The sequence below is a fragment of the Marinomonas gallaica genome, assembly GCF_001639745.1.
In the GTDB taxonomy this organism is placed as follows: Bacteria; Pseudomonadota; Gammaproteobacteria; order Pseudomonadales; family Marinomonadaceae; genus Marinomonas; species Marinomonas gallaica.
The window spans coordinates 1-57671 of sequence record NZ_LTAX01000015.1 but is presented as its reverse complement, the minus strand read 5'-3'; the positions used below and the strand labels follow the sequence as shown (position 1 = coordinate 57671).

The 57671-nt window shown below is 45.9% G+C and carries 51 protein-coding genes and 2 pseudogenes (1 of these 53 running past the window's edge); 16 read left to right on the top strand and 37 right to left on the bottom strand.

Annotated features, from left to right (window positions below; all coding sequences use genetic code 11):
* Positions 1-86, top strand: the end of a protein-coding gene (phoU, locus tag AYW76_RS13655) for a phosphate signaling complex protein PhoU (RefSeq protein WP_067034150.1). The gene continues 637 nt to the left of window position 1, outside the view; only the last 86 of its 723 coding nucleotides appear in the window; the start codon falls outside the window, past its left edge; its stop codon occupies positions 84-86.
* Positions 87-151: 65 nt separating this feature from the next.
* On the opposite strand, the gene AYW76_RS13650 is transcribed toward phoU, so the two are convergent.
* From AYW76_RS13650 to AYW76_RS13640, 3 genes are read right to left on the bottom strand one after another with little or no spacing between them, the layout of a single operon-like run.
* The gene (locus AYW76_RS13650; RefSeq protein ID WP_067221234.1) at positions 152-484 is read right to left on the bottom strand and encodes an Hpt domain-containing protein; all 333 of its coding nucleotides are present in this window, start codon (positions 482-484) and stop codon (positions 152-154) included.
* Between the two features lie 18 nt (positions 485-502).
* Entirely contained in the window at positions 503-2299 is a 1797-nt protein-coding gene (locus AYW76_RS13645; protein WP_067221231.1) for a sensor histidine kinase, read from the bottom strand.
* 2 nt (positions 2300-2301) lie between these two features.
* A complete protein-coding gene (locus tag AYW76_RS13640) occupies positions 2302-2811 on the bottom strand; it encodes a molybdopterin-dependent oxidoreductase (protein ID WP_082866231.1) in 510 nt (169 codons plus the stop codon).
* Positions 2812-3030: 219 nt separating this feature from the next.
* Between AYW76_RS13640 and cysZ the strand changes: the two genes are divergently transcribed.
* Both cysZ and AYW76_RS13630 read left to right on the top strand, forming a co-directional pair.
* Positions 3031-3801: a sulfate transporter CysZ gene (gene cysZ / locus AYW76_RS13635; RefSeq protein ID WP_067221228.1), complete on the top strand. Its 771-nt coding sequence runs from the start codon at positions 3031-3033 to the stop codon at positions 3799-3801.
* A 9-nt stretch (positions 3802-3810) separates the two neighbouring features.
* Entirely contained in the window at positions 3811-4638 is an 828-nt protein-coding gene (locus AYW76_RS13630; protein WP_231872615.1) for a response regulator, read from the top strand.
* Positions 4639-4713: 75 nt separating this feature from the next.
* On the opposite strand, the gene phoR is transcribed toward AYW76_RS13630, so the two are convergent.
* The 9 genes from phoR to AYW76_RS13585 form a co-directional block, all read right to left on the bottom strand.
* Positions 4714-6072, bottom strand: coding sequence for a phosphate regulon sensor histidine kinase PhoR (gene phoR / locus AYW76_RS13625; protein ID WP_231872614.1), 1359 nt, complete (start codon positions 6070-6072; stop codon positions 4714-4716).
* Between the two features lie 53 nt (positions 6073-6125).
* A complete protein-coding gene (phoB, locus tag AYW76_RS13620) occupies positions 6126-6821 on the bottom strand; it encodes a phosphate regulon transcriptional regulator PhoB (protein WP_067101380.1) in 696 nt (231 codons plus the stop codon).
* Between the two features lie 84 nt (positions 6822-6905).
* Positions 6906-7760 carry a 4-hydroxybenzoate octaprenyltransferase gene (gene ubiA / locus AYW76_RS13615; RefSeq protein WP_067221222.1) on the bottom strand — a complete coding sequence of 285 codons (855 nt, stop codon included), beginning with the start codon at positions 7758-7760 and terminating at the stop codon, positions 6906-6908.
* 18 nt (positions 7761-7778) lie between these two features.
* Entirely contained in the window at positions 7779-8339 is a 561-nt protein-coding gene (locus AYW76_RS13610) for a chorismate--pyruvate lyase family protein (RefSeq protein ID WP_067221218.1), read from the bottom strand.
* Positions 8336-9604 (bottom strand): HDOD domain-containing protein, encoded by a 1269-nt coding sequence (locus tag AYW76_RS13605; protein ID WP_067221215.1) that lies wholly within the window; start codon positions 9602-9604, stop codon positions 8336-8338. Before AYW76_RS13605 ends, AYW76_RS13610 begins: the two co-directional genes overlap by 4 nt.
* 105 nt (positions 9605-9709) lie before the next feature.
* Entirely contained in the window at positions 9710-10489 is a 780-nt protein-coding gene (locus tag AYW76_RS13600; protein ID WP_067221211.1) for an amino acid ABC transporter ATP-binding protein, read from the bottom strand.
* 24 nt (positions 10490-10513) lie between these two features.
* Positions 10514-11614, bottom strand: a complete 1101-nt coding sequence (locus AYW76_RS13595; RefSeq protein ID WP_067221209.1) for an amino acid ABC transporter permease — start codon at positions 11612-11614, stop codon at positions 10514-10516.
* A 9-nt stretch (positions 11615-11623) separates the two neighbouring features.
* Positions 11624-12796: an amino acid ABC transporter permease gene (locus AYW76_RS13590; RefSeq protein ID WP_067221206.1), complete on the bottom strand. Its 1173-nt coding sequence runs from the start codon at positions 12794-12796 to the stop codon at positions 11624-11626.
* A gap of 110 nt (positions 12797-12906) precedes the next feature.
* On the bottom strand, positions 12907-13929 hold the full coding sequence (locus tag AYW76_RS13585; RefSeq protein WP_067221203.1) for an amino acid ABC transporter substrate-binding protein: 1023 nt from the start codon (positions 13927-13929) through the stop codon (positions 12907-12909).
* A 571-nt stretch (positions 13930-14500) separates the two neighbouring features.
* Between AYW76_RS13585 and lrp the strand changes: the two genes are divergently transcribed.
* Positions 14501-14977 carry a leucine-responsive transcriptional regulator Lrp gene (gene lrp / locus AYW76_RS13580; protein ID WP_067034108.1) on the top strand — a complete coding sequence of 159 codons (477 nt, stop codon included), beginning with the start codon at positions 14501-14503 and terminating at the stop codon, positions 14975-14977.
* A gap of 68 nt (positions 14978-15045) precedes the next feature.
* Here the strand turns inward: lrp and AYW76_RS13575 are convergent, their stop codons facing one another.
* From AYW76_RS13575 to AYW76_RS13565, 3 genes are all read right to left on the bottom strand, one after another.
* Positions 15046-15762, bottom strand: coding sequence for a ComEA family DNA-binding protein (locus AYW76_RS13575; protein ID WP_067221200.1), 717 nt, complete (start codon positions 15760-15762; stop codon positions 15046-15048).
* A gap of 101 nt (positions 15763-15863) precedes the next feature.
* The gene (gene recG, locus AYW76_RS13570; RefSeq protein WP_082866229.1) at positions 15864-17945 is read right to left on the bottom strand and encodes an ATP-dependent DNA helicase RecG; all 2082 of its coding nucleotides are present in this window, start codon (positions 17943-17945) and stop codon (positions 15864-15866) included.
* A gap of 2 nt (positions 17946-17947) precedes the next feature.
* Positions 17948-18856 (bottom strand): hydrogen peroxide-inducible genes activator, encoded by a 909-nt coding sequence (locus AYW76_RS13565; protein WP_067221198.1) that lies wholly within the window; start codon positions 18854-18856, stop codon positions 17948-17950.
* A gap of 102 nt (positions 18857-18958) precedes the next feature.
* On the opposite strand from AYW76_RS13565, the gene AYW76_RS13560 reads away from it, so the two are divergent.
* The gene (locus tag AYW76_RS13560) at positions 18959-19831 is read left to right on the top strand and encodes an NAD-dependent epimerase/dehydratase family protein (protein ID WP_067221195.1); all 873 of its coding nucleotides are present in this window, start codon (positions 18959-18961) and stop codon (positions 19829-19831) included.
* A 52-nt stretch (positions 19832-19883) separates the two neighbouring features.
* Here the strand turns inward: AYW76_RS13560 and AYW76_RS13555 are convergent, their stop codons facing one another.
* From AYW76_RS13555 to gmk, 4 genes are all read right to left on the bottom strand, one after another.
* Positions 19884-20270 (bottom strand): RidA family protein, encoded by a 387-nt coding sequence (locus tag AYW76_RS13555; RefSeq protein ID WP_067221192.1) that lies wholly within the window; start codon positions 20268-20270, stop codon positions 19884-19886.
* A gap of 42 nt (positions 20271-20312) precedes the next feature.
* A complete protein-coding gene (locus AYW76_RS13550; protein WP_067221188.1) occupies positions 20313-22430 on the bottom strand; it encodes a RelA/SpoT family protein in 2118 nt (705 codons plus the stop codon).
* A gap of 67 nt (positions 22431-22497) precedes the next feature.
* The gene (gene rpoZ, locus AYW76_RS13545) at positions 22498-22722 is read right to left on the bottom strand and encodes a DNA-directed RNA polymerase subunit omega (protein WP_067034090.1); all 225 of its coding nucleotides are present in this window, start codon (positions 22720-22722) and stop codon (positions 22498-22500) included.
* A 69-nt stretch (positions 22723-22791) separates the two neighbouring features.
* Positions 22792-23412: a guanylate kinase gene (gmk, locus tag AYW76_RS13540; RefSeq protein ID WP_067221185.1), complete on the bottom strand. Its 621-nt coding sequence runs from the start codon at positions 23410-23412 to the stop codon at positions 22792-22794.
* Positions 23413-23642: 230 nt separating this feature from the next.
* On the opposite strand from gmk, the gene AYW76_RS13535 reads away from it, so the two are divergent.
* Entirely contained in the window at positions 23643-25853 is a 2211-nt protein-coding gene (locus AYW76_RS13535; RefSeq protein WP_067221183.1) for a GGDEF/EAL domain-containing response regulator, read from the top strand.
* Positions 25850-27682, top strand: a complete 1833-nt coding sequence (locus AYW76_RS13530) for a sensor histidine kinase (protein WP_067221178.1) — start codon at positions 25850-25852, stop codon at positions 27680-27682. The genes AYW76_RS13535 and AYW76_RS13530 overlap by 4 nt, the downstream gene beginning before the upstream one ends.
* A gap of 17 nt (positions 27683-27699) precedes the next feature.
* Here AYW76_RS13530 and AYW76_RS13525 read toward each other — a convergent pair whose 3' ends face one another.
* From AYW76_RS13525 to AYW76_RS13505, 5 genes are all read right to left on the bottom strand, one after another.
* Positions 27700-28878, bottom strand: a complete 1179-nt coding sequence (locus AYW76_RS13525) for an MFS transporter (RefSeq protein ID WP_067221176.1) — start codon at positions 28876-28878, stop codon at positions 27700-27702.
* 30 nt (positions 28879-28908) lie between these two features.
* Positions 28909-29997 (bottom strand): 23S rRNA pseudouridine(2604) synthase RluF, encoded by a 1089-nt coding sequence (gene rluF / locus AYW76_RS13520; RefSeq protein ID WP_067221172.1) that lies wholly within the window; start codon positions 29995-29997, stop codon positions 28909-28911.
* A 4-nt stretch (positions 29998-30001) separates the two neighbouring features.
* Complete coding sequence (rlmE, locus tag AYW76_RS13515; protein WP_067034073.1) at positions 30002-30622, bottom strand: 23S rRNA (uridine(2552)-2'-O)-methyltransferase RlmE; 621 nt, start codon at positions 30620-30622, stop codon at positions 30002-30004.
* Positions 30623-30695: 73 nt separating this feature from the next.
* Positions 30696-31325 carry a LysE family translocator gene (locus AYW76_RS13510; RefSeq protein ID WP_067034070.1) on the bottom strand — a complete coding sequence of 210 codons (630 nt, stop codon included), beginning with the start codon at positions 31323-31325 and terminating at the stop codon, positions 30696-30698.
* A 74-nt stretch (positions 31326-31399) separates the two neighbouring features.
* Positions 31400-32329, bottom strand: coding sequence for a LysR family transcriptional regulator (locus AYW76_RS13505; RefSeq protein ID WP_067221169.1), 930 nt, complete (start codon positions 32327-32329; stop codon positions 31400-31402).
* A gap of 223 nt (positions 32330-32552) precedes the next feature.
* Between AYW76_RS13505 and AYW76_RS13500 the strand changes: the two genes are divergently transcribed.
* From AYW76_RS13500 to AYW76_RS13490, 3 genes are all read left to right on the top strand, one after another.
* Positions 32553-34172 (top strand): NAD(P)/FAD-dependent oxidoreductase, encoded by a 1620-nt coding sequence (locus AYW76_RS13500; protein ID WP_067221166.1) that lies wholly within the window; start codon positions 32553-32555, stop codon positions 34170-34172.
* Positions 34173-34175: 3 nt separating this feature from the next.
* Entirely contained in the window at positions 34176-34898 is a 723-nt protein-coding gene (locus AYW76_RS13495) for a TrmH family RNA methyltransferase (protein ID WP_067221162.1), read from the top strand.
* Positions 34899-35114: 216 nt separating this feature from the next.
* Positions 35115-36887 (top strand): sensor domain-containing diguanylate cyclase, encoded by a 1773-nt coding sequence (locus AYW76_RS13490; protein WP_067221159.1) that lies wholly within the window; start codon positions 35115-35117, stop codon positions 36885-36887.
* Between the two features lie 19 nt (positions 36888-36906).
* Here the strand turns inward: AYW76_RS13490 and AYW76_RS13485 are convergent, their stop codons facing one another.
* From AYW76_RS13485 to AYW76_RS13465, 5 genes are all read right to left on the bottom strand, one after another.
* Positions 36907-38553 (bottom strand): 2OG-Fe(II) oxygenase, encoded by a 1647-nt coding sequence (locus AYW76_RS13485; RefSeq protein ID WP_067221156.1) that lies wholly within the window; start codon positions 38551-38553, stop codon positions 36907-36909.
* Positions 38554-38799: 246 nt separating this feature from the next.
* Positions 38800-39477: a type 1 glutamine amidotransferase domain-containing protein gene (locus tag AYW76_RS13480; protein WP_067221153.1), complete on the bottom strand. Its 678-nt coding sequence runs from the start codon at positions 39475-39477 to the stop codon at positions 38800-38802.
* A gap of 211 nt (positions 39478-39688) precedes the next feature.
* A complete protein-coding gene (locus tag AYW76_RS19540; RefSeq protein WP_067034048.1) occupies positions 39689-39823 on the bottom strand; it encodes an entericidin EcnAB in 135 nt (44 codons plus the stop codon).
* 187 nt (positions 39824-40010) lie between these two features.
* Complete coding sequence (locus AYW76_RS13470) at positions 40011-40775, bottom strand: 2OG-Fe(II) oxygenase (RefSeq protein WP_067221151.1); 765 nt, start codon at positions 40773-40775, stop codon at positions 40011-40013.
* Positions 40776-40971: 196 nt separating this feature from the next.
* Positions 40972-41889 carry a LysR family transcriptional regulator gene (locus AYW76_RS13465; protein ID WP_067221148.1) on the bottom strand — a complete coding sequence of 306 codons (918 nt, stop codon included), beginning with the start codon at positions 41887-41889 and terminating at the stop codon, positions 40972-40974.
* 199 nt (positions 41890-42088) lie between these two features.
* Here AYW76_RS13465 and AYW76_RS13460 point away from each other — a divergent pair, with 199 nt between their 5' ends.
* From AYW76_RS13460 to AYW76_RS13450, 3 genes are all read left to right on the top strand, one after another.
* Complete coding sequence (locus AYW76_RS13460) at positions 42089-45229, top strand: DUF3427 domain-containing protein (protein WP_067221144.1); 3141 nt, start codon at positions 42089-42091, stop codon at positions 45227-45229.
* A 357-nt stretch (positions 45230-45586) separates the two neighbouring features.
* Positions 45587-45811, top strand: a complete 225-nt coding sequence (locus tag AYW76_RS13455) for a type II toxin-antitoxin system Phd/YefM family antitoxin (protein ID WP_067221141.1) — start codon at positions 45587-45589, stop codon at positions 45809-45811.
* Positions 45804-46145 (top strand): type II toxin-antitoxin system RelE/ParE family toxin, encoded by a 342-nt coding sequence (locus AYW76_RS13450; RefSeq protein WP_067221137.1) that lies wholly within the window; start codon positions 45804-45806, stop codon positions 46143-46145. Before AYW76_RS13455 ends, AYW76_RS13450 begins: the two co-directional genes overlap by 8 nt.
* A 182-nt stretch (positions 46146-46327) precedes the next feature.
* Here the strand turns inward: AYW76_RS13450 and AYW76_RS18985 are convergent.
* A pseudogene (locus tag AYW76_RS18985) lies at positions 46328-46546 on the bottom strand (AAA family ATPase); the annotation flags it as partial.
* A gap of 191 nt (positions 46547-46737) precedes the next feature.
* On the opposite strand from AYW76_RS18985, the gene AYW76_RS13445 reads away from it, so the two are divergent.
* Complete coding sequence (locus AYW76_RS13445; protein WP_456264816.1) at positions 46738-47061, top strand: helix-turn-helix domain-containing protein; 324 nt, start codon at positions 46738-46740, stop codon at positions 47059-47061.
* A complete protein-coding gene (locus AYW76_RS13440) occupies positions 47051-48403 on the top strand; it encodes a type II toxin-antitoxin system HipA family toxin (protein ID WP_067221130.1) in 1353 nt (450 codons plus the stop codon). Before AYW76_RS13445 ends, AYW76_RS13440 begins: the two co-directional genes overlap by 11 nt.
* 59 nt (positions 48404-48462) lie before the next feature.
* On the opposite strand, the gene AYW76_RS13435 is transcribed toward AYW76_RS13440, so the two are convergent.
* Positions 48463-49635: a MerR family transcriptional regulator gene (locus AYW76_RS13435; RefSeq protein ID WP_067221127.1), complete on the bottom strand. Its 1173-nt coding sequence runs from the start codon at positions 49633-49635 to the stop codon at positions 48463-48465.
* Positions 49636-50079: 444 nt separating this feature from the next.
* Positions 50080-51798: a hypothetical protein gene (locus tag AYW76_RS13430; protein WP_067221123.1), complete on the bottom strand. Its 1719-nt coding sequence runs from the start codon at positions 51796-51798 to the stop codon at positions 50080-50082.
* A 187-nt stretch (positions 51799-51985) separates the two neighbouring features.
* Between AYW76_RS13430 and AYW76_RS13425 the strand changes: the two genes are divergently transcribed.
* Complete coding sequence (locus AYW76_RS13425) at positions 51986-52246, top strand: hypothetical protein (protein WP_067221120.1); 261 nt, start codon at positions 51986-51988, stop codon at positions 52244-52246.
* Between the two features lie 193 nt (positions 52247-52439).
* Here AYW76_RS13425 and AYW76_RS13420 read toward each other — a convergent pair whose 3' ends face one another.
* From AYW76_RS13420 to AYW76_RS13395, 5 genes and pseudogenes are all read right to left on the bottom strand, one after another.
* The gene (locus AYW76_RS13420; protein WP_067221117.1) at positions 52440-53126 is read right to left on the bottom strand and encodes a hypothetical protein; all 687 of its coding nucleotides are present in this window, start codon (positions 53124-53126) and stop codon (positions 52440-52442) included.
* A gap of 3 nt (positions 53127-53129) precedes the next feature.
* Entirely contained in the window at positions 53130-54233 is a 1104-nt protein-coding gene (locus AYW76_RS13415; RefSeq protein WP_067221115.1) for a hypothetical protein, read from the bottom strand.
* Positions 54226-55206, bottom strand: coding sequence for a hypothetical protein (locus tag AYW76_RS13410; RefSeq protein ID WP_067221112.1), 981 nt, complete (start codon positions 55204-55206; stop codon positions 54226-54228). The genes AYW76_RS13415 and AYW76_RS13410 overlap by 8 nt, the downstream gene beginning before the upstream one ends.
* Before the next feature lie 442 nt (positions 55207-55648).
* Positions 55649-56805 (bottom strand): annotated as a pseudogene (locus AYW76_RS13405) (IS3 family transposase).
* A 174-nt stretch (positions 56806-56979) separates the two neighbouring features.
* On the bottom strand, positions 56980-57582 hold the full coding sequence (locus AYW76_RS13395) for a hypothetical protein (RefSeq protein ID WP_156489079.1): 603 nt from the start codon (positions 57580-57582) through the stop codon (positions 56980-56982).
* Positions 57583-57671 lie beyond the last annotated feature (89 nt).

Below are 57671 nucleotides of genomic sequence, written 5' to 3'. Positions count from 1 at the left end.
TAGTGTACCTAATCAATGGTGTGAACGTACGTCACGTACCGACTGAAGAGTTGGAAGCACTGGCAACGGAAGATAAAAAAGCGTAATACCGTATGACATGTAAAAAGGGGCTAAGTTAATGACTTCGCCCCTTTTTTGTGTCTGTATTGGCTCAAATAAGTGTATCGAGCTCTGCAATAGCTTGCCCATACTCATCTACTGCGCTTTGGTATAGGTTGCTCAAGTTTTCTGCTTGACCTTGAGAGGCATCCGATTCCATGTGTGCAAACACACCAGCTAAAGTGGACAGAGCTAGGTTAGAGCTGGAAGACTTTAAGGAATGACTGAGCTGTTCTACCTGGTGTATATCCTGTGTTTCAATAGCCGTTTTTAGGCTGACGAGCTTGGCCTGGCTGTCATTGAAATAGCTTTGCTTCACGCGACTCAGAGTATCGCGACCAATAATATCCATTAATGATTTTAGCTGTGCATGGTCTACCGACATAGTAAGGAACTCCTCATCCTAAGAAAGTAACAGGGCCTCAAGTTGGGCCGCAGTAACAGGGTAATGATAGGTTTTATCCGCCTTAATGCGAGGCAAATCCTCTATAACGGATGCTGCTACAATGATTTGGCTGCCGAATGCTTGCAATCGCTCAATGAGCTCTACTTGTTCCTCATCAAGAGCACTTTTATCGGTGATCACAATGCACTCAAAGGGTAATGTCTGGAGATTTTTCTGCTGCAGCAGGCGCGTAAGGTCTCCTTCAGTGAACAGGTCGACCTGATGATTAAGTTGTTGCAGTAACGATAGAAACGCTTGATCTAGCAAGCTGTCCGACTGCCAAATAGCCACTTTAGCACGCTTACTAGCGCTTTTGTCTGCTGCCTGAGTCTTGGCGTCGTCTAATCCCATGGGCAGGTCGATCCAGATTTCAGTACCGGCTCCTTGAGAACTGGAAAAATGTAACTCTCCACCTAATGCGCCAATCAAATAATGACAGAAGGTAAAGCCCATACCCATTTGATGAATTTGCCCAATGATCGTATTGGCTGGATTATAGGGGTTTTTACGTAAACCAACCTGAACCTTGTTAGGTAAGCCTTCACCGGAATCGCGCAAGCTGATTTGAACCATCTTGGTGGCTTTATTGCCGTGTTTTTCAGGTAAATTAAAGATGGGGAGTGTTGATGGACGGACTTGAATTAGCAGCTCTGAATGATGGCAATAGGGCGCTAAGTGAGAAATTAAAGTGATTAAAATTTCATGTAAACGTCTAAAGTCAGTCTCGACAAGCTCGGGCAGTCGCGGATCAACGTGTGCAATGGCTCGTACTTGATGGGTTAAAAAGACGCGTTCTAATGCACTGACAGCATAATTGATGTGCGCTCTTAGGTTCCCCTCATTAGTTACTGAAGACATGCGATTGGCCTCGATTAATGTGAGGTCATAATAGCAGTCTAGCTGAGTGAGTAACTGGTTACTTTGAGTGCTGAGGTGCTCTAAGTGTTCTTGAACTTTAGCATCCGATGCTGTGCTTTTTAATGTGTTTGAGTGACTTATTAGATTGGTAAAGATGGGCTTTATATCGTTCACAATACGGCTAATAATGTCGACTTTACCGGCCTGCACAGCATCAATTCGTTCTTCTAGCCGAGTATTGCGTCTCAGCGTTTGACGCAGCTCTTTTGAGACTTTGTAGGTAACGTATAACAGAGTCGAAGAGATAACGAATAGTACCAATGAAACCATCTGAATATACGCCAGCTGAACGTCTAAATCGTGACGCTTTTCAGTGATAAAGTCGTTTGCGCCTTGATTTACGATGACCACAAAATCAGTGATTTGCGAATCCAGAGAGCGTAACCGATCCACAATGATCTCTGTTTGATCCAATTGGCCTTGTTCAAGACGCTGAATATTAAGACTGATGAGTTCCAGTTCACCCGCAATAATATTCAGCAGTCGTACTGCTCGACCATTGGCAAAGTTGCGAATATTACTGCCTAAATCACCTTTACGTAAGAGATCGACTCGACTGAGCACTAAGTCGTATTGAAAGTAAGCATTACCATTGACGGGGAGGTCGGCTTCAGAGAGATCTGATAAATAGTCCATCAGACGGTAGGTTTGCAATTGCAGTTGCAGCGAATGCCAGCGCGAGCTTTCAAACACTTGTTGTGAGTTGAGCGTTGAACTGCTATCGGAGAGAGGTATCAGAGTAAAGGTCAGTAACGATGTGATCATCATAAACACAATCAGCAGATTCGCTAACCAACGTTTAAACCGAGGTTTTTTGCACTCTGCATCTACGTCCATAATCAGTAGTCCGCTCGCATCACTTTAAGTTTATATAATTGCCAAATAGAGCGACCATAGAAGGCTTCGTTTTTTAAGTCTGGGTTGTCATCAAAGTTATAAATAACCATTAATGGGCCTTTACTACGCACAGCAATGGGTTGCCCATCCATTTCATAGGCAATGATGGCGCCTAATTGAGTAAAGTCTTCCAGTGGTATTTCAGTGATGTACTGATTAAAGGCGGTTAGACGAAGGACGCTTCCTTTAATGCCTTGCTGCTCAAGTAGGTCTCTCGGGTTAAAACCTTTGTAGTGATGCACACCTTCTTCCCAAGGGTTATGGGTAGAGATGTCGTAAGAGGGGAGCTGTTTGAGTGCGGCTAAATCGAATGTTAAAGAGGTTTCTGTATCACTGTGGTGATTCGTGACGGTGAGAATCGTATTGCCTTGCATCGCTTCATTGGCAGCAAGCGCCATTGTTGTCATCAAAGCGACGTATAATGAGAAAGACCACATGAAAAGACGTTTCATATTCGTACCTTGTCTTGAGCTTAGTGAACGCATGAGTAAACCACGAGTGTAGCAAATTTGCTTACAGGGAATAGGGGCAATAGCGAACAATAGTTACATATCTCAAGCAATTCGAGGCTTCTCTGGCGCAGGCAAGACACTTTTTTGCTGAAAAATATGCTTAAATAGACACCAATTATTAGTGCTACAAGTGTTGATTTTTAAACAGGGGTTTAGTTCGTGATCACTCATCCATTTGCCGCCGTAGGCGCTTACATACAAGCATTCCCGCTTCTTTTATCAAGCCGATTACGTTTGTTTTTATTGGCACCAATTGTGGCCAATATTGCGTTAATGGTACTGCTTTACACCGTGGCACTGAGCTATATGTCTGTTGCGGTAGATGAAATGATGGGCTACATACCTGATTGGATGTCGTTCTTAAACTGGTTGTTTTATTTGCTGCTGAACATTGCCATCGGTTTGATGATGTTTTACAGCTTCTCTGTGGGGGTTAATATCCTTGCTGCCCCCTTTATGGCATTTTTAGCGGAAAAAGTAGAAGAACAGCAAACGGGCAAAGAGTTCGATGAAGACATGAGTTTTACTGGGCTTATGGTGATTACTGGGCGCAGCTTAAAGCGTGAAATGCAGAAACTGGGGTATTTTTTACCGCGCTTTATTGCATTGCTGTTGCTGTCGTTTATTCCAGTGGTGAATATTGTCACGTCGGTGTTGATTGTGTTGTTCTCCGCTTGGATGCTGTCCTTGCAATACATGGATTATGCGTTTGATAACAATAAAGTCAGCTTCCCTGAAATGCGAGCCTCTCTGCGAGAAAAGCCGCTGCTATGTTGGACGTTTGGCTTTATCGTGATGTTTGGTGTCACCATTCCTTTCTTAAACCTGTTTGTTATGCCGATTGCGGTAGTGGCAGCCACACTCTTGTGGATCAAGGTATTTAGTGAGCGCTTTGTGAATTACGCCGATCTTTTGTCACAGACTCGATAGGATTACATTTTGAAAATACTGGTTGTTGATGATGCGTCGTTTACGCGAGATTTGATTAAACGTACGTTGCGTAAAAGTTTTCCTGCTGTGACGGTCGAGGAAGCGGTAAATGGTCGCAAAGCACAGCAAATGCTACAGAAATCTACGTTTGATATGGTGCTATGCGACTGGGAAATGCCTGAAATGACAGGTGTGGAACTACTGCAATGGTGCCGAGAGCAACCGCAATACAAGAAAGAAACACTGCCTTTTGTCATGATTACCAGTCGTGGTGATAAGTCTCATGTGGTTGAAGCGGTGCAGTCAGGTGTGACCGATTATTTAGGTAAACCCTTTTCAGCGGAACAGTTAGTACAGAAAGTAGTGACGGCTGCCAAACGTAATGGCATCGAGAAGAAGTTGGGTGATGCACCTAAAAAACCAACCGCTTCAAGCGGCGGCATTGCTTCGGGTTCGCTGGATGTGTTGATGGCGACGACGGTTGCGCCGAAAGCGGCTTCGCCTAAAATCACGAACCCAACAGTGTCGGTCAAAGACGTCAAGATACCAACCAAAGTTCGTTTTGCGGGCAAAGAATTTCGTTGCATGGTGGTGCATTTCGCTAAAGACGAAGCCACGATGTTGATAAAAAGTGACGATGTGATTCCGACGGTGCTTGATCAAGCGGTGTTAGATTTGACGTTTGAGCAGAAGGTGAACCGTTTAAATTACTACGTGCAATCTGTCGCGACGACCGAGAAGAAACCGGACTCTGCTTTTTTAACAGTGACTCTGCTATTGATTGACCAAGATGCTGAAAAAGAAGCGTTTATAAAAGCGTTGTTTGATTCATTGTAACGTGACGACACGATTATAAGAATGCCCGCATACAATCGTATAGCGGGCATTTTTTTGGTAACGAAACGAGGTTCTCTAGGAGGTCGAAGAGGTTTCCGTTGTCGCATCTTCTTCTTGTACCTGCGAATGTGCCTGCGGCTGAACGGGTGCATCAATACCGTCGGCTTCTGTCGCCACCGTTGCAAGGAGCGCCTCCTGACGAACACGGTCGGTTGGGAAGTGACACGAGAACGTACTACCAAAGCCTGGTTGGCTTCGAATTTGTAGCTTCGCATTATGGTGAATCAGTACGTGCTTAACGATGGCTAGACCTAGGCCGGTTCCGCCAGTGTTTGAACCTCGTCCTTTATCGACGCGGAAGAAACGTTCGGTCAATCGCGGAATATGGCGGGGATCGATACCTAAACCTTGATCTTCAACTGAGAATACGCCACTGAACTCATTCTGAACCCATTTAACGCGAATAACGCCGCCTTCAGGTGAGTACTTGATGGCGTTTACTACTAGGTTTGAGAACGCGCTGTAGAGCTCGCTGCTGGCGCCATAAATATAGCTGTCTTCGGGCAGATCAAAGCTAATCTCATGCTCATCAGACATCATCGGTAAGGCGGTCTTTTTGACCGTTTCACAAATGTCATCAATTTTAAGCCACTGATGCGCTTCACGCTTATCATTGGTCTCTAAACGTGATAGTAGCAGCAGATCTTCAATCAAATGCTCCATACGCAATGACTGATCCGACATGTTCACAATGCCTCGTTGCATCGATGGCGGAAGGTTATCTTTAAACATAGACAGTGTTTCGAGATAGCCTTTAATCACCGTAAGCGGCGTTTTTAGCTCGTGTGAGGCATTGGCAACGAAGTCTTTACGCATTTGCTCTAGTAGATGTAAACGGGTGACATCACGAACAAAAATCAGGTGATCATTTTGATCGTACAAAGTAGTTTGTACTTCTAGATAGATACCGTCTTTTGACGGAGATTTGATGACTAAAGGCTCACCAAAGCGCTTTTGAGAGAAATAACGAAAGAATTCTGGGTTTCGTAAAATGTTGGTGATTGGCTGACCGCGGTCCGTAGGGCGCTGTAAACCAAGCAACAAGCCCGCCGAATTGTTCCACCATTCCAAATTGCCGTTACTGTCCGCCATGATGACGCCTTCTTTAAGGGCGGCGGTAGAGTTTTCAATCCGGTTAAGTGCCTGACGCATTCGGCGTTTAGATTTGCGTTGTTTCTTTTGTAGACGATACACCGCATCAAAGATTTCACCCCAAATACCAGAGGCTTCTGGGGGGGCCGCTTTACCTGAGCGACGTAACCAACAGTGAAATTGGTACAGTTGGTACAGTTGCCAGTAGAGAGTGCCCAGTACATAAAGTAAGGCGAGTGCGAGAATATGGCCCAATACGAAACCTATGGCGATTACCGCCATGAGTCCACTCATCCATGTAAGGAAAGCCCGTTGCCAAGTTCGCTTCATATATATTAAGCCGTTCGTTTCGCAGAGAAACGGTATCCCGTACCGCGAACCGTTTGAATTAAAAAGTCATGTGACTCGCCGATCGCTTTGCGCAAGCGGCGGATATGTACGTCTACGGTACGCTCTTCAACATAGACATTACCACCCCAAACTTGATCCAATAGCTGAGCACGAGAGTAAGCTCGTTCTTGGTGAGTCATTAAAAACTTCAACAAACGATACTCCGTTGGCCCCATTTCGATCGGCGAAGTGCCAATTGAAACACGTTGGCTAATCGGGTCAAGCAGCAAACCTTCTACTTCGATTGGATCATCAACACCTTGTGGTGTCGCACGGCGAAGCACCGCTTTCAGGCGAGCCACCAATTCACGCGGCGAAAATGGTTTGGTGATGTAATCGTCCGCCCCTACTTCTAACCCTTGGATTTTATTGTCTTCTTCGCTTTTCGCCGTCAACATAATCACAGGGATTTCGGCGGTCGTTGGGTCTTTCTTTAGACGGCGAGTCAACTCGACGCCACTACCACCAGGCATCATCCAATCCACAAGTACCAAGTCAGGTCGATGATCGACGATCATCTCATGAGCCTGTTGGCTATTTTCAGCTTCCATGTATTCATAGCCAGCCATTTCCAGCGCGACAGCGATCATCTCGCGGATTGGGGCTTCATCATCAATAATTAAAACTTTTTTACCGGTCACAGGATTTATCCTCATCTCAGGAACGGTAGATATTAAAGCCTCTAAATGTGACAACTGTGTTAAATTGTCACATCAGTGCCACATTCAAATGTAATACCCGAGTAAGATTCCTGCAAAGATACAGTAACCGACGCGGTTATTATCTAGGAAAGAGCGAAAACACGCTTGCCGATCTCGATCTTTCGCTTGTAGGTATTGCTGGTAAAACAGATACACAGCACCGAGTAAGCTGACAAAGTACAACAGGCCTAATTGAGCAATCACACCGATCCACATCATCAAGGATAGGGTTAATCCCTGTAAAATCAAAATCACCAGTAAGTCGTAGCGACCAAACAAAATCGCCGTCGACTTAATACCCACTTTAATGTCATCTGGGCGGTCTGTCATAGCGTAGTAAGTATCGTAAGCAATGGTCCAGAAGCAGTTTGCCACAAACAACATCCACAGCTGTGGGTCTAATAAGCTACCGCCTTGGGCGCTGTAAGCCATCGGGATGGCCCAGGAGAAGGCTAAGCCCAAAAATAGCTGTGGCAAATGCGTGTAGCGTTTCATAAACGGATACAAAGCGGCTAAGAACAAACCGACAAAAGACAACAAAATGGTCTGCCAATCGGTAAATAGCACTAAAATAAAGCTTAAAATCGATAAACCAGCAAACAGCGCTAAGGCTTCTACTTCCGATACCCGACCCGATGGCAATGGACGATTCTTGGTGCGTTCGACAAAGCCGTCCACTTTACGGTCGGCAAAGTCGTTAATCACACAGCCGGCAGAGCGCATACTGAACACGCCCAACACAAAAATAAATATTAGATGCCATTCTGGCCAGCCGTCAGCGGCTAACCATAGCGCCCATAATGTCGGCCACATCAACAATAGGGAGCCAATGGGGCGGTTAAAACGGGTTAGATCGGCGTAATCTTTCAGTTTACTCATTTTTTGTAATCGCTTTGTTTAAAGTTGACCTGCCGCTTGAGTAAAACGGGCAATAGCAGGGTAGAACGCTTCGTTGACTAATATTCCTGGACCATATTCCATAAAGACTGAACGGCGTGCCCACAAGGGCTCTGCGCAGTTTTGAATCAGCCCTGCGGGCAATTTAACCACTTCAGTTTGACTGCGGCGCAAAGCTTTAGATTTATACACGTATCCACCTAACGGACGGTTGTCTAAATACGGCAAATATCGCCAAGCACCTTTCAAAGAGCGTGCCGGAATAATAGAGCGAGCATAGACCACAGGTTCGTTATCGACAAATAAAATGACACTGCGAACTCTCGCCATTTCACGCGACTTCAGTCCTAAACGTAAGCGCTCGCGTGGAGAAGGTGACTGCCATGTATCTTCTAGCACCTCCACCCTTAGATGACCTGCTTGACGTAATTTAGCCGTGATCGAAAAGCGCGTCGTTAGCCAGGGCTGAATACCTTTTGGGATACTGCTGCGGCGCACTTGAGCAATGGAATGCCAACGATAATCAAATTGCTTAGTAAGTTTGTGATTTAACAGTGTCATTTATTACCGCTTATTAACCCAACCATCTTTGTTAACTCACTAGAGGAACTCATAACTTTTTTATGACAGAGTTTCGCCTCATCGAGGGTTAAATTAAGCACGTTTAGTATGCCTGGATCGAGCTTATCATCATTAAACAGTTGATGGCACAGGTACAATAAATGGGCTAATTTATTGTGCTGGCCCTCATAGCTGATCGTTTTGCTATACCGTACAGCCGTATAAATACTCTCTGGTAAGCCCCAGTGTTTTAGCAGCCAAGCGCCTAGCTGTTCTTTGGTAAAGTGGAGGGTCTGCATTTCGATAATTTCGGATGGTAAATGCGCATTTGCCTCAATGTAGCGCGATAAAATACCGAAGTGCGGTGGCAGTACCACAGCAATCGCTAGGTAGCCAAAATTATGCAGTAAACCTGCTAAGTAGGCATGGCCGAGTCGAGGGCGGTCGCCGGAGGGCATTTTACGAACCAACTCTTCCATCAAAACCGCGTGTGACACGGCGCTAAACCAGAAGTCGTTATAATGGCGAGGGCCATTTTTCGGTAGTTGGAAGGCATTCCCCATGGACAAACCAAGCGCTAAGTTCATTACCATATCAAAGCCTAGCACACGAATGATGGCATCTTCGACGGAGTCAATTTCACCTTGCACGCCATAGTAAGGCGAGGATGCCCAACTGATGACTTGAGCGGACAACGACGGATCGAGGCTGATCACATCACACAAGTCATCCGTGCCAGCATTCTCATCGGAACACAGTTGGATAATACGGTGTGATGAGGCAGGCAGTGGCGGAACTTCAAGGGTTTCTTCTAAGCGCTGCTGTAGACGCATGGATTGAAATTTACCCAGTGCTGCTTGCATTTGAGCCGCATCCTGATTGAGATCATCCACCGGGCATTCGATCTTACTGACTGGAATCGCTATGCGTTCATAGCGTGTCAGCGGCCCTTTGAAGCGAGATGTGAACTCTTCTTGGGTATAGCTTTTATAACTTTGGGTTGCACTGGAGCGTAGCTCGATGGCGTCACTGTTGAGCAAGGATGAGTCAATAATGGTCGAGCAGGTATTTGGTTTGACTAGGGGATCACCTTCAATATTGTAATTGGCGACAGGGTCAAAACGACGCTTGGTTAGACGTGACAAGGCCGCCATATCCAGCATACTGTCATACGCAAAGATGACCTGTAGTTTACCGCTATTATCGGCTAGATGAATGATACGTACACGAGTGCTTGTGTTGGCTTCTACTGATTGTTCAGACACTCTACACCCCCAAATTAAACAATAGTCTGTATTAGGACATTATTATACAAACTAAAAAAGCCCCAGTAGGGGCTTTTTTAGAGATGATTTATTCAAACAGTCAGATCAGTGGTTCAAAATCTGACTCAAGAACAATTGTGTGCGGTCATGTTGCGGATTGTCGAAGAATTCGTGCGGCGTATTGGCTTCTACAATTTCCCCCGCATCCATGAACACCACGCGATCGGCGACCGTTTTAGCAAACCCCATTTCGTGCGTAACACACACCATGGTCATGCCTTCGTCAGCAAGCTGAATCATGACATCGAGTACTTCTTTGATCATTTCCGGGTCGAGTGCCGAAGTGGGTTCATCAAATAGCATGATACGCGGTTTCATACATAAACCACGAGCGATGGCGACACGTTGCTGCTGACCTCCAGAAAGCTGACCTGGATATTTCAGTGCTTGGTTGGCGATTTTTACGCGTTCCAAGTAGTGCATTGCCATTTCTTCCGCTTCTTTCTTAGGCGTTTTACGTACCCAGATTGGCGCTAGCGTTAAGTTCTCTAGAATGGTCAGGTGTGGAAACAAGTTAAAGTGCTGAAACACCATGCCTACATCTTTGCGGATCGCTTCGATGTTTTTCAGGTTGTCGTTCATTTCAATACCGTCCACCAAAATTTGACCTTTCTGGTGCTCTTCAAGACGGTTGATACAACGGGTCATGGTGGATTTACCTGAACCTGAGGGTCCACAGACCACGATCCGTTCGCCTTTTTTGATACTGAAATCGATGTTTTTCAGAACGTGGAATTCACCGTACCACTTGTTTACGTCTTTGAACTCAATGATTGCGTCTTCGCCCGGCTCAAGTTGGGCGAGTGCCATATTTCTATCAGTCATATTGTAAGGCCTCAAATTCTCTTATTAATTCCGCTTGTGTCCGGTATCTAACTTACGCTCAACCGCCATCGAGTAGCGGGACATACCGAAGCAGATAGCCCAATAAATAAAGCCAGCGAAGGCATAGCCTTCTGTGGTGGTACCTAGCCAATCACCATCGTGAGTGGCGGATTGAATACGACCCAGTAGATCAAACATACCCACGATGTAGACCAGTGTGGTGTCTTTAAACAAACCAATGAACGTGTTTACGATTCCCGGAATCACCAGCTTCAGTGCTTGCGGTAGGATCACGAGCAGCATGGATTGCCAATAGGTTAACCCCATCGCGTCAGCTGCTTCGTATTGACCTTTTGGAATAGCCTGCAGGCCACCACGGATAACCTCGGCCATATAAGCTGCTGAGAATAGGGTGATACCAATCAACACGCGCAATAGCTTATTGAAGTTCAAGCCATCCGGTAGAAACAGCGGAATCATCACTGATGCCATGAACAAAATCGTGATCAGTGGTACCGCACGAACGGTTTCAATGAATACCACACAAACGGATTTAACGATGGGCATGTTGGAACGACGCCCTAAGGCGAGCACAACACCTAAAGGCAAAGAGGCCACAATTCCGACAACCCCTAACAGAGTCGTTAGAAATAAACCGCCCCAAAGAGACGTTTCAACGACTTCTAAGCCTAAAATACCGCCGGCGAATAGGAAGTAGGCCACAACTGGGTAGACGACCAAGACTGCAATCGACAAGATCAGTTTATTGATGGCCTTGATGGCATACATGCCAATTAACAAGGCGAGTAGAATAGCCGCTAGGTTAATGCGCCAGTACTCTGTTTGTGGATATAGCCCGTACATAAACTGATCGAAATAGGCGACGATAAACGCCCAACATGCACCACCTGCGGTACAAGCATCTTTGTTTTCGCCACTCCATGTCGCATCTAAAAATGCCCATTCAATGGTAGGAGGAACCAACAGATACAGGATGTAAAAGCTAAATACGGTAAGAAAAATATTCAGCGGAGAAGAGAAAAAGTTTTTGCGTACCCAAGCAACCGCACCGACCGCATTACTCGGTGGTGGCAGGCTTGGGGAGGGTTTAAATTCAATTGCCATATGTTTCTCCTAGCGCTCTACCAAAGACATTTTCTTGTTGTACCAATTCATAAAGAATGAAATGGACAAACTTAGAGAGCCGTAAACCAACATACACAATCCAATGGTCTCGATTGCTTGGCCAGTTTGGTTAAGCGTCGTTCCCATTACCACGGCGACTAGCTCTGGGTAAGCGATTGCGGCCCCCAGGGATGAGTTTTTTGCTAAGTTTAGATATTGGCTAGTTAAAGGCGGAATGATAACGCGCAACGCTTGTGGTAAGACGATGAGGCGTTGAGTGATACTGTCTCGCATTCCTAATGAACGCGCTGCCTCGGTTTGTCCCCAGCTGACAGACAGAATACCAGCACGAACGATCTCGGCGATAAACGCACCTGTATAGGTCGATAAAGCGACTAATACCGCAACGAATTCTGGTACCAATACCATACCGCCCTTTACGTTAAAGCGACTTGCTTCGGGCAAATCAAAGGTAACCGGTGCGCCTGCTAAGAAGTAACAGGCGATCGTACCGAATACAATAATGCCGCAGGACGTCCAATAAGCAGGAAACCATAACCCAGTACGTGTTTGACGCTTTTTCGCCCAAATTATTAAGGCGATCGACGCGACGACACAGGCTAAGAAGCCAAAAATAACGACGCCGAAGCCATCTTGAAAAATAGGATTAGGCGAGTAAATCCCTCGCTTGTTAAGGAAAAAATCGCCGAAAATAATGCTGTCACGTGGGTGGGGTAATGCCGCTAATACGGCAAAATACCAAAAGAACATTTGCAACAGTAATGGGATGTTTCGCAGCGTTTCGATGTAAACCGTGGCCAGTCGTGCGACGAGCCAGTTTTGCGACAATCGCGCTAAGCCCATGATCACACCGATAATGGTGGCTAATACAATCCCGATGAAAGAGATCAGCATCGTATTAATGAGGGCAACTAAGAATGCACGTCCGTAGGTGCCTGCTTCTGTATATTCAATTAGGTGAATTAGGATCGGAAAGCCCGCAGGTTCATTTAAGAACGCGAAGCCTGTCGATATGCCTTGGTTTTGTAAGTTTGCTTGTAGGTTATGAAAAAGATAATAACCAATAGCGACCACGGCAGTAAGAAGAACCACTTGAAACAACAGGGCGCGATTACCCGCATCGTTAAAAAAGCTCGTGTTCGTTGTAGTTTTTTCGCTCATCTTGGTTCAGGCAATCAATGCTCGTCAGATAGATGTTCAGATGGGAGGTTCCCAGCGGCGTGTTGCCGCTGGGATTTGTCCCTAGGGTAGGTCAGGGAAGAATGTACGTATTAACGTACTGGTGGCGCGTATAGTACACCGCCTTCAGTCCATAGATTGTTAACACCACGTGGTAGACCAACGCGAGTGTCAGGACCAACATTACGTTCAAAGACTTCGCCGTAGTTACCCACTTCAGCGATGATGTTGTAAGCCCAGTCAGAACTTAGGCCAAGTGCTTCGCCCATTTTACCTTCGGCACCGACTAGACGGCGAATGCCCGGATCAGTAGATTCTGCTTTGATTTTGGCAACGTTTTTAGAGCTAATGCCCATCTCTTCAGCGTTGATTTGTACGAACAGTGTCCAAGTGACGATGTCTTTCCATTGGTTATCACCGTGACGAACAACAGGGCCAAGTGGCTCTTTGGAAATAGTCTCAGGAAGGATCATATGCGCGCTTGGATCCGATAGTTTCGAGCGATGCGCGGCAAGACCAGATTTGTCGGTTGTGTATACGTCACAACGACCAGAGGCGTAAGCAGATAATGCTTCATCCGCTTTCTGTACAACAACTGGCACATAATCCATGTTGTGTTTACGGAAGAAATCTGCCATGTTTAGCTCGGTTGTTGTACCTTGCTCAGTACAAACCGTTGCACCGTCAAGCTCCATTGCCTTCTCTACACCCAAGTCTTTACGTACCATGAAACCTTGGCCGTCATAAAAGTTTGTCGTTGTGAAGTCTAAACCAAGAGACGCATCACGGGTGTAAGTCCATGTTGTGTTACGCGACAAGATATCGATTTCGCCAGATTGAAGCGCAGTAAAACGTTCTTTGGCTGAAAGAGGTGTGTATTTTACTTTGTCTGCATCACCAAAAATTGCGGCGGAAACGGCGCGACAAGCATCAACGTCAATACCCGACCATTTGCCGGTACTGTCTGCATTTGAAAACCCAGGTACACCTGTACTTACCCCACATTGGATAAAACCTTTTGCTTTCACATCGTCCAATGTTGCTGCCGCGGCACCAGTGCTGATTGTCGCAGCAATCGCAGCGGTAGATAGAATTTTCCCAACGTTCGATTTCATGATTTTGCCTCCAGGCATTACTAGTTGTTATGTGTGCAAAAATGGATTCATCTTTGAATATTCTTTCACTAAAGCTTCAAAGCAAATTTCTTGCCAACATTATTAATTGTTTTTGTTGTTTCTCTAGTCTAGTGCAATCTTCTGAAATAGCACGGAACTACCTTATAGAATTACTGTTGACCCCCTCTCGTCAAGGCTAAATCACTAGGTTCATGCTACTTTTTTCCTTTTTTTGATGTCTGTGATTAATATAGGAGAATTAGTTATTTTCTATTAATAGTTTTTGGCTATAATGAGAAGGTTTTGTGCATAATAAATAATATTTGCACATTATTGATGCAGAAAACGCTTAGTTTCTGTTGGATAAATGCACAAAATGACGCTTTCTGTACTGGGGTGGTGCTACTTGATTCTTTTGGTTTTCATTTGGTGCGGTGTTAGAGTGTGATGATGTAAGGAATGTTGGTTAGTTTTTGAAGGGAGTTAATGGGTTAATTTTTCCTAAGCTATTTGCCCCGTGGTAGAATCGCGCTAAATTAAATGACAGTTACCTTCGGAGAGACTCATATTGATGGAAACGTCTGCAAAGCCTTTGGACAGGTTGGATAAGAAGATCCTGCGCGAGCTGCAAATTAATGGACGCTTATCGAATGTTGAGCTTGCTAGTCGTGTTGGTTTGAGTGCGACACCTTGCTTAGAACGAGTACGTCGGCTGGAACGTAATGGCTACATTACTGGTTATTGCGCGCTAGTGGATCCGCGTAAAGTGGACGCTGGCTTGCTAGTGTTTGTGGAGATTCGTTTGAAAACAACGTCTCCCGAAGGCTTCAATGAATTTAAGGAGGCGGTGTCTGAGATTCCAGAAGTTCTGGAGTGCCACTTGATCGCCGGTGACTTTGAGTATCTATTGAAGGCGCGAGTATCGAATATGGATTCGTATCGCCACTTACTAGGTGAGACCTTGCTGACATTACCGCATGTAAGGGAGTCGCGCACTTACGTGGCCATGGAAGAGGTTAAAAACACAACCGTGGTGCAAATTTCCTAGCATCCAAACTGCGTTGCTTCGTATTCAAAACCACGCTTTAGCGTGGTTTTTTGTTTATGGCTATCCGCTTAGTTTAGCTTTAAACCATCGCGTAGCTTTTTTAGTAGTTTTGGCCCCATGCCTTTGATTAGTAGCACGGCTTCCCATGATGAGAAAGGGCGTTGTTCAATCATCTCGTTCACTACCTTTTTCGGAATCCCTTTAACGCGCAGTAGTTCTTCTTGAGAGCTTTTATTTATGCTGGCTTTGGCTTTTTTCTCAGTGGACGTTTTTGGTTTTTTCGACGCTTTGGGGATAGCTGGTTTGCTTTCGCCCTTGGTGTTTATCTGATCAACGGGTGCGTCAGTTAACGGAATTTCTTCTTTTAGCGCAGCGGTGGCGGCTGAGGGGCCTTCCTCAGCAGAGCAAGGTACTGCATCGGGGATGTAATAAGGCTGTTCGAAGAACTGCTGGTCCATTAAAACGTACTGCTCACCCTCCCATTCATGGACTTCTAGAGCGAGTTGCCATGACCCTGCTGGTGGCATTTGGAAGACTAGGTCATAGTGACAATCGGCTAGCAAATGCTGGCCTGTCAGCTGCCCTATCGTAGTACTGGCCAGCACCAGATAGTGGCCGTCCTGATGATAACCTTTAAGCTCAATCGCTAGCGTACCGCTAATGTTGTCAAGCGGACGATGGTTGGTAATCTGTGAGATGCAAAGGATGACGCGGTCGTCTTGGATCTTGTAACTGTAGTGGCCAGAGAAGGCGATGTCTCTGGATAATTCATTGTTAGTCGTCACAGGCGATTCCTCTTATGTCCTTATGATAGCGCAGTTGAGTATCTTTCAGTCATCATGTGACAACTAGGTTAAAAAACCAACACTAACTTTACGAATTATGATCAGACGTTGAGATATTGCTGGTGCTGCGGCAACCATCGAGACAGTAAAGGTGAGACATGCTCCGGATAATGGTGATAAAGAATCGCAGCGGCTTTCTGAACATCGTCTAGCAAAGACTTATCGCGTTGCAGGTCGGCCACTTTGAACTCTAGTAACCCTGTTTGACGTGAGCCAAGCAACTCACCCGGTCCGCGTAACTCTAAGTCTTTCTCAGCAATTTTAAAGCCATCGGTGGTTTCACGCATGGTTGAGAGGCGCGCTTTGCCCTGCTGACCTAAAGGAGCGTGATACAAGAGCACACAATGGCTCGCGGTTTGCCCTCGACCCACGCGCCCGCGCAATTGGTGTAGCTGAGCTAACCCCAAGCGTTCAGGGTTTTCGATGACCATCAAGCTTGCATTGGGTACGTCGACACCGACTTCGATCACGGTCGTCGCGACTAAAAGCTGAATCTTACCAGCTTTAAAGCGCGCCATGATGTCGGCTTTTTCTTGTGCTTTGAGTCGGCCATGAACCAACCCGATGGTTAACCCCGATAAATGCTCTTGCAATAAAATAGCGGCGTCTTCTGCGGCTTGGCATTGTAACGCTTCAGATTCTTCAATCAGCGTACACACCCAGTAGGCTTGTTTCCCTTCGGCACAGGCATGTTGCACACGCTGAATGACTTCATCCCGGCGTTGATCGGAGACCACGATGGTATTTACGGGTGTGCGTCCAGGTGGCAACTCGTCAATCACCGAGCAGTCTAAGTCAGCGTACGCAGACATGGCTAACGTACGAGGAATCGGTGTGGCGGTCATGATCATCTGATGGGGCTGGAAGCCTGCTTGTAGGCCTTTCTCACGTAGGGCCATGCGCTGATGTACACCAAAACGGTGTTGTTCATCGATGATGGCCAGAGCCAGACCTTTGAACACGACGGTTTCTTGGAATAGGGCATGTGTGCCCACGACAACCCCTGCGCTGCCAGAGGCAATCCGCTCCAACTCGGCTTCGCGCTGTTTGCCTTTAAGTTTGCCGATCATCCAAGCGACCTCGATGCCAAGCGGCTCAAACCATTGCTTGAAGTTAATATAGTGTTGCTCGGCCAGAATTTCGGTCGGTGCCATGACGGCCACTTGATAGCCTTGTTGGACTACGGCAGCGGCGGCAAGCGCAGCGACCAGTGTTTTTCCTGAGCCCACATCCCCTTGCACTAAACGCAGCATGGGATGGCCCGTACCGAGGTCCTGTAAGATTTCTTGGGTCACTCGTTGTTGCGCGCCAGTCGGCGAAAACGGCAAAGCTTCAATCAGTTGCTGCCCCAGCGCGCCCATATCCGGTACTTTGACTGCGACATCGTGTTTGGCCAATTGGCGTTTGCCGATTAAAGACAGTTGGTGTGCCATCAGCTCTTCGAATGACAAACGATACTGCGCTGGGTGAGCGCCACGCTTAAGCTGTTCTAAATCAGTACCCTTGGTAGGATGGTGCAAAAAATGTATCGCGTCCGACAGGGGCGGCAGACTAAATTGCTGACGCATGGTATCCGGTAACCATTCGCGCAGATTGTGTGGTGTTAGACGTTCTAACGCTTGCTCACAAATTTGGCGTATCTTGGTTTGAGTAACCCCTTCCGTTAATGGGTAGATTGGGGTCAGTTGGTCGGTGCCTTCGTGTGGCTCATCGTCGTTTAGAATGCTGTATTCTGGATGGTAGATCTCAAACCCAGTACTGCCACGCCGGATTTCGCCAAAGCAACGTACACGCCCCGATTGTTCCAACTGTTTTTTTTGTGCCGCAGAAAAATGGAAAAAACGCAGACATAGGGAACCTGAGTGATCGCGCAATCGGCAGATTAAACTGCGCCGTTTACCCATCTTTATTTCACAGCCACTGACTTCGCCTTCAATCACGGCTTCATCACCAAACCTTAGCTGCCCAATAGGCACCACACTGGTTCGATCTTGATAGCGAATGGGCAAATGAAACAGTGCATCTTGGACGGTGTGGATGTTTAGCTTGGCGAGTTTGTCTGCCATCGCTTGTCCGACACCTTTGATCTCCTTGATGTCTTGCATTTCCAATGTGTCGACCATGGTTATCCCAGATCCAATTTCTGACAGGCCTCTTTAATGGACTGACTGAGGGATTCGATCGCCTTAGGGCGAGGAAAGCTGGCACGCCATGCCAGAGCAACGGTACGTTTTGGCGCAGGGCTTTTAAAGGGACGCACGGCCAACATATTTTCATCCAGATGTCTGACCGCCGACTTAGGCAGCACGGTGACCCCCAAACCAGAAGACACCATATAACGAATGGTTTCCAGTGAGCTGCCATTCACAATGGTATGTCCATCGTTTAATTCATCTTCGCCCACCAAGGGACAGGCTTCCATCACTTGATCGCTGAAGCAGTGACCTTTACCGAGCAGTAACAGATTGTCCGTCGTCAACTGATCGGTGCTGATATGGTCTAGAGAAGTCCATGGATGATCTTTTGGCATGAGCACCACAAACTCTTCTTCGTAGATGGGACGAGTGACGACGTCGGGCTCACGAAAAGGGAGAGCGACAATGATCGCATCCAGCGCACCGTTACGCAGTTTGGGACGCAAGTTCTCGGTAAGGTCTTCCTCGATCGACAATGGCATGCCTTCGGCAATGCGTTTTAGTTCAGGAATCATGGAAGGAAAGAGGTAGGGGGCGATCGTATAAATCGCACCGACTTTAAGAGGCCCGTTGAGCTGGTTTTTGCCAGATGACGCCAGTTCTTTAATCATGCTAGCCTGCTCAAGTACGCGTTTGGCTTGGCCGATGATTTGTTCGCCCAGCGGGGTAATGTACACGGAGCTTTTACTGCGCTCAAAAATGGCCGCACCGAGTTCGTCTTCCAGCTTTTTAACCGCTACACTGAGCGTTGGCTGAGACACATGACAGCGCTCTGCAGCTCGGCCAAAGTGTTTCTCTTCTGCTAGCATAACGATGTATTTGAGTTCTGTTAGCGTCATAGTCATTACCCTTATAATTGGTATTAACTATGATAATACATAATTTGATAAAGTGTACTGCTTCTGAGTATATACGCTTTTATTGCAATGATTGAGGGTGTTATGGCAAAGGTTTTGATAGCAGGATGCGGTGACCTAGGACAAGGGGTGGCACGTCATTTCGTCGCGAAGGGGGCAGAGGTAACCGGCATTCGCCGTTCTGGAACTGCATTTCCGGAAGGAGTCAAAGGCATCACCCAAGACATTACGACACTGTCGGCAAAGGACTGGCCGGAGGCGGACTTGGTGTATTTAATTATGACACCTTCAGGACGCACAGCAGAGGCTTATCAAGCTGCTTATGTCGACACAGCTCAGGCCGTTGTTGACGGGTTTAAAGGCCGAACGACACCGCCCAAAGTGATTTTTGTCTCCAGCACCAGTGTCTATGGCGAAAGTCGAGGTGAATGGATTGATGACACCAGCCCTGCCGTCGCGGCATCACCAACGGCTGAGAAAATCCTACAAGCCGAAGCCATACTGGTAGAGAACTTCTCGGCCACAGCCGTGCGTTGCTCCGGTATTTATGGCCCTGGCCGCTATCGCCTAATCGAAGGTGTGCATCGTGGTGAGGCTTGGTCGCTGAACCAGTGGACCAATCGTATTCATCGGGACGATGTGGTGAGCGCCTTGTGCATCACAGGTGAGCACATGCTAGCAGATCAAACATTACCTGCTCATATCATTGCCAGTGACGGGCATCCCGCGTCAATGTGGGAAGTGAAGCTTTGGTTATCGGCACGTCTGCAGGTACCACCACCGTTACCAGATACGGTTAGCATTACCGATTATTTACCCAGCCGCGGTAAGCGTATCGTCGGGCAGACACTGAAAACGCTCGGATGGCGCCCAGACTATCCCTCTTATATTTCGGGTTATGAAAGTATGTTGCCGGACTATCAAGCCTGGTTGGCACAAAGAAACACCCAGTTATAAACCCAAAAAAGGCGCTTAGATCACTCTAAGCGCCTTTTTTAAGGTTTTGGAATTAGTCTTCTAGAACCAATACACCTTCGATTTCAACGGCAACGCCTTTTGGCAATGCGCGAACACCTAACGCTGCACGCGCAGGGTAAGGTTCGACAAAGAACTTAGTCATGACTTCGTTTACTAGAGCGAAGTTGCCTAGGTCAGTCATGTAGATGTTTAGCTTAACGATGTCTTTTAGAGAACCACCCGCTGCTTCACATACGGCTTGTAGGTTTTTGAACACCTGAGTCGTTTGATCAGCGACATCGTCGCTGATCACTTCCATTGTTTCTGGAACCAATGGGATCTGACCAGAAAGGTAAACAGTATTGCCAGCACGAACTGCTTGAGAGTATGGACCGATCGCTGCTGGAGCGTTTTCAGAGAAAATTACTTGTTTAGCCATGATTTAAAGTCCTTAAAGAATGATTCAATGAACGCTGTCTGATTAGCGTCCCACGAGCGTTTCGCGGGTCACTTTTTCAACACAGCGTATCGCTTTAATACGACGCATGACATCGGCCAAGCCTACGCGGCTTGAAATAGCGATGTTCAAACGTAATCGAGAAATCTTACCGCGCTCAATGATGTCTAAGTTTGATACTTGGAAATCGGTGTCAGTAATGGCGCTGGCGATTTGCGCGACTGCACCACGCTCATTTACATAGGTAATGATGAGACTGACATTGAGCTCTTCTTCGATCTCCTTGCCCCAACTCATGCGGATATAACGCTCTGGGTTGGCAAGGTGGTCTTGGATGTTCGGGCAGCTTTGATGATGAATGATAATGCCTTTGTCGACTTGCACGTAGCCGACAATGGGGTCACCTGGAATCGGCGAGCAACACTTCGCGAAGGACATTAGCATGCCTTCGGAGCCATTCACTTTGAAAGATTTAGGCGTGACCAGTTCTTCTTCTTTAAAGTCAGGGAATAATTGTCGTGCCACCACGTAACCGACATGGCGACCTTTACCGATGGACTCTAGCAAGTCGTCTAAGATTTCAAATTGGTAATGATCCAGCACCTGCTGAACTTGCTCTTGGGACAGTTCTTCGATCGTTGTACTAAACGCATTCAAAGATCGGGTCAGCAAGCGGTAACCAAAGGAAATCGCATTTTCACGCTGCTTCGTTTTCAAATAATGACGAATGTTGGTGCGCGCTTTACCGGTGATCGCAAAACTTAACCAAGCGACATTCGGTTGGGCACTTTTCGCGGTGATAACTTCCACGGTTTGACCGCTTTCCAATTGCGTACTGAGCGGCGCTAAGCGGCGGTTAATACGACACGAAATACAGGTGTTGCCGATTTCTGTGTGCACACCATAAGCGAAGTCGACGGGTGTTGCTCCAGAAGGCAGCTCAATGATTTCGCCTTTGGGCGTAAACACATACACTTCGTCAGGGAAAAGATCACTCTTAACGTTATCAATGAACTCCATCGGGTTGTGTGCTTTCTCTTGAATCTCAAGTAAGCTTTTTACCCATTTCGTTGCTCGTTCATGATTGGTTGCCGTGACGCCAGATTGACCCTGAGACTTGTAGGTCCAATGAGCCGCAATACCTTGTACTGCAACCACGTCCATTTCTTTTGTACGAATCTGGACTTCTAACGGTAACCCATTATTGCCTAACACGGTGGTGTGCAGAGACTGATAGCCGTTGGACTTGGGTACAGCAATGTAATCTTTAAAGCGACCCTCGATCGGTTTAAACAGAGCGTGAATCACCCCGAGAATACGGTAACAGCTGTCCGGCCGGTCGGTGACAATACGTACGCCCATAACATCCATGATTTCTTCCAGAGAGCGACGTTTATTGTGCATCTTCTGGTAAATACTGTAGGTGTGCTTTTCACGCACACTGATGGACGAATCAATGTAGTCAGCGGCAAGTTCAGAGCGGATAAAATCTTCTAGCTTTTCCATCGCTTTATCACGTTGACCATAGCGCTTATTGATTGCGCGCTTAAGCATGCGTGAACGCATTGGGTAATAGGCTTCAAATGCTAAGGACTCAAGGTCAACTTTGACATTATACATACCTAAACGGTTGGCGATGGGTGCGTAAATATCGAGGGTTTCTTTGGCAATACGGCGCTTTTTATGACCCGGCATGGCGTCTAGAGTGCGCATGTTGTGGAGTCGGTCGGCCAGTTTTACCATGATGACACGAATGTCATCGGCCATTGCCATGGCCATTTTTTGGAAATTGTGCGCTTGTTTCTCGAGTTGGCTGTTGAACTCTAGGTGCGTCAGTTTGCTCACACCGTCTACAAGGCTTGCGACACCCTCGCCAAATTGTTCGGCAAGGGACTCGCGTGATATGCCAGTATCTTCAATGACGTCGTGCAAAAGTGCCGCCGTCAAGCCTTCGCAATCCATACGAAGGTCGGCCAAAATAAACGCGACCGCAAGTGGGTGAGTGACATAATGCTCACCACTTTTACGTTTTTGGCCGTCATGGGCCTGTTCAGCGTAGTAATACGCACGCTTAACCGTGGCTACCTGTTCATTAGGTAGATATTGGCTGAGCGTTTGAGCTAATACTTCAATAGTAGACACCGCTCACCTCACATCAGGAAAAGCTAAACCAGAACATCATGCGTTGAGCGATGTAAATCATAAAGAATTAAAACTCTGTTGTAGGCTTGTTCTGAAAGTCGACGTTTTTCGCATTAATTAGATCTTCTGCGATTTCGCGTAGTGCCACTACGGTCATTTTGTCTTCTTCAAGAGGCAGTTTTGCTTCTGCCCCGCCTGTTGCAAGCTGACGGGCGCGTTTTGCTGCCACCATTACCAACTCAAAACGGTTATCTACGTTTTCAAGACAATCTTCAACTGTAACTCGAGCCATGTTTGACCTCTATATAGGGTAAGAATTAATCACTAATTAGTATCGCTAATTTTACTTAACGGACGATCACTATGACAAGAGATCATTGATGAGTTCGCTGTGAATCTCTTGTATTAATGATGTTCTTGTGCGGTTCGCAGCAAAAACAGCCTTTAATTGAGTCAGAGCGTGCTCAAAATCATCGTTTATAATGACATATTCGTACTCTTCATAGTGTGACATCTCGCTGACAGCTTTCGACATACGACGAGCAATCACATCTTCTGAGTCGGTACCTCGGCCAGTTAAGCGCTCTTCAAGAGCGCTTAGAGAGGGTGGCAAGATGAATACGCCGATCGCTTCTGGGTACAACTCGCGTACTTGTCGCGCCCCTTGCCAATCGATCTCTAAAATTACATCTAGACCTTGGTCGAGCATGTCAAAAATAGCTTGTTTAGATGTGCCATAGTAGTTATCAAACACTTGGGCATGCTCAAAGAATGCATTGTCAGCAATCATGTCTAAAAATGAGTCAACGTCGACAAAGAAGTACTCACGTCCATGTTCTTCGCCAGATCGAGGCGCACGGGTAGTGTGAGAAACGGAAATGCGAACGTTTGAATCCGCTTCTAACAGTGCTTTGTATAGAGAGGATTTACCGGCACCGGATGGTGCTGACAGAATGAATAGATTGCCTTTTTGCTTCGTCATGACCCCACCTTGCTGAGCAAGACTGTGAATGTATAAACGGGCACTATATCACACTTACTTTCATAAACAGGCAGAGTGACTATAGTAAGTATTAGAGTTATCTAAAAAAACAGTATATGTGATTTGAATTGTTACAAATTCCTACAAATACTTCTAAACCATAAATCTATTTATTTGGTAATCAATACTATTATCTAACAAATAAAGTTAAATGAAACTGAGAGTAACGTATGAGTGCAAAAGGGAATATGCCACAGCGTAAAGAAGTTAAGTTATGTAAAATACTTTCCGTTGAAGACGATACAACGTACCAAGGCGCATTGCTGCTAACACTTAAAGCGCTGAATTACGGTGATCGTAAAATTGAGTTTTTGACCGCAAACAGTGCACAAGCCGCTTCGACTGTGATTGCTCAGCATCCTGATATTGCCTTAGTGCTATTGGATGTGGTCATGGAAACGGATGACGCCGGTCTACGTTTAGTGAAATCGATTCGGAATGGTTTAGGAAATCAGCTGGTTCGGATTGTATTGCTGACAGGTCAGCCTGGTATGATGCCACTGGGCGATCTAATGACTAATTATGACATTGATGATTATTGGGATAAAAGCGATCTGACGCATGAGCATTTGCAGTCCGTTGTATTAGGCAACATTCGCACCTGGGAGCACATGACGTACATGCAGCAAGCTCGCCAAGGGCTGCAAATGTTGATTGAATCGAGTCAGCGCATCAGCAATAAACTCGACTTAAAAGCCTACACCCAGTCGATTCTTGAAGAGCTGTGTCGAGTATTCAACCTTGATACTGGCGGCATTGTCTGTATTGCCCACGAAAACGCTCAGGTACCCGAAAGTGCCTTGGTATTTGCTGCGGCAGGTGCTTATAAAAATTGGGCAAATCAATACCTTGGTAGCATCGACTCTGAACCTGAAATCAATCGATTGGTCGGGCAGTGCATGTCCGCTCATTGCCATTTTTTAGACTCGCCGTTCTCTGCACTGTATTTCTCCAGCAAAGATGTGGACCAGAAAGATTATGTTGTAGTCGTTAAGTGTGAGCATGAGCTAACGGAATACGAGGTCGATCTACTGCAAATATTTGGGGAAAATATCAATGCTGGCTTTAGTAATGTCGCGCTGCATACCCGATTATCTGAGTTAGCCTATTACGACACCGTCACTGGGCTACATAATAAAAACTGGTTAATTCGGCAGATCGAAAACTTATCAGCGGCAGAACGTCTGAACTCCAAATTATTTATGCTTCATGTCGAAGAGTTAACCTATAGCGAAGTGTTATTTGGCGTCACGTTTGGTCGCTCACTCATACGTCATTTGGCGGCATATCTAAAAGCGTGCTTTGTCAAAGTGATTGATGTGGTGTTGTATGAACGTGATACCCTGATTTTGATGGTGTATGACAACCAACAAGATTATTCACGTGAAGAGCTTGAGCATGTTTTGCATCCACAGCTAGATATAAAAGGCACGACACATACTATTGATTTAACGGGTGCGTTGATCAAATTGGCTGACATTGATGAGCAAGGGCCGAGTCAGATATTGGGCATAGCCAAAGCCTTTTTAGAGCAGATCAAGCATCAACAGAAGGACTTTGGCGTATTTGACAGCTCTGAATTGGACGATTTACAAGAACGATATGAGCTGATGAAAAAAATGCGCATAGCGTTACAGGACAATAAGTTTTTTATTCATCTTCAGCCAAAAATTTCGTTAGTAGACCATTCTCTGATTGGTTATGAAGTATTAGTTCGCTGGCAGGACGATGATGGAAGCATGATTGCGCCAGACCGTTTTATTCCGTTGGCGGAAACATCCGGCTTGATCGATAAGCTTGATGAATATGTCACCATTCGTGCTTGTGAAGCGGTTAAGCAGCTACAACAGGCGAATATCAATGTTCCTTTATCGGTCAATGTCGCAGGCTCCGAGGTCACTCGAACGGACTTTGTTACACGTTTTCAGGGTTGTCTATGTGAACAAGGTATAAAAGCCCATAACATCACTATTGAAGTCACTGAGACTCAGCTAATTGAAGTATTGAAAACCGCATCCGATTATCTAGAGAAGCTACGTGATGTCGGCATTAAAATCAGTATCGACGATTTTGGGGCGGGCTATTCGTCATTATCATACCTTTCCATCCTTAATGCCGACGAGCTGAAAATTGACCGTCAGTTTATCGATCGTATGGATAAAACAGAGCAAGACCGAAAAATTGTTCAAATGATTATTGAGTTAGGCAAACTGCTCAACATGTCGGTGATCGCAGAAGGTATTGAAACCCAAGCACAGCTTGATATGTTACGTGAGATGGGGTGTGATTCTGGTCAAGGTTACTTTATTGGGCGTCCCATGCTCATAGAAGATGCTTTGGTATGGGCCAACAGGAATGTTCAGGTGAATAAAACCAAATGAACCCAAAACTGCTTGCGATTTTTGTCGTGCCATTTGTGCTCATGATTGCATTAGGCATGGGGACTTTCCAGTTATGGCAAGCACAGTACAGTCAGCAGCTGTACTCTGAACAAACAGAGTTAGTAAATCGTGGCTCTGTGTTGATGTCTCGCGAACTGGGTTATATGCAACAGACTGTGGGCTATATCGGTCGAGTGCTGGAAGGCTATATCACGCCGGATAAATTTGAATCCGAGCAGATCTGGCGCGACAGAGTTGCTCAATACTTTATAAGAGCGTATTCGTTGTCCCCCTATATATCTCAGCTTCGTTGGATTGGTCCAACAGGGCATGAGCTTGTACGTGTGAATACCCTTAATGACAGCGCTGAAATCGTCTCAAGCTCAGGCCTACAAGACAAATCCAACCGTTATTATTTTATTCAAGGCATGGCGTATGGTAACGACGCTGTTTTGCTGACGCCGATTGATTTGAATGTCGAACAAGGGACGATTGTAACGCCTTATGAAATTACTATCCGTGCCAGCTATAAGCTGTATAGTGCGGACCGTAAAGAGTTGGGCCTTCTGGTGGTGAACTATAACTTAAACTACTTGTTCGCTCGCTTGCGCGCCATACAAAGCAGTCGTAATTCGCTGGAAATGATCAACTCAAACGGGCAATGGTTGTTGTCTGAACGACCTGAGTTAGAGTGGGTACATCTCTATGGCGATATATTATCTTCGTTTACTAACGCTTTTCCAAGGGCTTGGACAGATGTCGAAAAAAGTCGATCATTAAAGGAGTTTAGGCTTTCTGATAGCCGTCCCTTCACTTCATTACCAAACTATTTTAATGATGAATTATCGGGGCAGCCGAACCACTATTTTCTGTCGATCGTTAGACAAGATGTTTGGCAATATAAAAAGCTGCAGATGATCTTTTTTGTCTTCTTGGCAGGTGCCATAGGGTATGTTTTCCTGACGACGGTTGGGATGCTGCTTTGGCGTTTAGAGACACAGCGTCGCCAGCATCTTCAGCAGATCGAGTCAGAGAAAAATCAGTTAGAAGTCGCTCATTATGAATTGGAAAAAAATAATCAGAATTTAGTGGCCTTGCAAAACGAATTGGTAGAACAAGGCAAGCTTAATTCGTTGGGGCTCATGGTTGCAGGTGTGGGGCATGAATTAAATACTCCGTTGGGCGGCATTCGCTTGAGCTTATCTTCACTGCAAAATTTGATTAAGCGCGTAGCTCATGACACGAATGCAGCGGATATAGACGTTTGCAACGATATGATTGATTTGGCGATGCAGAACCTTACCCGAGCGACCGGAATCGTGGCGCAATTTAAGCGCATTGCGACGAACCAAATGAACCCAGAGCCAGAAACATTTAATGTTTTGAATATGTTGGAAGATACATTATCTCCGCTTTCCTCAATATTAAAAGAGTACCCGTCTATCGATATTAAGTTGGAAGCGGAACCGAGTTTAAACGTAACGTCGCCTCAAGGCGTGATGTCTCAAGTGATCCAAAATCTTTTACTCAATGCGCTGGAACATGCTTTTGATAAAGGACAGCCCGGCACCATTACGATAGCTGCGAAACAAGAAGAAGACTTTGTGATTGAAGTATCGGATAACGGGAAAGGAATACGTGACGCTATTTTAGCGACGATTTGGGAGCCTTTTGTCACGTCAGGCCGAGGCAAACAACATACTGGGTTGGGGCTTTATATGGTGCACCAGTGGGTTACTCGACTGCTCAATGGTCACATAGAAGCCGCCAATCACAAGCATGGAGCACGTTTTACGATTACCGTACCCAATGCAAAAAATCCGACATAAGCCCAAAAGCGCTATGGCTAGGTTTCCTTAGCGCTGGCAAACCAGCCAATGATGCCCCAGATAAGACCGATTACAATCAAAACATAGAGCGGCAGCTGCCAGCTTTGAGTTCCATCATGTAGCGCCCCAATGCTGACAGGTCCCGCGGCCGCGAATAAATAGCCCACCAATTGCGCCATACCCGATAAAGCGGCGGCTTCTTGAACGCTATGAGTACGTAAGCTGATGAGCGACAAACCCATCACAAAGCCCAAAGTACACCCAAAACCAAATAGGCAAGACCAAAGTGCAGCAAAGGTTGGTACAAATGCATAGCCGGTCAAACTTATCAGTGTTGCAATGACCGCAATACTGGTGAGCTGTCTAGGGCTGCCAAAAAAGTGCTTCAAGAAAGGCAAAATTAAAGCAGGGAGCATCCCCGCCGTTTGCAGATAACTGTGGTACAAACCGGCCGTGGTCGGATCAAAGCCTTTGGTGACCAAAATAGTGGGAATCCAAGCGTTTACAACGTAATTCAATACGGAATCGAGCGCTAAGAACAGTGTGATGATCCAGGCTAAAGGTGAGCGCCACAACACTCTAGGTGCTTGGGTCGAGAGTGGTATGGCAGTGGTGCGTTTAGGAATAAAAAACCAAAGCAGTAGCGCTGGCAAGATAAATACCAAATGGCTAAACAGTGCCACAGACCAACCGCGCCAGACATCAAATACGTCCGGGGCCCATTGGGCGATAGGCACAGCAAAGCCAGTCATAAACGCGCCGCCTAAATTCATCATCAACACATAAACAGCGGTCAACTGTAAGATTTGATGGGGAAAATCGCGTTTTAATAAAATAGGCAACAACACATTACCAATCGCAATGCCTACGCCAATAAGCGTCATGCCAACATAAAGGTTAGGTAGAGCGTCGATACTGCGCAACGTAATACCGATGGCAATACTGACCGAACCGAGCAGTAAGGCGAGTTCTAGCCCGTAGCGTCGATCTAGGAAAGCGCCGAATGGTGCGCACAACGCAAACGCCAATATAGGGAAGGTCGTTAATAGACCGGAGGCAGAACTACTCAGGTGCAAATCGGACTCAATTAGGTCGATCAGCGGAGCAATACCGACCACAGGGCCCCTTAGGCTCAATGCCATGACAAAAATAAACGCCAGCAAAAGCCAGTGGCGAGATTCGGATCGAAGGGGCATCAGCTTTCCCTATGATGAATGTCTGTTGGGTTATCGAGATCGATTGCGCTGCTTGCCGTTGCCTGCTGGAGCACCACCTTTGCCTTTCCCTGCGCCGGATGGCATTGGTTTGCTGCGGCCAGCGGGTGCCGGTTTGCCACCTTTACCATTGGCTGGGCGACCTTTGTTATTGCCTGAAGTCCCTGCGCCACCTCGACCTGCCGGTGCTGGCTTGCCTTTTCCGCCCGCAGCAGGTTTGCCATTGGCAGGGCGTCCAGAACCACTTTTTCCGTTGGCATTCGGTTTGCCTGAGCGTTGTTCATTGCGACCTTGTCCGCCACGAGCGCCCGAGCCTGAGTTACCTTGATGGTTTTTGGGCCTGGGTTTGCGTGGGTTGCTGGCTTTCGGCGCGGCATTGCCGTCTGAATCTTTGGTCAGTTCTGCAATACCATTGATTTCTTTTTGCGTGAGGTCGCGCCAATCGCCAAGAGCGACACCTTTCAGTGATACGTTCATGATGCGAATACGCTCAAGTTGCACCACTTCGTAGCCAAAATGCTCCGCCATACGGCGAATTTGGCGGTTCAAGCCTTGTACTAAGGTGATGTTGAAAACGAAGGTCGATTCTTTCTTCACCTTACACTTCTTGGTCATCTGACCCAAGATCGGCACACCGTTACTCATGCCATCGATAAAGGCATCGGTGATCGGTTTGTTGACCGTTACCAGGTATTCTTTTTCGTGGTTGTTTGACGCCCGCAGAATCTTATTTACCAAGTCGCCATTGTTGGTCATAAAGATCAGACCTTGAGAGTCTTTGTCTAAGCGACCAATCGGGAAAATACGCGCGCCGTGTTTGACAAAACTGACGATGTTGTTTGGCTCGCTGGACTCGGTGGTGCTAACAATGCCGACGGGCTTGTTGACGGCGATAAAGATCAGATCTTCCGCTTCCATTGGCTCAATGGTTTGGCCATTGACCTTTACCAAGTCACCTGGGGTAACTTGGTCGCCAATGCCAGCGCGTTTGCCATTGATGAACACGCTGCCTTGCTCAATGAAACGGTCGGCTTCACGACGTGAACACAGACCACTTTCACTGATGTATTTATTGAGACGAATGGAGGTTTTTAATTGCATCGAATTAGCCTTTAAAGCCGCGGCCGACTAGGTACACTTCACGGGAACGAGCACGTGAAGACTCAGGTTTACGTACCACAACGCTGTCGAAGTTGGGGCGCATTTGTTTGACGAATTCTTCGTAGCCTTCCCCTTGGAACACCTTAACGGCAAAAAAACCTTTCGGTTTCAGCGTTTGCATCGCCATGTCCAAAGCTAACTCGACCAAATACATGGACGACGCTTGGTCAACAGTTGAGACGCCGCTCATATTGGGGGCCATATCTGAAATCACCACGTCCACGGGCGCACCGTCGACGGCGGTCATGATTTGATCGAAAACGTCCTGTTCGGTGAAATCCCCTTGAATGAACTCCACGCCCGCAATGCTATCCATCGGTAAAATATCAGAAGCGATGACTTTGCCTTTATCGCCCACCAGCTTAGAGGCAACCTGCGACCAACCGCCAGGTGCAGACCCTAAATCAAGCACCAGGTTGCCCGGTTTGATCAGTCGATCTTTCTCGTTCAGCGTCAGCAGTTTGTAACTGGCACGGGAGCGATAGCCGTCCATTTGAGCCTTTTTTACATAGGGATCGTTGACGTGTTCATCGAGCCAACGGTTACTGCTTTTTGATCGAGCCATGGTGACGGGTACCGGATAGAAAAAGAAAACGCTATTGTACCTGCCTCGTGACCATCAGCAAAGAACCCTAGGCTTAGACCGCCATTGAACTGGCTGAGAACAGGATTTTAACGGCAAGAGCGATCAACACCAAACCAGACAAGCGATCAATGGTCACTGCATGGCGACGCAGCTTGTCCAAGATGTGTGAGTTGGACAGCATCAATGTGATAAAGGTGTACCACAAACCGTCGACGACAAATGGTGTTGCGACCATCAGCATCTGACCTTCGACCGCGCTCACGGCGGCCACAAAAGGACTAAACAGGGCGGCGAAGAACAGCGCAATTTTCGGGCTCAGCAGGGAAATCAGTAACCCTTCTTTGGCCGATTGCCAAACGCTGACGGTTTGGCCCGCGCCCAATTTAGCCGCGATGCCACCTTTGGAGCGCAGCGCATTAAAACCGAGATAGGCCAGATACGCCGCACCTGCGTAGCTGATGACTAGAAATAGCCACGGTAATTGATGAAAGATCACTGCCAAACCAAGCATGGAAATCAACGCATACACACCAATGCCAAATGCGTGGGCCCACGCAGCGGCGAAGCCGTTCGGTTTACCTCCGGCTAAACTGTGTTTGGTCACAGTAACAAGACTAGGTCCTGGCGACATAGCGCCGAGCAAACAAACGGTAAACAGTGATAGCCAAATTGTCAGTGTCATGATGTTCTCCCTTAAAGTGTTCTGCACCTTAGCAAGGCGACATCATTTAATGAAATCATGAATTCTCAATAGGGTTATGATTTTAAATCATAGCTGACCGAGGCTTTGACATCCGTCATAACCTGCCTCACGAGATTACGAACCCATATATGTGATGGGTCTTTATCGTACTTCTCGTGCCATACCAGCCAATATTTATCTAACGGCGTTGGGATGGGCAGCGGCTTGTAGGTCAGCTCATGTTCGACGGCCAAATGCCGAGCGATATGTTCTGGTGTCACCAGTAAAAGCGGTTGCTTACACAGCGCTTGGGCAGCGGCTGAGAAAAACGGCACATTTAAAGTGATGCGTCGCGCGAGCCCCTGTTTGCTAAGCTCTTGCTCAACAAAACTGTCTTTATCGCCACCGGCGTGAATTTTGATGTGCGCATAGGCCAGTAAGTCGTCCACGCACAGAGTGGTTTGCTTTGCCAGAGGATGGTGCTGGCTCATCAAACAAACGCAACGGTCTTCGCCTATGAGCAACGAAGAGACACCCTCTGGGCGAGTCAATGACATGCTGGACGCGAGATGAATGCCGGACGGATTCAGTTGGTCGATTAAGTGCGGATGCCAAAGTTGGTAATTGAGCGTCAGGTGAGGCGATTGTTCCGCAAAGACGTTGACCAGCTCGGGCAAGATATATTGCGCCACGTAATCACTTGAGGACAGCACAAACTCACCGTGCCACAGGCTCGGCTCAAACACTTCCTCCGCCATCATGTTGTCTAATGCCACAAACCAAGTCGCGAGCTGCTGTTGTAATTGCAGTGCTTTCGGCGTCGGCACCAACAGATTGCCATCACGAATTAACAAGGGATCTGCAAACAGTTCTCTAAGCTGGCTAAGGTGGCGGCTGACAGCGGATTGCGTCAAGTTAAGGCGCGCGGCGGCCTGACTGACGTGGCATTCTTCGAGGAGAACCTTCAACGATCTTAAGAGATTTAAGTTTACGTGTTTCGTCATCGTCGTTGCTCAATAACCAGAGTGAATAGGGGGTGCGTGAAATCGATCTTGTTAGGCCGAAGATAACAGTTTTTGAGTGGCTTTAGCATGGTGGTTAGGTCAATTGTTTTTATCACAGCGTACTTGGATCGACTGACTTGTGCGTTCGTCCGGCGTATAATAGCGGCCTTATATTATCTTTTCTGCACTACCTTTTGCCGGAGACACCGGCCGGGACTTCTCCATGATTCGTTTATCTGAACTTTCCTTACCGCTAGACCACCCTGAAACGGCTTTGCGTGAGGCGATTATTGAGCGCCTGCAGCTGGTCGACGAAACCTTGCTGGACTTCTTTGTTTTCAAACGCAGTTACGACGCGCGTAAGAAAAACACGGAGATTACCTTTGTGTACATCATTCACCTAAACACCAGCAATGATGAAGTGGTTTTGGCACGTTTTGAAGACGATGTGCATGTGAAGGCCGCACCGGATATCGAATACCACCCTGTTGCGACCGCACCAGCCAGCTTAACCGAACGCCCGATTGTCGTAGGCTTTGGTCCCTGTGGTTTGTTTGCCGCGCTGACGCTAGCGCAAATGGGATTTAAACCGATTGTCTTAGAACGTGGGCGTAACGTGCGACAACGAACCAAAGACACGTGGGCTTTGTGGCGTAATCATAAGCTCGATACTGAGTCCAACGTGCAATATGGCGAAGGCGGTGCGGGTTTGTTTTCCGATGGCAAACTGTACAGCCAAGTGAAAGATCCTAAGTTTTACGGTCGTAAGGTGATGAGCGAGTTCGTTCGTGCCGGTGCACCGGAAGAGATTATGTTCGTTAACAAACCACACATTGGTACGTTCCGTTTAACCGGCGTTGTCGCCAAAATGCGTGAAGAAATCATCGAACTGGGCGGCGAGATTCGCTTTGAAGCCAAAGTAACGGATTTATTGCTAGACCAGCAAAAAGTCACGGGTGTGGCCTTGTCGGATGGCAGTGAAATACATAGCCAACACATCGTCTTAGCGTTGGGCCACAGTGCTCGTGACACGTTCCGTATGCTGCATAAAAAAGAGGTCTTTATTGAACCGAAGCCGTTCGCGGTGGGGTTTCGTATTGAGCACCCGCAGTCATTGATCGATAAAGCGCGTTTGGGTAAATACGCCGGCCATCCAGAGTTGGGTGCCGCGGACTATAAATTGATCCACCATGCTAAAAACGGTCGTGCCGTCTACAGTTTTTGTATGTGCCCAGGCGGCACTGTCGTGGCGGCAACGTCCGAAGAAGGTCGCGTGGTGACCAATGGTATGAGTCAGTATTCACGTAACGAGCGCAATGCCAACTCCGGTATCGTGGTGGGCATTAACCCTGAGCAAGATTACCCAGAGGGCATCTTGGCGGGTATCGAGCTGCAAGAGCGTTTAGAAGAAGTGGCGTATAAGCTGGGTGGTTCAGATTACAAAGCCCCTGCACAGCTGGTTGGTGACTTTATCAAAGGTAAGGCCTCAACTGAGCTGGGCGAAGTAGAACCGTCTTACAAACCCGGCGTGCAATTATGCGACCTAGCCGATGCACTGCCTGATTTTATCATCGAAGCCGTTCGCGAAGCATTGCCAGCCTTTGCTAAGAAAATTCGCGGTTTTGATCGTGACGATGCGATCTTAACGGGTATAGAAACACGTACGTCATCGCCGATTCGTATTACCCGTGACAACAAGAGCTTGCAAAGCCTAAACACGCAAGGCTTGTACCCGGCAGGAGAAGGCGCGGGTTACGCGGGTGGCATCTTATCGGCAGGCATTGATGGCATCAAAGTGGCGGAAGCCGTGGCGCTGGACATGTTGCAACAACAGGGCGCCTAATCAATGAAAATTGACCAGATCAAGAAACTGCAGCAGAAAAAATACCGTCAGGAGCTGGGCCACTGCCTAGTGGAAGGCGAGCATTTAGTGTTGGAGTTAGAAAAAGCGGCACAGAATAATCCTAAGCTAGCACCAGCAACGCTCTATGTCACATCGGAGTATGCCGATTGGTCGACGCAATTTGAAAAGATTGAAGTCAGTACCAAACAGATGGCGGGGATGTCCGATACCAAGAGCCCGCAGGGGATCTTGGCCGTGGTACCGATGGAGGCGATATCGCCCGCGTGCGACGATCAATTAACCGCCATTTATCTGCATGAAATCCAAGATCCCGGTAACTTAGGTACGATTTTACGCACGCTGGCGTGGTTTGGCGGTTTTCGCTTATTGCTAAGTTCTGGCAGTGTCGACCCGTTCAACCCCAAAGTGATTCGCTCCAGCATGGGCGCATTGTTCCATGTGCCGATGGAATTGGATGTTGACATCACGACCTTGCCGCAGCGTTTTAATGCGATTGGCTGCTTGGATATGCAAGGTGCGCCGCTAAGTTCACCGGAATTTAAAGTCTGTGACTGTTACATCTTCGGTAACGAAGCCCGCGGTGTGCCGCGTGAACATCTTGAAGGCTTAAACGCTCAAGCGTTTACGATTTCTGGTGTTGGCTTGATCGAGTCATTAAACCTCGCGACGGCTGTGAACTTGAGCGTTTACGAACGTCAGCGTTAGCCACGCTCCAACTTATGATGCCTCAAAAAGGGAGAAAGAATGCGACGCTTTCTCCCTTTTTCATGTTGTGTTAACAGGGCCCCGCCATTATTCGTGTCTATACTTCACGTTATATTAGCCAACACCTCATGTTCTTTGGCGTTTGGTCGATACTTTAGTTAATAACGAGTGGCAGGGACTGCCTAGTATTTAAACATGAGACAAGGTTGGGGTCGCATGAAACATATTTCATTATGGGGATTGATTGTTGTCCCTTTTGCTCTATTAGCAACGCTTGGCGGCGTCACTGTGTATCTATTTTCTACCGCCACTATTTCTAATGTTTCAGATAATGTGGGTCTGCATTATATTAAAGAGACCGAGTCTCGGGTGTATGATCGCGTCACGGATTTTATGGCACCGTTGAGCATCCTTGCCGAATTGAACCGAGATGCGATTGCCCACCATCCAGAATGGTTAGCGGATCTCGATACGATAGGAGGGCGATTCTACGAGCAAGCGGTGCCTTATCCTTACATGACCTTTATTTCACTGGCGACCGCGGACGGTCGTTATATCAATTCATCCCGTGACCCGTTTGGCAGCCGCGGCGATCATCATCTCGCCAACAATTACACTGGCGAGCCTCGCAGTTTAGAGGCGTTTGAGTACGATCCGATCCAATATATTGGACCTCGTATAGCGAGTGAACCCAGCTATCCAAACTACGACCCTAGAACACGGCCTTTCTATCAAGACGCGGTTAAGCAGCAAGGTATGACATGGAGTTCGATCAGCCCTTATTTTGGCTATCACTCATTAGGTGTTGGCTTATCCACACCGATTTATGATGAGCAAGGCACATTATTAGGCGTGACGGCGACGAGTGTGGCGTTGGTGGCATTGGATAAATATTTACAGTCGATCGAACTGGTGGATGATTCGTATGTTTTTTTAGCAGAAAGAAATGGCGATTTAATTGCCACCTCAAGCGACGAGGCGCTGTTCAGCGAGACCAATGGCTCAACTGAGCGCATGTCTCTGAGTTCTCACTCTAATAGCGTTCTGAAGCGCGCAGGAGAGGCGTTAATAGAAGGGGATCAAAAGCTTGACGTCAACGGTGAGCGCTTCTTGTATCATCTGCATCCGATTGAGTTACCTTATGGAGAAGTATGGTATCTAGGTGTCTTAATTCCTGAGTCATATTATCGAAACATGCTGACTGAGTATTCGAGCGCACTGTTTTTTATTGTATTAGTGATCTTTATCAGTATCGCGTTAGCGGGCTCTTTAATCGCACGTTTTATCGGTAAGCCCATTCTGCGACTAAACGAAGCGGTGAACGCCAACTCTTTAGAGCGTATACGAGCCATCCCGCAGCCTCTGAGTTACGTCCATGAAATCAACTCCCTTGGGCGAGGGTTGCAAGGCATGGCGAATAAGCTGTCAGATGTCATGCAAAACTTAGAGCAGAAAGTCGCGCAGCGAACCTCGCATTTAAAAAATGAAAATGAAGCGCTGCTTGCACAAAGTACGACCGATGAACTGACCGGATTATACAATCGCCGCGGGTTTAACTTACTGTTTGAGCAAGCATTTGAACTCGCTAAACAACAGAATAAGTCCATATGTACCGTGCTCTGCGACATTGACCATTTTAAGCGAGTCAACGATACCTTAGGGCATGTGGAAGGGGATAAAGCACTGATTGCCGTGGCCGCGGTACTCAAACAGCATTTTCGTCCTCACGACATCGTCGCGCGCTACGGCGGAGAAGAGTTTATGCTTATCATGGTCGACATGGGCAAAGATGACGCTGTGTCACGATTACATAAAGTGCGTCAAACATTGATAAAACAGCCTACCCACAAAGACTTTCCAATCACTCTAAGCTTCGGTGTGACCTGCACGGATGGTTCTACCCACCTGACACTTGAAGAGCTGGTGAACGATGTGGATGCTAAACTGTACCAAGCTAAAAACACCGGACGCGATAAGATCGTCGATTAAATGCTCATTTAGAGGCTTATCACTCACGGATGTCTTCTAGGACAACCGATGAATCCCCCAGCATGGTTCTCAGCGCCGCAGTAAAAAATGGGATATTTACTTGATTGATAATTTCATGTGTGTGAATGAAATTGGGTACCGTATTAATTTCTAATAGCCGCGTAGAGCCGTCGTTACGCAGCAAAACATCAATACCCAGCAGGGTATAGCTTGAGTCATCGGCCGCTAAACGTGTGTCTTCCAGCACGGGCCTAAGGTGTTTGACCAAGGCTTTGATGGTTGGATAACAGCGAGCATAGTCAGGATAATGAATAAGCTGAATCATCTTAACGTGCCCATTGGCGTTCTGATAGCCCGTATGATCGATTTGGACACGGTAGTCCGTGCTGTCAGGGTCGTAGGCAACGCCATGCACCACCAAGAAACCGTTCTGATAAAGATAGATCTTGTGGCGCCACACTAAACAATACACACGAACGGTAAACTTTTTCCCTTCAAATAAAGCAAGGTCCGTTACGCCCGCTTGAATAATATGGTCCGTCTTTAAATCGATATTGGCTAGGTCATTGTTTGCAACGCACTGCATACCTTTGCCACCGGTACCATACGCATTTTTGATAAACCAGATTGGGGTCGGCTCACCTTTATGATCGACCGCATCGTGTACCGTAAAGTAGGTTTTAGGCGCCAGAGATTCGAGATTGTGGTCAATCAGCGCTTGAGCCAGCGCGGCTTTATTCGCTAGGGGGTTGGTGATGCGTCGGTCGATCAACTTCAATACACGCGTAGCGTCGCTTAAGTCGGTTAAATCTGGATGAGAATCGCCGTATGTGTCCCAATAAGTAAAACAAATTGGCTGAGCTTTCTTTATTAACACAGGGTCTAATTGATTAATAGCGTGTTGAAAAATTTGCGTGGCGCGATTGGTCTTATTCGCCATTAACGATGTGCTACCGCTCGGTAACGCACGCGCAGTTTGAGTCGATGACTTGTCAGTGACTTGTTTTATGTTTGGGTACAGCTGGAAGTCTTGCTTTTCTGTCATGGGCCTCGCGTGAAACCAGATATTAAACGCCCACTTTTCACCTTCTACGACGGGTTCTCCAGCGTGTAAGCTGTCTTTATGAGCGAAGAGGTAGTCGTCTCCAACATTATTAAACAGCGCCATTCGACCTTGCTTTGCTTTGACCTCAGTATCCAGCTTGGCAAAGCGTGTCCCTCCGCCTTGCGTGACGTCGTTAAGATACACTAACGCAGTCACTAAGCGCTGCCCACCATAGCGACAGCAGCGCTGCCCTCGTTCAGAGGTCAGGTCGTAAGCATCGTAATGGCTACGGTACTCTTGATCAGGACCGTAATGAATGACCTGCATGGCTTCTGCGTTTTCCAACGGGATGCCAACCCTGTCTGCAATACGTTGTCCTATGCGTCCTACGGTTTCGTCCTCGGTATAACGTAACCAACAATTACTGCCACTGCGACCGTCAATGATGTCACTGTCTTTATCCAACGAGACCTTCGCCCGCTGCATTTTTCCAGAGGCTAGGGTAATCAAATAATCGCATTCGTCTGGCGTCAAGACATCGTCCTTAAAGCCTACGAACGGAACAGCATTTAGCACCGTCGTATCAGCGTATTCTGTTTTTACAGGGGCAAAATCTATCATGACTTATGTTGATCTGTCCTTTGTGCGTTGTATCGAAAGTGAGGCTGTTGAGGCAGCGTGTTAACCGATGCGTAATCGATAGACTTTCTAATAGTCACATATTCAAAGGATAAGTAAACGGACAACGTCAAAATAAGCGCCTTTAGGCGTGCGCTAGGTCGTGATTATATTAGATGAAACAATGCTAAGGTGTTGCAGAGTTAGAGGTGAGCGCCCTCTCAATCGACTCAAGAGGGCGCTATGAGATTAACTTAAACGTTTGATCAGTGCTTCTGCTACGGCTTCGGAGCTAGCTGGGTTTTGGCCAGTGATCAGTTGGCCATCTTCGACAATAAACGTTTCCCAATCGGAGCTCTTTTGATAATTGGCGCCAAGTTGTTTGAGTTCATCCTCTAAAAGGAATGGCACGATGTCGGTCAGGCCGACACCTTCTTCCTCTGAGTTAGTAAACCCTGTGACCTTACGACCCTTAACTAATGGCTCGCCATTTTCAGCACTCACGTGACGAAGTACGCCCGGGGCGTGGCAAACAAAACTAATGTTCTTGCCCGCGCGGTAAAATGCTTCGATCAAATTAATCGAGTCTTGAGAGTGGGCAAGATCCCATAGCGGGCCATGACCACCTGGGTAAAATACAGCATCGTAATCTTCAGCTTTAACTGTCTCAAGCATCACTGTACTGCCTAAAGCTTTTTGTGCTTCAGAGTCGTTCTTATAACGTTTTGTTGCCTCTGTCTGGGCGTCATCAGAATCACTTTTTGGGTCAAGCGGCGGAAGCCCACCAGCAGGGGACGCCAATGTAACGTCTGCCCCAGCATCAAGGAAGGTGTAGTAAGGTGATGCAAACTCTTCTAACCAAAAACCGGTCTTCTCACCAGTATCGCCAAGTTGGTTATGAGACGTTAAAACCATCAAAATTTTCATTGTGTTCTTACCTCTTCGTATTCTTTGATTTTTTACAGCTTGGTTGTTTCGATCAATCGTCGCAACAGGCAACAGTACAAAATATGAGAATTAACGCATTTACTGCAACTTAGTAGAAACACGACATAACTATGTAACGTAATGAGAAACAACAAACCCGCTTTTAATGTGAATAAAAACGGGTTTGCTTCAACTTGTCGTGTTGAGTGACTTACTCAGTCGCTTCATGAACCGTTTCTTTCGACTCATTATAAATTTCAGATGAGTCGTCCTTCACACCTTCCCAAGTATTTGAGCAGCCACCTAAGAAAAGCGCTGCAACCATCGCTAATAATGGAAGTTTCATAGTTATCACTCCTTTATGTTTTGGGTGAATTAACCCTAGCAGAAGTTTTATCGAAGAAAACACGATGTGAATTTTTTGCTGCGTTAAACCACAATGGAGAGGAAAATAAGACACACAAAGGCCATCGAATCGAGCTTCCATATTGCCCTCTTGCTAGGTGGGCAAGAGGGCAAGAGTGTTGACGTTGTTACCATTCAAACAGCAAGTCAGTACGAATGATGTACTTAGTGCCTTTGGTGATGGCGTTAGAGCTGTGGATGTAACTCAGTGGGTGGCGACCATGAGGAAACAGCAAGACGCCGCCTGCAGGCGTTCGGATATCCACCTCAGCGGTGGGATCACCGCGTCTTACCGGCGCTTCAGGGTTGTCTTGATTCACTAAGAAACGTGTTTCGCCACCTTCGAAATCGTCGTTCAGCAAGATTAAGAAGGTCATTCTGCTGTATCGGTCGTCGTAGGCATTGGTGATCAGCTCGTCACCGACGACTTTTGAGCCAGGCCAATCGCCATCCACGTGAAACTTGAAAAAGTCGTCTTCTTGGTAGCGGTAAAAACGAAAACGCGTATTGATGCCAACCGGCTTTTTACCCTCAAACAGGTCTAGATTTTGGTTCACGGCCTCGGCGATACGAGACCACAAAAGTCGCTCTGTGCCATCGTCCACGACGATGGTGATGTTATCGTTGTGGCGCACGTCTCTTGGTAAAGAGACGGCGGCATCTTTCAAGTAGCCCAAGGATTCAGACAGCTTGATGAATTGCTGAACCTCTGCTTCATCCAAGACATTTAACAATTGATACGCCCCTGGAACGCCCGAGTGATCAATGCGAGACACATTCGGTGTGCCTTGCTTTAGCGAAAAAGCATTGTCGACTCGGCTGGCCCACGTTGGGATCGCTGGGTTTTGTGCGCCGGGCTCACGCGCGACGACGAAAAAATGATCAGTGTTCATATCGTCTCCTATCGGCTCATCACTTGAATGTGTGGTATGTGACGATGCCCTGCTAAGCCACCGTGATTCGCGGCGGCGATGTATAACCTTATCCGCTAGGGTAATGAAAAAGAGAGGCGCTTTGAAACAACTTGTCTCGGTATGGGATACAAGTCATTTCCCATAGACCGCAGACCAAATAGAAGCGTTTAGACCCTTAGCGGGTCTGTTCTAAGGCCTGAGGCTCGACAAACATCTCATGCATAAACGCCAGCATCCACTTTAAGATAGGGCTGTTAGACGAGCGTTGGTGCCAAGCGGCAATCACATCAAAGCAGGGGGGTAATTCATCCAGTTCCACCTTGGCTAAGTGATCGTTGGGCAACAATCGAGACGGTAAAAAGCACGCCAAATGGGACTCGCCAATGATGCTCGGGGCCGCCGAAAAGCTCGGTATGGACATGACAACATTGCGACGTAGGCCTTTTTCGCCAAACCAATGATCGTGTGAGCCTTTCAAATTGGCGCGTGACGGCGAAATGATCAACTGCGGATGAGGCGCCAGCGCCTCAATGGATAACTGCTGTCCTGCCAAGGGCGAGTGTTTTGAGACCACACAGACATGTTGCTCATGAAATAAAAACATCGAAGGACACGTCTCAGGGATAAAGTGCGGAAAGGAAATGGCCAAATCCACCTCGCCCGTAAGCATGAGCTTATTGAGCGCGTCAGACTCGAAATCTCGGACAATGATTTTTAAATGGGGCGCTGCCTTGTTGACCGCATCCAATAGCGCTGGCAAAACCGTCATCAGCGCATAATCAGAGGCGGTAATGTGAAACACCCCTTCGAGTGTCGATGGCTCAAAAGTACGGTCCGAAAACAATGCCTCGATGTCTTGAATCACCTGATTCACTTGGGCTTCCAAAGACTCTGCAAGCGGAGTCGGCACCACGCCATTACTGGTTCGAATGAAGAGTTGATCGTCAAACATCCCCCTCAATTTACGCAACTGCTCACTGACCGCCTGCTGCGTCAGCCCCATCACATTCGCCACTCGAGACACATTGCGCTCTTGCAACAACAACTGCAGCACCCGTAATTGCTTGATATCGAGCCTATTAATACCACTCATAATTGTAATCCATACAACTAAACATTCGTTTTCATTGTAACGTATAGAGGTACGATTGACGCACTCCGCTATTGGTCGACCACGAATTTTTAGTAAAGTAGCGGGGTGAGAGAATGACGGCAGACACAATTTATTTTGCGCTGTTGGGTGTACACCGTTAGCCCAGACGATTTAACTTGATGAGGTAGTACAGGGATTTATGCAGCAATCAGGAATCTACGAGCAACTGATTACCCAGTTGGTGGAGCGGCGTTTGGACCGCGATCGTTTTTATGTCGGTGAGCGTGAGCTTTCAGCAGCCGAAGCATCGATTTGGCTATCCCGCTTTTTAGGTAATATTTTAGAGTATGCGATCGGCTCAGTGCCATCAGGCGATCAGCAGTTACAACAGCAAATCGAACTTTCGAATGAATTATTACTTTGGTTGAAAGAGCGCTTAAAAGACGATGCTTTCATCGAAGAAAACTTGCTCGATAGCCAAGGCAAAATTCTTACCGCCTTGTATGAACTGGAAAACCCTGTTGCAGCGAATTTGAAGCAATATGTCGACGACATCTTTCCGCTTACTGGGCTCACACAAAGTGAGCTGTTTTGCGGCAGCAACGCAGGGTTGTCGTTAGAGTCTGAGTTAAAACGCGAGATTCTATCCGCCGATAAAATCTATTGGCTGGTGTCTTTCATCAAATGGGCTGGGATTCGCATCTTTCGTAAGGAGTTGGAGGCGTTCACTGCCAGCGGTCGAGAACTTAAGATCATCACTACATCTTACATGGGCGCGACCGATACCAAAGCCGTGGAGTATTTGGCAAAGTTACCGAATACCGAAGTAAAGCTCAGCTACAACACCGAGCGTGAACGTCTTCATGCTAAAAGCTATTTGTTTCTTCGCAATTCGGGCTTCCACACAGGTTACATCGGCTCTTCTAATTTATCGCACTCGGCATTGACCAATGGCCTTGAGTGGAACTTAAAGATCACCTCGCAAGAAATCCCGCATATCATCGATAAGTCGCTCAGTACCTTTGAAACCTACTGGGTATCCAATGAGTTTGAGCTGTTTAATGGCGATGCCAGCAGTACTGAAAAACTTAATAAAGCCTTGCGACAGCAGCGTGTTGGCGATGAACATAATACCGCACACTTTTTTGATATTACGCCGTTCCCGCATCAAAGTGAGATTTTGGAACGGCTGGCCGTAGAGCGAGATATTCATCAGCGCTTTCGCAACCTAGTGGTCGCGGCCACTGGCACAGGTAAAACTTTGATTTCGGCGTTTGATTTTGCGCGTTTTGTGAAGCAGAAGCCGAACGCGACTTTCTTGTTTGTGGCGCACCGAGAGGAAATTCTAAAGCAAGCCCGAGCGGCCTACCGTGGCGTATTACGAGATGGTTCCTTTGGCGAGCTTTGGGTGGGTGGTCATACGCCAGCCCACTATCGTCAGTTGTTTGTATCGATTCAAACACTGAATAATCAACTAGAACACCTTAACCTGACGCCAGACTTTTACGATTACATTGTGATTGACGAAGTGCATCACATCGCGGCAAGCAGCTATCGTGCTGTATTGGCCTATTTCCAGCCGAGTTTATTGCTGGGCTTAACGGCGACCCCTGAGCGTCATGATGGCGGCGATATTCTGCCTGACTTTGGTGGTGTGATTGCGGCAGAGATTCGTTTGCCGGAAGCGATCAATCGTCGTCACTTATCGCCATTTCAATATTTTGGCATCGATGACGATACCGACCTTCGGAATATCGCTTGGAGCCGTGGGCGCTACGATATTGCACAACTGACTAACCTTTATACCCATAACCAAGCGCGTTTTGACAAGATACTGCTCAGTTTGCAGGAGATCGTTACCGATATTAGCCAAATGAAGGCGTTAGCGTTTTGTGTCAGCCGTGAACATGCACAGTACATGGCGAGCCAATTTCTGCTCAAAGGTATTAAAGCTGACGTACTGACCAGTGATAACAGCGCTGAGCGTCAGCAGAAACAGCAGGCGATCCGTAGCGGACAAATCAATGTGCTTTGTGTCGTGGATATCTTTAATGAAGGTGTCGACATTCCTGAAGTCGATACTTTGTTGTTCTTGCGTCCTACCGAAAGTCTCACCATCTTTTTACAACAGCTAGGGCGTGGCTTGCGTATAGCCGAGGGTAAAGAGTGTTGTACGGTATTGGACTTTGTTGGTAACTCACGACCTGAGTACGATTTTGCTAATAAATTCAGGGCGTTAGTCGGTAGAAGTCCAAAAGCGATCAGTGATGAAATCAAACAAGGCTTTCCGCATGCGCCGTTAGGTTGTCGAATCGAGCTGACAAAGCGCACCCAAGAAATGGTGCTCAGCCATATTCGCCAAGCGACACTTACAAAAAGTCGTCTGGCGGCTATGATCCGCCAATTTCCCCAGCATTCGACACAACCTCTGACACTAGCGAACTTTATCGCGCAACATCCACATATCGACTTAAACGAACTTTACAAACGCGGCAGCTGGGCTGAGTTGGTGGCGAAATCCAAAGATGAAGTCAAAGAAGGCTCGCAGATCGATGAAGCCTTTAAAATAGTGCGCAAAGCGATACATAACCGCATTCTGACCTGTGACGATCATGGTTATTTAAACTTCCTTGAACGACTTTGTCAGACTGACTTTAGTGGTGCCAACGTGGACGATCGACGTACGGTAATGTGCCATTATGACTTCTGGAAAAAGCCGGGTCCTGATGTAGGCTTTGCGTCTTTAGCACAGAGCATCAAACAGCTTAGTCACCTAGGTGTAGCTGAAGAACTTGATGATGTGATTCGCTGGCAACTTGCTCGTATCAAACATGAATTGGTGGATATGAACGATCTGTCAGAGGTGACGCTTAAGGTGCATGCTCGCTACGCCCGCGAGCAGATATTAGCGGCATTTGGCGCGACCACGTTTGAGCGTCAACCGCCGGCACGAGAAGGCGTGTTTGTTATTCAGGATCAAAATATAGAGCTAATGTTTGTCACGCTGGATAAAAACGAAAAGCAGTTTTCGCCGACCACCATGTATCACGACTACGCCATTAATGAGTCACTGTTTCATTGGCAATCGCAAAACAGCGCTCGACCAGATCATGGTCGTGGCCGCGATTACATCCACCACCGTGAAATAGGGAAGCGCTTATTTCTCTTTGTACGAGAGCAAAGTAAAGACGAATACGGCCGCACCATCGGATTTGTGAATTACGGGGAAGTGGAATACGTATCGCACACCGGCTCGCAACCGATGAGCATCACGTGGCAACTGAAAACACCTATGCCACACTTTATGTGGCAACAAGCCGCGAAGCTGGCGGTGGGGTAGGTTATGTTAGATCACTACAGTGGTTAGCAACTAAGTTGTCCAAGAGGGATGCCCATCATTGAAGAACCCCGTTCATTCTTGCTCTTCAGATATGAAAAAATCGACCGAAGCCAATTTTTTCGCCTTAGCTGCAAGCGTAACTGAATCGCTGCGTACAAGGCTGAGTTGTAAGACTTATAATAGTGATCATTTTGGTAATGTTAAGTTCGACATAAACTATCTGTTAATCATAAGCCATAGTTCTAAGTTATATTAAGGCGAGTCCATTCGAGATTCCCAGTGATAGAGAAAACGTGAGGTAGGCTAAAGTAAATTATCGGTCTATAATTAGTCCATATTTAAACTAATGGGATTTTTATGAATATTCAAACCGTGTCCTACCTGAAAGCAAATGCCAATAACCTCTCTTTAGATGATCCTTTGCACGTCACTCAAAACGGCAAAGAAGTGTATGTTGTACAAGACTCGCAGGCTTACTATGAGCAGCAAGAAACCATTGCTTTGCTTAAGCTGATTAACCTTTCTGAGCGCAGTTTGAATCAAAAGGGTGAGCTGTCTTTGGATGAGGCCTTTGATGTCTGAGTCTTTTCAAGTTGTTGCTACGCCAGTATTTAAAGAGACACTCAAAAAGCTATCAGCATTTTTAACACGCAAACATGGAGCCGTTGTAGCTGGTGACGCAAGGAACTTAATTAAGCAACAGGTTCTGGAACTGAGTCATCATCCCTTTTCCTCCCCGATTAGTGAGCGGTTAGCTGCTTTGGGTTTTATGGACTATCGCCAAATGCTGGTCGCTCAGCATAACTTAGTGTTCTATCGGGTCGATGAAGAGGCGAACAAGGTTGTACTTATTGCTGTGATGGACAGCCGACAAAGCATTGAACAGCTGCTTTATGAAACCATGCTGGTGCTTTAGAGGATGAAAGAGCCCAAGAATCTGAAAGCGAAGGACTGGGAGAGAAGTAAAATATGACACCTAAAATTCCCATTAATCCTGTCGGTTTAGAGCCAGAATTAGAGCGCTAGTAAGTAAAACGGGTCAGAGTTCAATTAAGCTTAGAGTCACTTTGTTTAGAACACAGGGTTCGCAACGCTCTTTTACCACCTCTGCGATAAATACTGGGTGAAATACAATGGCATCACGATGTTGGTTTGTTCTAACGCTGATGAGCCTTGGGTGCCAGTGAGTTTGAATGTTGTGTTTGGTGCGCATTTATCAATGTAAGACGCAAGTGACTTTGCGCGGGTACGTTTGCCACTTTTGACTTCTACTGGGACGATATCTCTTTCATCGGTTGCCAAAATAAATTCGATTTCGGTAATCCCTTTAGCACTTTTATGCGCATAAAAGTGCGAGATTTTACATTTTTATGCGCATAAAAATGTAAGTTTTGTTTTTCTGTCAGAGGTAAGAAATAGCAGTTTTGAAAGGCTTTATCGGGTGAAGTTCCAATACTTTATTTATAAATAGACACAGTAATGTTCATTTTTTGTTTTATTTGTCTATAATGGATATAACTGTATCCATTTGGTCTTTGCGGATGAATTTTACCTTACTTGATGATACCGATGTCAGCCAAGCCTATGCGGCTTATTTGCGAGGGTTACGCCAACAAGCAAAGCTATCACGAGCAGCGTTGGCTGAACGAAGCTGTGTACCTGCGGCCACCATTAAGAAATTTGAGCTGACCGGGCAAATTTCATTTCGCCAATTGCTGTTGCTTTGGCAGACTCTCGACTCGTTGGATAGGCTTTATCAGCTCACGCAACCTAGCAAAGAACGCGCTGCTATACCCACGAGTATTGATGAGGTGCTAAAAGATGAGTTTTAAACCCATTCAAAAACTCATGGTAACTCGTACGTTAAGCTCAGGTGAGCAGGTTGCTGTAGGGGTCTTGGCGCAGAATCGGCAAGGCGTTTTTTTTCAGTATGCAGACGGCTATTTGCAGCAGTTTGGCAATTTATCACCTTTTACCTTGCAAGCGAACGCGCAAGTTCAAGCCGCACCTAAAGCACCTCATCAAGGTGTACATGGCGTATTTGGGGATTGTTTACCTGATGGCTGGGGCATGCTGTTACAAGATCGTATTTTCCGGCAAAAGGACATCCTGCCTAATCAATTAACAGCGATGGATAGGTTAGCCTTTGTCGGTGATAAAGGCATGGGAGGGTTGTCTTTTTCTCCGGTGTCTGAGTTTTCAGCTACGACAAACGCTGACATTGATTTAGCTACTTTAGGCTTAGAAGCGCAAACGCTGTTCGATGCTTCAATGTCAGGTTATGTGGATGAGAATCACGATGAGTTAGATGGACATACTCAGCAGGTGTTGGCTGCATTAGTCGCCGGAGGGAGTTCGGGTGGGGCAAGACCAAAGGCACAGATTTATATGCCTGCTGGGGAAACTCAGCAATGCCGAACCTTTGCAAAGCCTGGCGATGAAGCGTGGCTGATTAAATTTACCTCGAAGAATCTAGCGCTCGGCCATGAAGAAGGTTTGTGTGAGGCGGTTTATTTGCAAATGGCTGAGCAAGCTAGGTGCCAACCGCCGCTATGGCAACTCATTGAAGCACCGCACACCAGCGGTGCGCCTGCGTGGCTAGCACTCAAGCGTTTTGATTATGTCACTGAACAGGCCGACTCAGGCAGTCAACTCAGTGCAGGTCGATTGCATATGCACAGCGCTTGCGGGCTGCTGGATGCAGACTTTCGAACGCCAAGCTTAGATTATATTGACTTGATCAAAGCCAGCCGTCAGTTGTGTAAATCTCCCGCTGCTGGACAACTGCAATTTCGCCGCGCCATGTTTAACCTGCTGTCGTCTAACCATGACGACCACAGTAAAAACTGGGCATTTTTGCAAGCGGATGACGGTCAATGGAATCCTGCACCTTTTTACGATGTTACCTACAGTCCACATCCATTCAACGAACACGCCACTGCGTTCGGAGGTTATGGCAAAGCGCCACCGCTTAAGGTAATGCAAAAACTTGCTACCAGTGCTGGCTTTTCGAATTGGCATGATGCAAGGCAAGTCATTGAAGAAGTCGCAGAAGCCATCAGCCAATTTACTCACCTTGCACAGCAACAAGGGGTCAGTAAAACGACAGCATCGGCAATTGCTAAGACATTGGATCAGCGCAAACAAGAAAATGCCGCGCTTTATTATCGCTAAGTCTCACCCTTAAACTCAGCTAAACGGTGTTGTGGCAGGGGCGATTTTACGCCCCTGTTTTAAGCTCCTTTGCGCAGCACAAACATCTGATAACCAAACTCGCCTAGGTAGCGTTCATAAATCGCAATTTCTCGCTCGATATCTGCGATGGCATTTGAATTTGGCATGCTTGCTTTTACTTCTGCAACTCGCGCTTTGAGTGGTTGATAGTAGTCGTGCCATGCTTGGTCACTTAAAGTGAAATGATCAATCACTGCAAAACCAGCTTGGCGCATTTGGCCTATGCGTTTTTCGATAGTTTGCATATCTGGGTATTCACCTTCCCAGAACGCTACTGCCTCTTGGCTTGGATTATCGGTTAACCATACTAGGTCACTGATTACCATGAAGCCGCTATTAGTCAGTAATTTACGCCACTGGGTTAACGCTTGCTTAACACCCATTATGTAAGCCGCCGCTTCTGACCAGATGCAATCAAAGCTTTCAGGCGCAAAGGGCAGATCCGTCATGCTGGCGCAGCTTAGCGTTACACGGGTCTTTAGCCCCTGCTCGGTGAGGCGTTCACTGAGTTCATCCAGCGCACTTTGCTCGTTATCTACCGCCACAATCTCGGCTTGGGTGTGCTCTGCCAATAAACGGGTTGAAAAGCCTTTGCCGCAGCCAATATCAATGATCTTGGTGGGTGTTGTTGGCAGTGTGGACAAGGTTTTTAGCGTATCGGCATCACTGCTAGGCCCCCAGCGTTCTAAGCCTTGGAATACCGTCATAAAATCGGCCATGTATTGATCGTGTTCGTTCATATCTTTTGATAACCATTTCAAATGCAGGGCTTGTTGTTCATTAAAGCCTTGCTGCTTTAACCAATCCAGATGGGCGTCTGGCGCTAATTTATCGGTCTGTTGGTGCCAAAGACGCAGGGAACCTTCACCCAGCAAGGCGGCAAGTAACGCGCGAGCTTGTCGCTTTTTAGCGATGTCTTCGTCCAGCTGCTGCAAGCGCTTTTCAAGTACAGAGCGCTGCACCTTGCTGTCTAAAAAGGATTTACATTCCTTAAGTGTTAAACCGCCCGCTTGCAGTTGTTGCAACAAGTGCAAGCGCTGAGCATCTTTGTCTGAATACAGCCGATAGCCGTTGGGTTGGCGAACACCCTGCAACAAACCTTGCTTCTCGTAGTAGAGCAAGGTTGACCGTGACAGCCCGACTTTTTCAGCTAACTCTGAAATACGATACACAGATAAAACATCCTTTCTGCTTTTTTTAATAATCGCGCTACTGGCTTAAACAGATCAGAACACGAATGACTATAAACTATGAAGTTATAGACAGGTCAAATGCGGTCAGCAAAAATATCGTTCAGTAAAATGCCATTAAGCAGATCGCTTTTACGGGGAATGAAAAAGCCCTGTTCTCACGAAGAAAAACAGGGCCTTTAAAGAGGTCTTGAACGGGTAACTTTCTACCTAGGAATCTACTCGATGTTTTGAATCTGAATATAGAAAAAAACACAAGTTACTGATTTAAAACTATTAAATTTAAGCTTTAATAGTTTTGTCACCACCTTTGTCACCGTTTTGATATGATTGGATGGTACATAAAGTTTCCATTCCTATACAAAGGGTGTCTGTTGTAGCGAAGCTCGTACAGCAGCCTACTTTATTAACTTCACAATTATAAAACTATAGATTGTTGAATAAATTAACGTTAGGCCACTTTTTAAGCAATTCTTGGGCGAGCTTTATTCGCTTTCTTAATGTCGCAGTAGACATATCATCTAGAGAGTGCTGGACTAAGAGATCGAGAAAATCTTCTTGCGAAATTCTTTTAATCAGTGCGTTATGCCAGAGGTAGCAAACTCCAATTAGTACGTTTTCGAGATACCTGCTTTCTAGTTTCTGATTATCCTTCAAAGTTTGTAATGTATACTGGTCTGTTACTAATAAGCTAGCTAGATAAAGTCGCTCTTCTAACTGTAAGTTCGAGGGGCCATAAAATGTACATGGATTACCAAACTGAAGGGTGATGGGTTTCTTAAATAGCTGAGAAGTATCAATTTTAAGGCTGTGTGGAATCCCTAGTGCGACAATGTCTAATCTAGTGTCCCTATACCGTTGATTTAGTTCTGTAAGCTGTTCATTGCTTAGCTGGCTGCTGTTTACGTAGTGGCCCATTAATTCCAAAGGGGCGGGAAGCTTGCCACTTAACCACCACAAAGGATGCAGGCCTACAGGGTTTGATCGAAATAGCAGCTGTATCTCTGTCAGCGGACAAGGACTTGAGGTGCTTATTCTTTGGAGGTTTATATGCTCACCCCATTTTTGTAGAAGATCGGTTGAATAGAGCTTTTGTAATGTCTCAATGCATCCACGAACCTTAATTGACCAAGATGGATGTTTGAGCATCGTTAGATAAAGCATTATCAAATGGCGCAAAATCATGTGCTTGATCAGCTTTGGGTCACCGTCATCAAAGGTGTTCTGCTGAATTTTGGGGTAAAAGCCAGAACTAGGTTTTAATAATTGCCATAATGCCTTTGATCGTTGTTGAAATTTTTTCAACTGATTTGCGATAAGGTTCGGCTCGCGGAGTGTATTGTGGTAGTTGCGTGGCACTATATCAAGATGCTTATTACAAAAGATAGTAGGGGATATTCCTTCATAGTAGCAACATAGTGCGTGAAGCGTTGATGCCCACTTGCTGGGTTTATTACAGTTAAGCAGAGGGAATTTAACTTTATCTAATGGATTATTTCCAATCTCAAGTTCGCGAGCAACCTCAATAATATGACGGTGCTCATGACCAAATTGATCTAAATTCCTGTCATTTCTTGGGGAGTCAAACATACCATAGGAGTGTATAACAAATGCAGTTTGACCATTATCCAGCGGCCTTTCATCAATAGCTACTAAGCTTGAGGTAAGCTTCTTTTTTTTAACTAGCTCGTAGAGAGTAAGTAGTGTTGGGTCCGTAATAGTAATTTCACTATTATGCTGTCGGCTCTTATCCAGTGCTTCCCTTACAGAATAATAAGCTTTTAAAATATTTTGAGGCTCTAAGAGAGATTGCTTAGGGTTGGTTAATAAGTCAAACGGTAAGTGAGGGAAGTTTTTTGCTACGCAATGTAAGTAACCAATAAGACTGATGGGGCAATTTATCTCAGCTAGATGAGCCATGATAGATTCTAATTGCATTCGAGGTCTGAATGCTTTACTCAGCAATGTATACACTTGTGGACGATAAAATAGATGTACGTGTTTGATAGCATCTTCAAAATTATTTAATTCTTTATTGTCTCGCTCATCAAATGTGCCTAACAATAAGTTGTAAGAAATCCCTGCCTCAAAACACTTCCTTAAGAGGTCGTTAGCGCTGCCAGTCTTTAATGTTAATTTTTCCATAACATCCTACAAGAAAAAATACAATAACAAGGTTGAAAAAAAGTTTTCTATGAAAACAGACGACACGACAAGTAATTCTCTTTAAATTCTCTACGCGGGTGGAACACATGCGCACTCAATTCATGTAGAAAGCGTATAGAGCGTTCTACATAACCTGTTTCAATATTTATAATAGTGAGGGCATAGTATGCTTGACGATATTTTTGCAAACAACGAAAAACGCTTAAGAGCTCTACGTAAGGAGTATAGTGCAGACAGTGTCGCATCATTGGTCAATGACCGACTTAAAGAGAAAGGTGTAAGTGATAGGGTGAGTGGTCCAGAAATAGATGCTTTTCTAAAAGTAGCTGATTTGGGTAAAAATAGAGCTTTAGTTCCCCATAAGGGATTTAAGGAAGCTATGGCTTTTGCTAAAGATTCTGGTTCTGATGGAGCTATGGTCTGTTAATTTATAGAAAACATTAATGAGAGAGCCATGTTTATCGCTGATCTGTAAACATAGCTCCCTCTTAATACTCTCTTTTCTATTCCTACGGAATGAATAATAATGTTTATATTATTGATTTAAATGGAAATTTTTTATGCATGCTTTTGACGGAGTGTTTTAATTGATCTATTTATTATGAAGAAGGAGCTGCGCTCTAGTAATAGTGTGTTATCGATTTCTCTAGTGAGGCCCTAAGCTTTTCAAGAACGAAGCTCAGGTTAGGTGAGGTTAGCCTACAACTACCTGACTTGGTTAGTTCTCCTTTCACTGTCATTCCTTCAAATTCAGCTTCAAACTTAATGCTATCGGTCAGGTAACGTTTATCAGAAACTAGTTCAGCAAAAGCCTCTCGGACATCAGTTTTACCTGAAACTACTATTTTTGCAGTTGAGTTTAAGGAAGTCCTAATGCCATATGAGGATATTTGGAAGATTTTTACCTCATCAGCCTCTTCCTCAATCCGTCTCAACCAGCATTCAGGGGCAACACTCAGCTCTGATAAAACCAATCCAAGGCCAGTCAAGCTATGAAGCTTATTGGAGAACTTCTTTAACGAGCGTGGAGGCTCAGAAATATACATAAAGTGTGATTCATCGCTCCAGTTGAACTGGCACGTATAGTAGTTAATTGACTCTACTTCAGAAATTTCTCCAAAGGGATCTTCTACTAAGTTTTTTAGGATTACTTTCTCAATATATTTTCCAACAAGCTTTTTAGATGTTGAAGTCGAAAGCAAAAAGCCAGAGCCTGTACTCTCTGAGTATTGATTTTTTTTCATTAACTGTGAAAGCTCACCAAGAGAAATTGGGAGCTCTGAGTATAACCACTTTGCTTTCATCATTCGTTATTCTCCGTATTTCTGGAGTGCCATCTGTAATGCCTTTTCCGATGCGTCCCTGAGTTTTAGGTTATATTTGTCGTTATCAAACGGTGATACACCTTTCCGAGTGACATTGTGCTCAGAGGTATGGCTGTTGAACGGGTATATACCCCTAATCGTATACATGAAATCAGAGCATAATTTAGGTTGCCCAAATTGTGCTTCAAATTCTACTTTAGGCCCTTCAAATGATGTATCTATAGCTGTCCAAATTATTCTATATATGTAAAACCCACGATTATGTAGTTGGTTAAACTCAGTTGAGTCAAGAACTCCATCTCCAGCTAAAGCTGCTTTGTTTATGTATGATGCAAGCCTTGCTTCTGTTCCTTCGTCCTCAAACTCGTCTCGCAATTCTTGCTCAAAATGATATACGTCTACACTAGATACATTATCGAATTCGAAACCATCAATATTTCTAATCAAATAATCAAAAAACTGACTCCTTATTGCAGCATCCGGCAAAGATTCAAGAGAAATGGAAAACTCCGCGAGCTCCTCGCCACTCTCTTTAGTTACCTGTGCCTTCAGGACTGTTTTAAGGCGCTCAGAAATTTCCTTCGCCTTTTTTGTGGAAGGTAGCTTCATAACCACTCCATCTGCACTGCTCTCAATCTGTATCTCACAGGTTTTAATCGTGCGTTGTCTAAGTTCTGTTTTGGTGAAGTCTTGATCAACATAGGTAACTGTTAAGGTCGTTTTACTTCCCGACTTGTTGACTTTCACAGAGTCATCACCATCAGCAGACAAATTAGCTTTCAATGTAGAGCAAGCGGTAGTTATCTGCTTTTCTTCAATATTCCCTTTTAAATTGGTATGAGTAGTTTTGTCTTTTCTATTAGGGTTTTCTAAAAGTCTTCCTATCCACTTGAAGTCAGCATAGCCCAATGTTAAAGAACAAATTTTCTCAATAAGCTCCTGTTTTGAAGATTGCAATGAGACGAGCTTCCCTCTTTTACGGAGAAAAGTAACAAGCTCACTTTGTGTGACTTTCTTATGTTGAAGAGCATCATAAATGTTCTTGTCAGTAGGAACATAAATCGACGGGCCAGTGTTAACTTTAGACATCTTCTCGCATTCCTATTTCCATTGGATTGAAGCTTTTAGTGAAGTTAGTTATACGCTGCACTTCCAAACTATCCATTTGCTTCTTCCTGCCTTCATCGTTCCCCCACATCTTCAAGTATTCGTACTTGGCTTTTTCAAAGTTTACATTTGCATGAGAGGACGCAGCAGTGAATCTAACTCGTATAGAGTAATCACTGCTAAGCATCTGGTAATGAGACATTGCATCTATCAGATAGATGAATTCATCTACTGTGTCACCGTATTCATGGTAGTAGATGATGAAACCACCTTTAAATTCACTGCTACTACGATGTTTGATAATCAACCAAGGAGATGTGAGGGCTTCAATTGTGGCAGGCTTACCCCACTCATCGCCACACCGCCGAGCACGAATGAGGTCAGGATAAAAGAACGTGTAATCGTCATGGCTAGGGAACAAGTCTTCGGCTTTCAACATTTTCATGTCACTAACGACATCACAGAGCCTTCGAATCAGATCCGGCCCTACAACCACTAACTCATTACCATCGGCAACAGGAATATCTTTGATTTCAACTTTCTCAAGTTCTGCTTGAAAGTTCTTATCGTATTCACTGTCATGGTTGTAGATAAAAAGCATACCCGACACGTCACCAAAGCCAACATCATTCAAGAGAAATTTGCTTTGCCAACTATCGCTGATGTTCGCACATTCGACAGACATAGCTAGAGTCTTTAATGCCCGAGTAATACTGGCTTTGGTAATGCTTCCAGCTGCATAACTTTTTAAGTCTGTATTGAGGTAATGCATTTGTCCTGTGTAAGGGTCTTCATAGAAAAACACTACATCTGATGGGTGAGTGTTCTTTCCATGGTGATCCGACTCGCAACTCCAATCCTCGTCTTTAGGGGCGCAAGTTCCCCATTTAAACCACTTGAAGATATCTTGAGAGACCAGTTTTGCTAGAGTTTCTATGTTTCCTGTTTCCGACATTACTCTTCCTTAATTTAGACAAAATACACGCTAAAGCATCTACAAATTGTTGACTGTTTCATCAATTTAATCGCAATAGAAAATTCCGAACAATCCGAGCATGAACCAGAGGTGACTAATAGAAAATGAATTTCAGTTGGCTTCATCTAGCTAAGAGTTCACTATTTCTTACCTAAGAAGCTACGCATATAGCATATCAAAAGCGAGCTGAATTCAAATTTCGGACTTGAAGTAATCAATGTGCTCCCTGAAACGATTTCAGAGCGTGTGTGGCTCAAAGTTTCATATGTTAAATTTTCAGTACTTTTTTAGTCAAATTTATAGCAATTAAATTTTTCAAAGAAACTAAAAAAATACATAAAAAAACATATGCTTATGTTTTTATTTGAGATTTTTTTATAAAAGTAACGCATATGCGTTACTTACACTGACTGAATCGCAACTAGTTCAGTAGACACTTCTCAGTCATCTTTTCGAACAGTTTCTCATACTCAACAGGTGACAACATATCATTAGCGCTATGGCGCCTGACAGGGTTATAAAACATTTCTATATAATTAAAAATGTCTTGTTTTGCTTCGCTCCTTGTCGAGTAAATCTTTCGCTTCACTCACTCTCTCTTTAAAAGCTGAAAAAAGCTTTCAGCAACAGCATTATCATGACAGTTCCCACGTCGACTCATGCTGGCTTGTAAGTTGTGATCATCCAAAAATCTATGCCAATCATAGCTGGTAAACTGACTGCCTTGGTCTGAGTGGATTGTCACCCTATGCTTTGGCTTTCTTCTCCATACCGCCATCATCAGTGCATCAAGAACAAGCTCCTTCACCATTCTTGGCCCCATACTCCAGCCTATTATTCGACGAGAATAGAGATCAAGCACGACAGATAAATACAGCCAGCCTTCATGTGTTCGGATATAAGTAATATCAGTTACCCACGCTGTATTTGGGCTTTCTGGATTAAACTGTCTTTCAAGCACGTTGCTGGCTATCGTATGTGTTTCTCCTGACCGAGCTCTAGGCTTTCGGTAACCTACCTGAGCCTTAAGGCCTGCTCTTCGCATCAGATAATGCACTCGATTAATACCACAAGATTCATTCAAGGATCTCAGGTCTTGATAGATCTTTCGATAACCGTAGACACAACCCAATTCCAGCCAAAGTTGTTTAACAAGACCTGTTAGCCGTTCATTTTCCTTAGCAAGTTTTGATTTTGGCTCTTTCAACCAAACGTAATAGCCACTGGGATGAACATCGAAGAGATTGCACAGTCGCCTTACTGAAAAGTCAGCACGGTGATCCCTGATAAAGGCGCATCTTAGTCTGGGTGGCTTGCGAAGTACGCCGCGGCTTTTTTTAACAGGTCGCGCTCTTCCGTCACTCGCTTGAGTTCTTTTCGAAGACGAAGAATCTCGCTCGACTCAGCAGAGGCCTCTGCAAACGATTGTGCCTCTGGACCATATCGTTTAATCCAAGCGTATAAACTGTGAGTGGTGGTACCTAAGCGATTAGCGACTTCAGCAACACTAAAGCCTGCTTCAGTCACTTGCTTAACCGCTTCAATTTTGAATTGTTCTGGGTAACGTGTTTTGCTCATAAATACCTCTCAATTAGATCATTTTATCTAACTAAAAGGTGTCTAGCTAACTAGTGGCGATTCAGACTATAAAATTCGCTACTTAGAAACAGCGAACTGCCTCAATTAGTGGTGCGCTAAAGTTAAAAACCAGAAATAGGTACTCTATTTCTGGTTTTTAACTTTCCCATAAAGCTATCTATCAATAGATAATTTAAGATCTCCTGTATCTTTCTGACTTATCCATTCAATAGCAAGCTTTGAGTAACTGTCCTCTTTGAGGCGCTGCGAAAGAGCTTCATACCTAAGCTTCCGGACATCCTGAGTGCTATCCATCTCTAGGTGTTCTTTCAAACTAAACTCATCAACATAAAGCTTTGACGCATCAATATACATATGAGACTTATCTTTATGCCTGCTTAGAGCAACATAAGCATTTGCTCTGTCCATATCATTGCTAAATAAAGTGTAGGTGTTGCCATCCACTGTGACACCTTGGGCGCTAAAAATAGTAAGAGCATATGCATGGCATAAAAATGTACCTTTCTCATCAGCATACTCTGATGCTAAGAAAGATAAGATTCTTCCATCGTCGGTTTCGACTTGTAACAGTACATCATCTGTCGTCGGTCGAATTTGCTTAATCGTCCCCGTCATGCCATTTGTAACCTGTAGCTTTTGATATTCATTTCGGCAGAACTTCACCCGATCGCCTACCGAATATTTATAGTCATGAGACTTACCAGCTACGCTGCACTTTAAGGGGACATCTTCTGTTCTAACTTTCCCTTCTGAAATGAGAAGGCTTCGATGTAGTGGTCAACTAATTCCGGACAGTAAATTAGGTTGATTCTCTGCTTTGGCAGGTGGCACTCCATCGTTAAATT

Excerpts from the sequence above, each read along its gene's own strand:
- AYW76_RS13650 (WP_067221234.1), bottom strand. The coding sequence starts at position 484 with ATGTCGGTAGACCATGCACAGCTAAAATCATTAATGGATATTATTGGT.
- AYW76_RS13645 (WP_067221231.1), bottom strand. The coding sequence starts at position 2,299 with ATGGACGTAGATGCAGAGTGCAAAAAACCTCGGTTTAAACGTTGGTTA.
- AYW76_RS13640 (WP_082866231.1), bottom strand. The coding sequence starts at position 2,811 with ATGAAACGTCTTTTCATGTGGTCTTTCTCATTATACGTCGCTTTGATG.
- phoR (WP_231872614.1), bottom strand. The coding sequence starts at position 6,072 with ATGGCGGTAATCGCCATAGGTTTCGTATTGGGCCATATTCTCGCACTC.
- ubiA (WP_067221222.1), bottom strand. The coding sequence starts at position 7,760 with ATGAGTAAACTGAAAGATTACGCCGATCTAACCCGTTTTAACCGCCCC.
- AYW76_RS13610 (WP_067221218.1), bottom strand. The coding sequence starts at position 8,339 with ATGACACTGTTAAATCACAAACTTACTAAGCAATTTGATTATCGTTGG.
- AYW76_RS13600 (WP_067221211.1), bottom strand. The coding sequence starts at position 10,489 with ATGACTGATAGAAATATGGCACTCGCCCAACTTGAGCCGGGCGAAGAC.
- AYW76_RS13595 (WP_067221209.1), bottom strand. The coding sequence starts at position 11,614 with ATGGCAATTGAATTTAAACCCTCCCCAAGCCTGCCACCACCGAGTAAT.
- AYW76_RS13590 (WP_067221206.1), bottom strand. The coding sequence starts at position 12,796 with ATGAGCGAAAAAACTACAACGAACACGAGCTTTTTTAACGATGCGGGT.
- AYW76_RS13585 (WP_067221203.1), bottom strand. The coding sequence starts at position 13,929 with ATGAAATCGAACGTTGGGAAAATTCTATCTACCGCTGCGATTGCTGCG.
- lrp (WP_067034108.1), top strand. The coding sequence starts at position 14,501 with ATGGAAACGTCTGCAAAGCCTTTGGACAGGTTGGATAAGAAGATCCTG.
- recG (WP_082866229.1), bottom strand. The coding sequence starts at position 17,945 with ATGGTCGACACATTGGAAATGCAAGACATCAAGGAGATCAAAGGTGTC.
- AYW76_RS13565 (WP_067221198.1), bottom strand. The coding sequence starts at position 18,856 with ATGACGCTAACAGAACTCAAATACATCGTTATGCTAGCAGAAGAGAAA.
- AYW76_RS13560 (WP_067221195.1), top strand. The coding sequence starts at position 18,959 with ATGGCAAAGGTTTTGATAGCAGGATGCGGTGACCTAGGACAAGGGGTG.
- AYW76_RS13555 (WP_067221192.1), bottom strand. The coding sequence starts at position 20,270 with ATGGCTAAACAAGTAATTTTCTCTGAAAACGCTCCAGCAGCGATCGGT.
- rpoZ (WP_067034090.1), bottom strand. The coding sequence starts at position 22,722 with ATGGCTCGAGTTACAGTTGAAGATTGTCTTGAAAACGTAGATAACCGT.
- gmk (WP_067221185.1), bottom strand. The coding sequence starts at position 23,412 with ATGACGAAGCAAAAAGGCAATCTATTCATTCTGTCAGCACCATCCGGT.
- AYW76_RS13535 (WP_067221183.1), top strand. The coding sequence starts at position 23,643 with ATGAGTGCAAAAGGGAATATGCCACAGCGTAAAGAAGTTAAGTTATGT.
- AYW76_RS13530 (WP_067221178.1), top strand. The coding sequence starts at position 25,850 with ATGAACCCAAAACTGCTTGCGATTTTTGTCGTGCCATTTGTGCTCATG.
- AYW76_RS13525 (WP_067221176.1), bottom strand. The coding sequence starts at position 28,878 with ATGCCCCTTCGATCCGAATCTCGCCACTGGCTTTTGCTGGCGTTTATT.
- rluF (WP_067221172.1), bottom strand. The coding sequence starts at position 29,997 with ATGCAATTAAAAACCTCCATTCGTCTCAATAAATACATCAGTGAAAGT.
- rlmE (WP_067034073.1), bottom strand. The coding sequence starts at position 30,622 with ATGGCTCGATCAAAAAGCAGTAACCGTTGGCTCGATGAACACGTCAAC.
- AYW76_RS13510 (WP_067034070.1), bottom strand. The coding sequence starts at position 31,325 with ATGACACTGACAATTTGGCTATCACTGTTTACCGTTTGTTTGCTCGGC.
- AYW76_RS13505 (WP_067221169.1), bottom strand. The coding sequence starts at position 32,329 with ATGACGAAACACGTAAACTTAAATCTCTTAAGATCGTTGAAGGTTCTC.
- AYW76_RS13500 (WP_067221166.1), top strand. The coding sequence starts at position 32,553 with ATGATTCGTTTATCTGAACTTTCCTTACCGCTAGACCACCCTGAAACG.
- AYW76_RS13495 (WP_067221162.1), top strand. The coding sequence starts at position 34,176 with ATGAAAATTGACCAGATCAAGAAACTGCAGCAGAAAAAATACCGTCAG.
- AYW76_RS13490 (WP_067221159.1), top strand. The coding sequence starts at position 35,115 with ATGAAACATATTTCATTATGGGGATTGATTGTTGTCCCTTTTGCTCTA.
- AYW76_RS13485 (WP_067221156.1), bottom strand. The coding sequence starts at position 38,553 with ATGATAGATTTTGCCCCTGTAAAAACAGAATACGCTGATACGACGGTG.
- AYW76_RS13480 (WP_067221153.1), bottom strand. The coding sequence starts at position 39,477 with ATGAAAATTTTGATGGTTTTAACGTCTCATAACCAACTTGGCGATACT.
- AYW76_RS19540 (WP_067034048.1), bottom strand. The coding sequence starts at position 39,823 with ATGAAACTTCCATTATTAGCGATGGTTGCAGCGCTTTTCTTAGGTGGC.
- AYW76_RS13470 (WP_067221151.1), bottom strand. The coding sequence starts at position 40,775 with ATGAACACTGATCATTTTTTCGTCGTCGCGCGTGAGCCCGGCGCACAA.
- AYW76_RS13465 (WP_067221148.1), bottom strand. The coding sequence starts at position 41,889 with ATGAGTGGTATTAATAGGCTCGATATCAAGCAATTACGGGTGCTGCAG.
- AYW76_RS13460 (WP_067221144.1), top strand. The coding sequence starts at position 42,089 with ATGCAGCAATCAGGAATCTACGAGCAACTGATTACCCAGTTGGTGGAG.
- AYW76_RS13455 (WP_067221141.1), top strand. The coding sequence starts at position 45,587 with ATGAATATTCAAACCGTGTCCTACCTGAAAGCAAATGCCAATAACCTC.
- AYW76_RS13450 (WP_067221137.1), top strand. The coding sequence starts at position 45,804 with ATGTCTGAGTCTTTTCAAGTTGTTGCTACGCCAGTATTTAAAGAGACA.
- AYW76_RS13445 (WP_456264816.1), top strand. The coding sequence starts at position 46,738 with ATGGATATAACTGTATCCATTTGGTCTTTGCGGATGAATTTTACCTTA.
- AYW76_RS13440 (WP_067221130.1), top strand. The coding sequence starts at position 47,051 with ATGAGTTTTAAACCCATTCAAAAACTCATGGTAACTCGTACGTTAAGC.
- AYW76_RS13430 (WP_067221123.1), bottom strand. The coding sequence starts at position 51,798 with ATGGAAAAATTAACATTAAAGACTGGCAGCGCTAACGACCTCTTAAGG.
- AYW76_RS13425 (WP_067221120.1), top strand. The coding sequence starts at position 51,986 with ATGCTTGACGATATTTTTGCAAACAACGAAAAACGCTTAAGAGCTCTA.
- AYW76_RS13420 (WP_067221117.1), bottom strand. The coding sequence starts at position 53,126 with ATGATGAAAGCAAAGTGGTTATACTCAGAGCTCCCAATTTCTCTTGGT.
- AYW76_RS13415 (WP_067221115.1), bottom strand. The coding sequence starts at position 54,233 with ATGTCTAAAGTTAACACTGGCCCGTCGATTTATGTTCCTACTGACAAG.
- AYW76_RS13410 (WP_067221112.1), bottom strand. The coding sequence starts at position 55,206 with ATGTCGGAAACAGGAAACATAGAAACTCTAGCAAAACTGGTCTCTCAA.